A 56,440-nucleotide genomic window follows, 5' to 3' on the forward strand; every position below is an offset into this window, starting at 1 on the left:
TGGTGCCGCGCTGACGGACCAGAATGTTGCCGGCCAGAACGTTTTCGCCGCCGAACTTTTTGACACCCAGGCGTTTGCCGATGGTATCGCGGCCGTTCCGGGAACTACCGCCTGCTTTCTTATGAGCCATGGTTCAAGCTCCTTTTTGGCTAGCCCGCGCCTTACTCGGCGTCGGATTTCTTGGCCGCGGCCTTCTTGGCGGCGGTCTTCTTCGCGGTTTTCTTGGCAGCGGCCTTCTTCGGCGCGGCCTTCGCTTCGGCGGCGCCGGTATCGGCGGCCGGGGCGGCTTCGGTCTTCGCCTTGGCCGGGGCCTTGGCTTTCTTCTTCGAACCGTCCAGCGAGATGTCCACCACCTTCAGAACGGTCACCTGTTGACGGTGGCCCTTCTTACGGCGGTAGTTCTGGCGCCGCTTCTTCTTGTAGATGATGATCTTCTTGTTGCGGGTCTGCTCGACCACTTCGGCTTCGACGGCCGCGCCTTCCAGCAGCGGGGTGCCGGTCTTGGCGCCGTTCTCGTCGGAGACCATCAGGACTTCGTCCAGGATCACCGTTTCACCGGCTTCGGCGTCGAGCTTCTCGACGCGGATCACATCGTCTTTGGCGACACGGTATTGCTTGCCGCCCGTCTTCACTACCGCGAACATGGGTCTCTTCCTTTATCTTCGCTTCACGCGTCCTATGGTGCCGTCCCGGGGCCGCGCTGTTGCGACCGGGCGGACGGGCTTTCCTTCATGCGGCGGCCGGGAACCCTGATCCCCGCCGAACCTCGGACAGCGCAGTCACGCAAAATGTCCCACGGCCCGTTTCCTGATGAAGCCGGGCTGCGAGAAGCGCGGAATATACGGATCGCCCCTTGCAAGTCAACGGCAAACTGGGATTTTTCACACCCGCCCCCGGCAGTCGCAAATCCGCCATGATTGGGACTTGGCAGCCCCCGGCCCATCGTGTAGACAGGCGCGCGTTTCGACCGGGGCAATTCCATGCCCTATCGCGGAGAGGTGCCGGAGTGGTCGAACGGGCCTGACTCGAAATCAGGTGTGCCTTCACGGGTACCGTGGGTTCGAATCCCACCCTCTCCGCCATCGAGCCTTAGGGCGTCATTCCCTGTCTACATGCCTCCACCGTGCGTAGGCGGCCCTTTGTGCCGTGACGTGCCGAAGTTGACGGATTGCTTCCCCGACGACGGATCGGACCGGCTTTCCCGGCGGCGTGATCAGATAAAGCGTTCTTGAGAGCGTCGGTTCGATCAGACGGACCGCGCCGAGATAATCCCGGCTTCGCGAGGATGCGACCAGACTGTATGGCAGGATCGAGAAGCCCGCCCCCTCGATCAGCAATTCCAACAGCGCATTGTTGGCATCGATTTCGATAATGACATTGGGGTTGCTCCGGGTTTCGGCGAAACCTTCGTCTATCAGGGTTCGAAGTCCGCCAGGCATCGCGTTCAGAATTAGAGGGAGAGCGGAGGCCTCGGAAACCGTCACATCGCGTTTCTGGAAAACGGCGGCGGACTTTGGGCCGGTGAGATAGAGGTCTTCTTTGAACAGCGGGTCGCGCAGCCCGGAAGGCTGAACATGCGTGTCGGCGATGATGCCGATATCCACCGATCCCGCGGCAACCATCGCGGGGATGTCGATACTCTGCGCCGCGATGGTGCGCAGGCTGACTTTCTGATGACGGGCCTTCATGCCTTGTACAAGAGGGGCGAAGAGTACACCCGCGACGCTGTCCGGCGCCGCGATCACCACATCGCCGATCAACAATCCGGACGACGCTCTCGCTTCCTCCAGAGCCAGGTCGTGATGCCGAACCGCGCCGATCGCATTGGCATGGAAACGCTCCCCTGCGGCGGTAAGTGAAACACCGGCGTTGGAGCGGTTGAGCAACCGCGTACCGACCTCGCTCTCCAGCCTGCTGACGATCCTGCTGATCGCCGGCTGAGGGATGTCGAGTGTCAGGGCCGCCCGGGTGAAACTGCCGCAGTTCACGACCGTATCGAACACGCGAAACTGATGAATGGTTAGATCTGAGCTTCCAGCCATCGAAGCCGCTTCTCCAAAATCGCATCATGCCCTCTTTGGCATAACCAAGCCTTATAAACATAACATTTCTATTATATCAGATATAGCCGCTACGGCAGTTCACCGTCACAAATCGCAAGAATAGTCTCGGATCTATCGGAAGAGGTCCTGGGAGACTTGTCATGCAAACCTTGAATGCTGCAGCGATCGCATCGGTAACCAAGAACGGTTCCGGACTGCAGGTCGACTGGGTTGATGGCGACAGAAGCACCTTTCATTACATCTGGCTGAGAGACTGCTGTTACTGCGAGGTCTGTGGCGACTGTCACTCCAGCTTGCGGCGCTATATCCCGTCGCTCGAGTCCATTGCCATCAAGCCCGCCTCTGTTGCCTGGGACACGGACAAAATCGTCGTGGAGTGGGAGGGCGACGGGCACGTGTCCACCTTCGCCGCCAACTGGCTGAACGAGAACCGATACGACGACCGCGCCCGCTTGGCCAGGCGGCAACCCGTGATACACTGGGACGCGTCGACAGACCTCTGTGACCTGACCTTCGATTTCGATAAGGTCCGAAGCGGCGCGACCGAGAAGCTGGCCCTGCAACGGCATCTCATTTCTCACGGCATTGTCGTCGTCACCAACGGGCCGCGCGAGCCGGGCTGCGTCACCGAATTCGCCGAATTGTTCGGCGAGGTCTCGCAATCCGCTTATGGGGCGGTTTTCGACTTGAGGCCCAGCAATACGATAGGCACCGCCGGAACGACATTCCGGGACGTGCCGCCCCATTCCGACGAAGCCTTCGTGTATTCCCCGCCAGGCATTGAGGCTCTGGCCTGCATTCATCCCGCCGATGATGGCGGCGATTCCATCATGGTCGATGGGTTCGGGATCGCGGAGAAACTCCGCCGGGACCATCCGAAAAGCTTTCACCTGCTGTCGGCTTGGAACCATCATTTCGTGCGTCTGCATCCGGGGAAGCTCGACCAGCGCGCCTACGCGCCGGTCATCGCGCTCGACGACGATGGAGAAATCTCCGGAACGCGCCTGCACACACGCGCCTCCGGACCGCCGGATCTGCCGGAGAGCGTCATGGAAGACTATCTGGTCGCCTATCACCGACTTTGCGCGATGATGATGGCCCCGGAGAACCAGATCCGAATTCGCCTAAAGGCAGGAGAAGCGGTCGTGTTCGACAATCATCGCGCCCTGCACGCCCGCTCGGCCTTTTCCGACCCGCGCCGCTTTATGCAAATCTGTGCGGTCACGCGTGAGCGGTTTCATCAGAACTTCAGACTGCTCGCGACGGAACTCGGGGATCCCCGGTCCGCAAATCTCGTTCTTCGCGCCGGCGCCTGCCGATAACGCGGCATCAAGAGCGTCACAGGGTTAAGGGAGGAATTTGGAATGGCGTCCAATATCAGTGAAGAGACCTTCCAGCATGCGGCTGGCGCACGCGTCACCTCGCCTGAGGAACAACAGGTTCGTATCGATCTGGCGGCCATGTTCCGGCTGACCGCGATGTTCGGATGGGACGATACCATCTGGAATCATATCACCGCCCGTGTTCCAGGGTCCGACCACAATTTTCTGATGCACCGGTTCGGTCTTCTTTATGAAGAAGTATCGGCCAGCAACCTGATCAAGGTCGATGAGCACGGCAATGTTCTGGAAGGTCCAAAGGACGTCAACACGGCGGGTTTCGTGATTCACAGCGCGATCCACCTTCACCATCCGCAGAACAAGTTTGTGTTTCACGCCCATCCGCCGCAAGCGATCGCCGCAACGGCTTTCAAGGACGGCATCCCGTTTCTGGTGCAGGATTCATCGATGTTGTACGGCGATGTCCGGTATCACGATTGGGAAGGATTGTCCGTCGACTTGGACGAACGGCACAGAATCGCGGAAAACCTCGGCGACGGAAAATGTTTGGTCATGCGCAATCACGGGTTCCTGACCGTCGGCGCCACCGCCGGCGAAGCATTCATGAACATGTACTATCTGATCCGCATGTGCGACGTCGCCTTGAGGGCGCAAGCCAGCGGCCTTCCGCTCGAACCGGCCGAACCAAGCCTTTGGGCCAAGTCCAGAAAACAGTACGATGCCTTCGCGCCAGGCAAGTATGAATGGCCCGCATTGTTGCGCCGATGCGATCGCGCCGATCCATCGTACAAGGTCTAATCTCGACGGAGTGCTGGAGTTCCATGACCGACCGGATCGCCTCGATCACACCGCACCTCATTCCGGCCGACGCCAGGCCCCATCCATGGTGGTCGCACAAGGCTTACATTCTGGTCCGCGTCGAGACCAGCGACGGCATCGTCGGCTGGGGGGAATGTCACAATCTTTCCTATCGCGAGAAGGCCATCGTCGCCATCGTACAGGCCATCGCGCCGACCCTCATCGGTCGGGCGAGCGGGGACATTCGCGGACTTTTCGAACGGGCCTACAATAGCTTCGGCCAGCAGAGGCCTGGGCTTGACGTGTATTGCGCCTTCGCCGGGATCGAGATCGCCTTATGGGACATCCTGGGAAAGCGGCTCGACGTTCCGGTCTATCAGTTGCTTGGCGGATCGTTACGCGAGTCGGTACCTGTCTATGCGAATATCTACTCGCCCCATCCTCAAACGGCGGAGGATTTCGCGGCGATGGCAGCGCATCAGGTGGCCGGCGGGCACCGGGCGATAAAGCTCTATCCGTTCGACGCCGACACCTCGATCGCTGCCGGCGTGAAGCGCTTGTCCGCTGTTCGGGAAGCCGTTGGGCCGAATATCGGATTGGCGGTCGATCTGTGGCGACATGCGAGCCCTCACCGAGCGATCGAACTGGCACGCGCGATGGAACCGTTTGACCTTTTGTGGATCGAAGACCCATTTGCGCCGACCGACCCGAAAACCGTGCGATATGTGCGCGATACCATACGTCAGCCTCTGCTTACCGGCGAAACACTTCCATCCCGTAGGGAGTTCGCCAGGCTGTTCGAGGAACGCGCCGTCGACATCATCAATCCCGACATCTGCCTTTCCGGCATCTTGGAACTGCAGGCAATCGCAAGCATGGCGGAGGCTGCCCATGTAAGCGTTTCACCCCACAACTCGAACAGTATGGCGATTGGTACCGCCGCCGCCATTCATGCGAGCCTCGGGCTATCGAACCTGGAGCCGGTGGAGTACTTTCCGCTCTTCGAAACGGCGTTGGACGACCTGTGTCAGGGACGCCCGCAGATCGTGAACGGCCAATTGCCGAGGCCGGAAGCGCGGGGCTTGGGTGTGGAGGTCAATGACGCCGCGGCGCGAAAATACAGGGTGTAGTCTCCCCACCGTCTACCCATAGGTTAGTCCAGGCTGACGAACACCGCGCTGCCATGCCGTTCCGGATGCCTGATCCAAGCCAATGAACTCGGCATGTTTGACCGCCGGGGAACGGTGAACGCCGGGTTTCCGGACCGAAGCTAGTTTACTTTCAGCCGGGTCAGTTGCCCCGCCATTGCAGCCACTGCCGGATTCCCCATCAGTTGATCGTAGACGTGGTTGTAGCCGGAGATAAATCCGGGCGTCGCTTCCTTCGGATTCAGGATCAACCGCCTTTTGCCAGACCAGTTGTTGGAAGGAATATTGAATACATGTACGCCCCCGTAGGTTGAATCATACGGCGCCGCCAGCCAGGGGTCGCGGGCTGAGCCGAGCTGATGCCAATGGGTGCGGGGCCGCAGCACCTCGTAGACGTCCGTGTAGAGATCCTGGAATTTTTTCGGGATTCGTCGCGTGTCGCCGAAGGTCTGTAGGAAAAAGTCCAAGGACGCGACCCATTTCCCGAAGGCCTCGGAAATGCCCTTTTTCGCCGCGCTTCGGTCCTGCAACAGGATCTGGCGGGATGCATCGAGACTACGCCCATAGAGCATCATCGTATCGAACAGAAACGTCTGAGCCTGTTGAAACTCGGCCAGTCTTTGCTGTTGTTGTCTTTGATACGCAGCAGGATTGGCCTCTTCCCAAGGCGTAAGCCGACGCACCATGCGACATAACCTTTCATAGGATGCGAACTATTACCATGTGAGAAGAATTAGCACGAATCGCAGAATTAAAAATTGCATCTTACTTGAATTCTTTAAAATTCTGCTCCTCTTTGATCTGCTTCAGATTTGAATGGGGCGTGAAAAATGAAATGTCCAGGGATGTATTCCCACGACAAAAAGCCAACATAGTGCCTGTCTTAGAGGCCAGTCCGTAGACAAACTTCCGCCATTGGACACATGGAACCACTAGACTCCATTTCTTATAGGTTTTCGGCGTTTGCACGCAGGGAGGATGGGACCCTGACAGCATTTGACGTCGCCATCGCCTGTCCACGTGTCGACAGCGACGGCATCTCCGGCTGTAAGGTCTTCATTCCTTTCCTGCGTGCAAAACCGTTTGAAATTTTTGGCATCGATGATGACCAGGCGCTTGAACTGTCCCACCGGTTCATTCTGAGCATGACGGAAGCACAGGACTTCGAGGTGGTTGACGGCGACGGCGTTCCGGTGGCGTTGCCGCCCCTTTCCTGACCTAACATCTCGTCTCCGGCGGGCCGACCGGACCGGGCAGACGACCGGGCGCTACCCGCCCAGAACGGCCGATTGCGCCGAGGGCTGCCAGAGTTCGATCGGGTTGCCCTCCGGGTCGTATATCCGCGCGAAAATGCCGACCTCGCTGTCCCAATCTTCCTTGTGGATCACCGCGATACCATTGCCTTCGAGCTGCGCCGCCATGGCCTCCAGATCGTCGACGCGAAAGCACAGCATCCATTGCTGTTCCGGACGGCCGAAATAGTCGGTATCCGCGCTGAATGGCGCGAAGACGGTCTGGCCGGACTGCTGAACCCAGGTCCTTGCCGTGATATCGACGCCCAGGTTCCGCTCGTACCATTCGGACAGCGCTTGCGGCGCCTTGGCGCGAAAGAAGACGCCGCCAATCCCCGTTACCTTCTGCATCGCGCCGATCCTTTACGCGCCGCGCGCCCGGCCAAAACGGTCAGTCCATACCCCGGACCGGCGGCAGGGCGCCTTCCTTGGGCTTGATCAGCCGCTGAAGCGCGAAGGTGCCCAGCGCGAGGCCGATGCCGATCAGATCGGTGTAGATGCCGCCTTCGATCATGAACAGGGCGGAGATCACCAGCGCGACGCGCAGGAACCAAACCGCCCGCGCACCGAGGAACCAGCCCTGGACCCCGGCCGACAAGAGGAACACGCCGACAATGGCGGTCGCCGCGGCCCGCGTGATTTCCATCCACGTCCCGTCCATCAGGATCGCAGAATTGTAGAAGAACATGAAGGGCACGATAAAGGCCGCGACCCCGATCTTGAACGACGCGACGGATGTCTCCATGGCGTTCGCGCCGGATATGCCCGCCGCCGCGTAGGAGGCGAGCGCGACCGGTGGCGTGATGGCGGAGACGACGGCGAAATAGAAGACGAAGAAATGCGCCGTCAACTGCGGGATGCCGAGATCGACCAGGCCCGGCGCCACGACCGAGGCCGCGACGGCATAGGCCGCGGTCGTCGGCATGCCCATGCCTAGCAGGATCGCGATACACATGGCGAAGAACAGGGCGAGAAGCTGCGAATGCGCCGCCAGCCCCAGCAGCAGGTTGGAGAAGCGCGCCCCGACCCCGGTCAGCGAAATCACCCCGACGATGATCCCGGCACAGGCGCACACGGCGATGATCTGGATCGACATCGTGCCGGCCAGTTCGAACGCCTTGTTGATCGATCGGATGCCCATGCGGTGGGGGGTGAGCCAACTGACGACGGCAGCTGCCACGGTCGCCAGCGTCCCGGCGCGGATCACCGAATAGCCCTGGAACAGCGCCACGATCAGAATGATGATCGGAATGAACAGATAGACCTGTTTGACCATCTTGGAGAAGACGGGCAATTCGTCCTCGCGCATGCCCTTCATGCCCAGCTTCGCGGCTTCCAGATCGACCATAAAGTAGATCGAGACGAAGTAGAGGATGGCCGGGATGATCGCCGCGACGGCGATGTCCGTATAGGGAATGCCGGTGATTTCCGCCATGATGAAGGCGCCGGCCCCCATGATCGGCGGCATGATCTGCCCGCCGGTGGAGGCAGCGGCCTCGATCGCGCCGGCGGTCTTCTTGTGATAGCCGACCTTCTTCATCAGCGGGATGGTCAGCGACCCTGTCGCGACGACATTGCCCGCCGACGTGCCGTTGATCATGCCCATCAGGCCGGATGCGAAAATCGCGACCTTGGCAGGACCGCCCCGCGCGCGCCCAGCGGCGGCGAAGGCGAAATTGACGAAATAGTCGCCGACCTTGGACGCCTGCAGGAAGGCCGCGAATATGATGAACAGGATGATGTAGGTCGACGATACCGCCGTCGTCGGGCCGAGGATCCCGGCGTCGGTATAGACCTGACTGAAGAAGCGCTGCCAGGAGATTTCCGGCGATTGCAGGAAGCCCGGCATGTGCTGACCGGTGAAAACATAGATCAGGAAGATCGTCGCGATCACCACCAGCGCCAGCCCCGCGACGCGGCGAGTCAGTTCCATGATCAGAAGCGTACCGGCCACGGCCGCCAGCGACATGCCGATCGGCGCAAAAGGCGTCCCTGTCGCGTTGCGCATCAGCGTGCCGAAAATCGCGATCAGGTAGACCGCGACTGCGATCCCGCAAACCACCAGCACCAGATCGGACACGACCAGCCGGTCACGCCGGCGCCGCGCGAACCAGGACAAGACGATCGCGCCGACCGTCGCAGCTAGCAACGGCAGGCCGAACAGGTAGGTTTCGTTGAACTTGATACGCTCATCGATGCCGTTCCACATCACCCCGCCGGCAATCTCCGCGGCGAAGGAGATCGCGGTGCCCGTCGCAAAGAGGGCCGGCACGATCAGGAGCCAGGCGATATACGAGAGGATCGGTTTCTCGTCCGCTTCGCTTTCGGCGAAGCTGCTGGCGCTGTAGAGCAGGAACCCCAGCCCCAGGGCCCCGGCGACGTGAACGATGCGGAAATTCCAGGTTTCCAGCGGGAAATCGGGCAGAAGCGGCAGAACAACGAGCCCCCCGGTCAGCCCCGAGATCGACAAGCCGTTCAGGGAAATCATGTGGAAGGCCGCATAGAGCGCGGCGGCGGCGCTGATGATGATCAGGGATTTTCCGGTATAGAGGCGCCGATTGCCTTCGACCGGTTCTTCATCCACGCCATCGGCGATCAGATGATCGTCGTTGCCGGTTTTGTCCTCTGCCATAACCCAGCCTCCCAAGCCTGCCCCGTGAGTGTCCCCCCACCCTTTCGCATCGCTTTTTTCTGATGGGTGGGAAGGATTCGCCTAATCTAAAAAGCGGGCCACCGCAAGAAATCGGTGGCCCGCCCATTCAGTCGGCAGGGAGCGGTCAAGCCGTCCCCTGCCCAAGCACAACAAACGGATCAGCCGCCGTAGATCATGTCGGCGCCGATGGACGCACCGTTCTCATTGAACCACTTGGCCGCGCCCGGATGCCATTTCAGCACGCCGTTCTTGTCCCAGTTTTCCGGGATCGTCGACTTGGCCGCCTTATGGATGCCGACCATGCGCTCATTGTCGGACATCACGACATTGACGGCTTCGTAAACGAAGCTTTCCGGCAGGTCGCAATTGGCGATCGCGAAGTTCCACATGGAAACCGAGCGGGCCGGTGCTTCCAGCGTCGTGTAGGCGCTGGCCGGGATTTCGAACTTCGACACCGGGAAGGACGCCAGGATCGTGGCCTGTTCTTCTTCGGTGAACTCGATGATGTTGACCTTGGTCTGGACTTCGAGCTGGCTGACCGCCGGGACCGGCACGCCGGCCGCGAAGGCGATCACGTCGATGATCCCGTCCTGCAGCTGACCGCCCAGGTCGGACCAGCCACCGTTGCGGCGCTCAAACTCCACGCCCAGGGCTTCCATCATCAGCGGGAAATAGGTGTCGGACGTCGACCCCGCCGGACCGAAACCGATTTTGGCGCCGGCCGGGATTTCGGAAACGCTGGTGATGCCCGACGACGCCAGGGTCGTGACCGAGAACGGCGTCTGATACATCGGGAACATGGCGCAGGCCTTATCCATGGCCAGGCCGGGGGCGATCGGGTTGGTACCGGCCAGCGATTCCGCCGCGGGGCCCATGGTCGTCATGCCGAAAGCGTTCTGACCGGTATGGACGTTGGCCATGTTCTGCATCGGGCCGCCGGTCACTTCTCCCCCGCCGGAGATGCCGAGCTGTTCGGCGACCAAGTTTGCCCAGCCGGAGCCATAGGCGAAATAGGTGCCGCCCTGCGACGCCGTGCCGACCGTAAAGCTTTCCGGCCAGCCAGTGCGATCCTGGGCCATAGCCGGCGACACGCCGAGCGCGACCACAACGGCAAGACCAGCCAATTTAATGCGCGACATATTCTCCCTCCTGTCTTCATTTGCCGGAAAGTCCGGGTTGGTCTTGGACAGTATGGCCGGCGGCGGCGAAATCAAGCGACTTTGCATCGCACCCATACAAAATTCCGGTTTAATTCCAATGCAGCATCGCAATTTCGTCCGATGGGGAGCGGCGGCTTGTCTGGCCGATGATGTTTCGGCACCGGACGCGGCCCTGCCTGCCCCCGCCGGACATCATTGCGGCGATCCGGCTTCGGCCGCCTGGCGTGCGGATTTCAGAAGAAAGTCATACAACAATCCGGCCGCGCGTTTCCGCCGGCCGGTCTTGGGACGCAGTATATGAAAACCCGCATTGGGGTACAGGGGCGCATCACGGAACACGATCAAGCGCCCCTGTGCCAGTAGGTCGGACGCGTTCGAAACCCATCCCAGCATCACCCCTATGCCGGCGATGGCTGCCTGGGTGGCTTGGACATAGCCGCCGACGACCCTGTCCGCCTTATGGGCGGGCGCTAATCCAGTGTGCCCGAAATAGTCGCTCCAGCCCGGCCAGTCGGCGTCGTCGACTTCGACATGCAACAGGGTGGCTTGCGCGAAATCGCCCCTGCCGAACCGATCATAGGCGTCGGGGCTACAGACCGGGACCAACCGTTCAGGGAACAACAGATCGCCCACACCGTCGGTCCAATGCCCCGGCCCGTATCGCATAACCAGATCGGTATCCGGCGCAAAATGTGGCGTCGCAGGTGTGGTTTCCACATGCACGGACACGTTCGGGTGCAGATCGTAGAATTCTGCCAGGCGCGGCATCAGCCAATAGGTTCCGGTACAAACCGTGCAGGCGATGGTGACGCGATTGACCTCCGCGCGCTGCAGCAGTCGGATCTGAGATACGGCATCGCGCATCTGCCCCATCCCCTCCGCCACCGCCCGCGACAGGACCCGTCCCGCCTCGGTCAGTTCAGCGGGGCGCCGCCTGCGATCCAACAAGGTCGCGCCTACATGATCCTCCAACGCCTTCAGCGCCTGGCTGACCGCCGGTTGCGTCACGTTCAACTCCGCCGCCGCGTTCTGCACGCCACCGGTCCGCAACACGGTTTCAAACGTGGTCAGTAGCCTCAGGGGAGGAAGCGTCTCCATTTATATAATCCATATATTATATTGAATCATTCTTTCCGACCTTAAAACTCTATCGCCCCCAGGGTATCTGTTCAACACACGCAGACTAACCCTGAACATCCCCACTTTAACATAACCTCGGAATCGATTGCAGATCCTGAAGGAGCCCCCATGAGTCGCATCGACATCTTACTCTTCGACGTCCTGGGAACCGTGGTCGATTGGCGCGGCAGCATCACCGCCGAACTATCGGCTTTCCTTCACCGTCATGGTGCCCAAACGGTCGATGCTGCGGCCCTGGCCGACGATTGGGTCGGGCGGTACGATCCGGCTGTAGACGCGATCCGGGCCGGGCGGCGCGATTTCGTCTCGCTCGACGTCTTGAATCTTGAGACTCTTCACAAAAGTCTGACCGCCTTCGGAATTGCCACCGAGGCCATACCGCCCTCAGAACTCGAAACCCTCAACGCGGCCTGGCACCGCCTGGCGCCGTGGCCGGATTCGGTTGAGGGGCTGACCCGGCTCAAATCCCAATTCGTCGTCGCACCGTTGTCCGATGGCGGAACCCGCATGCTGGTCAACATGGCGAAACATAGCGGGCTTCCCTGGGACGTGGTGCTGGGGGCCGACATTCCGCAAGCCTACAAGCCGATGCCGGAGGTTTATCTGCGGGCCTGCGCCCTGCTCGGCACGACACCTTGCAACGCCATGCTGGTAGCGGCCCATGACTATGACCTATCGGCCGCCCAGGCCTGTGGGCTGCAAACGGCCTTTGTGTCCCGGGAAGGCGCAGCGGACCCGTCAAAGATGGGGGATCTCAAACCAACCGGACAATGGGACTACGAAGTCGGCAGTTTGACGGCGCTCGCCGATCGTCTGATGGGTCCCGCGCCAGCCTAACGGATCATCCAAACTGGGTAGAACGTGGTTCGTGCCATCCCATAATGCTGATGGCTTCTTCAAGAAAACGAAGCGGTGAGACTCTCTGCGCATTGTCGCTGAATGTTTTCCTGACCGTGCTGTTCCTGATCCTGGGATGCGTGGTCTAAGCTTCCGAAACTGCGGCATGACGCCACCGTCGCCTTGAAAGGAACGGCAGGTGATTTTAATAGGTAAACATAATACCTATTAAAGGCAGAACGATGAGCACGGATAATGAGAGTGCCGCCGAACCGCACAGTGACGGACACGGCATCGATGAGGCGATGATCGAACAGGTCGTGCGCGCCTTCTATGACCGCGTCCGCAAGGACGATCTGATCGGTCCGGTCTTCCGGGATCGCATCCAGGATTGGGAGCCGCATCTTCAGCAGATGTTCGCATTCTGGTCGTCGGTGACGCTGATGAGCGGCCGGTATCGCGGGCAACCGATGGTGAAACACGCCTTCTTGCCCATTGATTCCCGGCATTTCGACCGGTGGCTTTCGCTGTTCGGCGAGACGGTACGCGCGCTTTGTCCGCCGGCGGCGGCGGACGCGTTCGTCGACCGCGCCCATCGGATCGCGGCCAGCCTGGAACTGGGTGTGGCCATGCAGGACGGACAAATGCTGCGCAAAGGACAGCGGCTGCACCGCTCCGACGATGTGCTGCAATTACCGACCGGAACCTGACCGGCAGCGGATTGGGCTATCGCCCACGGGGAAACTCGGACTAGACTTGGCCGTCTTGTTTCCGCCGCCCTGCCGTCAGGTTTGTATGAGGCGGCCGTCCCATTAGCCGAGTGTCGTTCATGCCGCCGCGCCCCGTTTCCAGCATCGCCAGCCTGCCCATCCTTCCCATCGGAGAATCCGGCGCCCCCGGCGGTGGCCGCATCATCGGACTGGCGAATAATGAGAATGCCGAAAGTCCCTCCCCTGCGGTTTTGACCGCCCTGGCGGAAGGCGCGCGCCACGCCAACCGGTATCCGGATGTCGCACAAAGCGCCCTGCGTCACGGCATTGCCCGGCGCTATGGCGGGTTGGACCCGGACAGGATCGTCTGCGGGGTCGGATCCAGTGACCTGATCGCGCTTCTGGCGCAATGCTATTGCGGTTCTGGCGACGAAACGTTGATTGGCCGGCAGGGCTATCTTTATTTTGCAATCGCGACGAAAGCGGCGGGCGGTCACCCGGTCTTGGCCGGATCGGAGATTATCGGCAACCGCCCCGGTTTTGACCCCGAGGCGATCCTGGCCGCGGTCACGCCGAAGACGCGGATCGTGTTTCTGGACAACCCCAGCAATCCGCTGGGCACCATCGTGGACCGGGCGCGCCTGACCGAATTCCGCGCGGCGCTGCCGGACGATATCCTGCTGGTCCTCGACGCGGCCTATGCGGATTACGTCCTGGACCCGGATTTCGAACCCGGCGAGGCGCTGGTCGATGCCGGGGACAACACGGTCGTCCTGCGCACCTTCTCCAAGATTTACGGATTGGCGGGGCTACGGGTCGGTTGGGCCTATGCCCCGGCCGGGATCGCCGAAACGCTGCGCCGGGTGGTCCGGCCGGGCAATATCCCCAGCCCGTCCCTGGCCGCCGCCGTCGCAGCCATTAACGATCCGGACCTGATCGATGCCCGCCGGCACCGCAATGCCCGGACCCGGGACCGCTTTGCAGCCGACCTTCGGGCCCTTCCCGGCGTATCGGTTCTGCCCAGCCATACGAATTTCGTCTTCGCGACTTTCCAGAGCGGCGCACGGCAAGGCGCGGCGGAAGTGTTTGCGCAGGCCAAGGCAAAGGGCGTCTTTCTGCGCCCGATGGGACCCTATGGGCAGCCGGACAGTTTGCGCATCACCATCGGCACCGATGAAGAGATGACCATCGCGACCGAGATTCTGCGCGGTATCTTGGCCTAAACCGACGCGGCGGCGGCCAAACCTGCAAGTCGGCCCAGGGTCACGGCGGTCAACAGCCCATTGCCGGACAGGTAGCCGTCGACGAAGGGACCGGAAACGCCGCAAGCCGCACCGCCCCCGGCATAAAGATTGCCCAATGGCCGGTCCGTGCCGCGCCGAACCACCCGCGCGTTACCGTCCACCCTCAGACCGCCCTGAGTATGGAACAGCGCCCCCGTCACCTTGACCGCATAGAAAGGGGCTTCCAGTTGCGGTTTCTGCCCCATGATGCGTCCGAACCTGTCCGGCCCCACCGAAGCGGTATCCATGATTGAGCGCGCCAATGCGCCGCTGGGCACGCCGATCTTTGCCGCCAAATCTTCGATCGAGACTGCGTCCCGGATGGCGCCCTGCGCCATTGCGGCCCGATAATCGTCGAATGCCAGTCCAAGTTCATGGCGCGACGCATCGTAGATGTTCCAGGCGACGCCGCCCGGCTGGGCCAGGACAGATACCGCCTGTTCCGAATACCCGGCATGCTCGTTGGAGAACCGCTGACCCGTCGTATTCACCTGGATGCCGCCCTCCATCATCAGGGCCCAGGTGATCAGGATCCCATGCGGTGTGGCGACCGAGCCATGCCCCTGATAGGCGGACATATGTTTCGCCTCGCCGCCCAGACCGACGCCCCAAGCGACCGCGTCGCCGCGATTGCCCGGATGGCCGAAATAGTCGGCACGCGCCATTTCCGGGATATGCTTGGCGACCATGTCGGGATTTCCGCCATAGCCGTTGCAGGCGAGAATCAAGGCGCCGCAACCAATATCTTCCGCCGCGCCATCCGGCCGCCCGATCCGCAATGCCGTGACATGCCCATCCTCCCGGGCATAGAGATCGGTCACCGTCGCCCCGGTCATGACGTCCAGACCGCGCCTTTCCACCGCCGCCCGCAACATTCCGATCAGGCTGCGCCCCGTTCGGTCCGGCGGGGCATGCATGCGCGCAACGGAATGGCCGGGATAAAGGAAACCTTCGACAAGACGCAACTCGACATCCGGCATCGCGTTCAGCCAGTCGACGGCCGGGCCGGACATCTCCGTCGCCGCCGCCAGGACCGCGCGGTCGGACCGGCCCTTTGATTTGGACTGGATATCGCGGGCGAAGGCCGACGCATCGTCAATGACGCCCTGTGCCCGCTGTTCTTCGGTTCCGGCGGCCGGGATCATGCCGGAGGACAGGGCCGTCGATCCGGCGGGCACGGCGTCCCGTTCCAGAACAAGCACCTCGCCCCCGGCCTCCGCCGCGCTGAGCGCCGCAACCATGCCGCAGGCGCCCGCCCCGACGACAACGATCGGAACCGTGGCCGTTATCCTGGCGTCGCCGGCCGGCCGGATGGTCACCGCACTGCCCCGATCTCAGCCAGCGCCTCGGCACAGGTGATCTGCCGTCCGACGCTGCGCAAACCGGCGAGGTTTTCTTCGTGAACAGCCGGGGAGAAGGCAGCGCAGCCGTCACTGAGGATCGTTACGTGAAAATCGCGGACATGGGCGTCACGCGCCGTCGATGCGACCCCGCCATTCGTGACGATTCCCGCGATCATCAGATCCCGAATGCCCGCCCGGTTCAAAACCCATTCCAGGCGTGACATGTAGAAGGCGGAATAGGCCACCTTTTCAACCGCCAGATCGGCCGGCTTCAGAACATCGACCAGATCCTGCCCGAAACTGCCCGGAGCAAAATCGCCCTGGGTCAGGAAGGGGCGCAGGGCCTTCAAATGGGGGGAAATGAAGGGCACGCCCCCCTTGCCCGGTACCAGCGTGAACTGTGTCGACACGATCCAGCCACCCGCCGCGCGCATCGCATCGGCCAAGGGCGCGAGGCGCTCCGGCAAAGCCGCAATTTCAGCCGCCGAGGCACCGCCCCGGGCATAGGCACCGTCCGGATGGATGAAATCGTTCTGCAGGTCGACCAGCAGCAGGGCCGTCCGCGACCAGTCCTTCTCCGTCACGTCGCCGCCTCCTTGCGTTCGATAATCAAATTGCCGAATTCGTCGACACGGCCCTTCAGATCCGGTTCGACGAAGATCGTCGTGTCCGCCTGTTCAAGAATGGCCGGACCGTCGACCTCCGCCCCGACCGGCAGGGCCAACCGGTCATAGACCGCCGCCTCGTGCCAGCCGCCATCGGCCCAAACCCGGCGCGTGCCTTTCAGGGCCGCCGCTTTCGTCAAACCAGAGGCCGGCGCCAAGATCGACAGATCGAATTTCGGACGCAGGCCGATACTGGCCATGCGCAGGTTCATGACCCGAATGGGAATACCGTCCAAAAGCCGCCCGAATGCCGCGCGATAGGCGCCTTCGAATGCCGATTGGATGATATCGCGCGTCACGCCGGATCCGTCCTTTCCGACCTTCAGGGGAAGCGGGACCGCGACGGTATGGGTCTGGCCCAGATAGAGCATGTCCAGTTCCACCCGGCAGTCCCGTCCTTCGAAGCCGACACCGGCCCGGTCCAGAAGGCCTTCGCCATCGGCGGCAATCCCGACGATGCGTCGGTCCAGGGCCGCGACATCCAGATCGTCCAGCATGACGTTCAAGGTCTCGACACGGTCGTGCCGCATGTCGGCAATGACACAACCCAAGGCGCTGGTCACGCCGGGATAGCGCGGCACCAGGGCGCGGGACAGACCGACCTCCTTGATCAGGGCGCCGGTATGAAGCGCCCCGCCACCGCCGAAGGGCATGGCAACGAAGCTTTTCGGATCATGCCCGCGCTCAACCGAGACAAGCCGGATCGCACCGGCCATCCGCGCATTCGCGACCCGGACGATTGCCTCCGCAGCCGCCATGACCTCGATCCCCAACGGCTCCGCGACATGGCGGCGGATCGCTTCTTTCGCGGCCTCGAGATCGAGTTTCTGCAGCTTCCCACCGATGGGGCTGTCGGCGTCGATCCGCCCCAGAACGGTATTGGCATCCGTCACCGTCGGGCGGTCGTTGCCCAATCCGTAACAGACCGGTCCGGGATCGGACCCCGCGCTTTCCGGTCCGACCTGAAGGATGCCGCCCCGGTCGACATGGGCAATCGACCCGCCGCCCGCGCCAATGGTCGTGATCTCGATCATCGGGGTTCGGACGACCATGCCGAAATCGATCTCGGTCTGCGCCGCAAGCGCGCTCTGCCCTTCCGCGACCAGGGAAACATCGAAACTGGTGCCGCCCATGTCGCATGTGATCACATTGGGATAGCCCGCATTCTGCGCAATATAGGCGCCGGCAATCACGCCTGCGGCGGGGCCGGACAATGCCGTGCGCACCGGCAGCCGCCGTGCTGTATCGACGGACATTACGCCGCCGTTGGATTGGACAATCAGCACCTCGCCGCCGAAGCCGCCATCGCGCAATCCCGCCTCCAGTTTCTGGAGGTAGGACCCGACCGGCGGCTGCAGATAGGCGTTCAGGGATGCCGTCGATCCCCGTTCGAACTCGCGGATCTCGGGCAGAATGTCGGAGGCGACACTGATATGCTGGTTCGGCCAAACGGAGTTCAGCGCATCCAATGCGGCCTGCTCATTGGCCGGATTGGCATAGGCGTTGATGAAGAACAGGCAGACCGACTCCGCGCCCCTCTCCCGCAATGTCCTTGCGGCGGCAATGACGGCATCCGTGTCGACCGAAATCAGAACCGTGCCGTCAGCCAATACCCGCTCCGGCACTTCAAGCCGTAGGTCGCGCGGCACGATGGGGTCGAACGTGCCCCACAGGCCCCAGGTCTTCGGCCGGTCCCGGCGGCGCATTTCAAGAACGTCTCGGAAGCCTTCCGTCGTGATGACTCCCGTGCGCGCGCCCTTCCGCTCCAGCAGGGCATTGGTGCCGACGGTCGTGCCGTGAACGATTGTGGAGATGGCCGACAGATCGTCCACGCGCTGACCGATACCGTCGCGAATACCGATCGACTGATCGCCCCGCGTCGACGGCACCTTCGCGACCGTGCAGGATCCGTCCGCCTCGTTCAGGAAGAACAGATCCGTGAACGTGCCCCCGACATCGACCCCGACGACGGTCCGGCCTGCCTCTTTGATGCTCATTGACCAACCTCCGCGCGCAGCGCTTTCGTCGCCGAAAGATCGATCTCGCCATGATCATCGATGGCGCAGCGATAGTCGCGCCGTGCGGCCTCCGGCGAGAGGTAGCCCAGGCGCACATCGCGGGCGACCGCCTCCGGCGACCGTCGGGCCGGATCGCCATATCCGCCGCCGCCCGGGGTTTCCAGGCGGACACGCCGTCCCCGGGACAGTTTCATGCCCAGCATTTTCGACGCCATGGGCGGCTCCCGCCAGGTGTCGCCGTCCTGATAGGCGAAATGGTTCGACGCAGCCGGACCGCCTCCGACAACGCCGGGCGGACTGTAGCGGCCGCGCTCCCCGAACAAGAAGGCGTCGGCCTTTTCTTCCAGCAATTCGATCTCATAAACCGCGCCGCAGCCGCCCCGGCTTTCACCGGCGCCGCCACTATCCGGGCGCAGGGCCCATTGCGTGAAACGGACCGGATAGGCGGCTTCCAGGATTTCCAAGGGCGGGATCGTCGCCGTCGAAATCGGCGCGTTACCATGGTTCAAACCGTCCCCTTCCGGATGACCGCCATGACCGCCGCCGAAAAACGAGAACATGACCCAGCGCCGCCCGTCCTTGCGGTGCCCGGCCAGCGACAGCGCATTGATCGTGCCATAGGCGCAGCCGTTCACCCGTTCCGGTGCCGCCGCCGCCAGGGCGACGAAAACCGTATCGATGACCCGCAGAATGGTCTCGGTATATCCACCGACGGGCTTCGGCGCCTTGACCGAAAGAAGGCAATCCTCCGGAATGGTAAAATCGATCGGAACCAGCACGCCGGCATTGGCGGGCACGTCCTGGAACACATGTTTCAGCGCGACATAGCAGGACGCGATGGCGGTCGACCGGGCGATATTGACCGGCCCGGCACAGGCTTTCGACGTGCCCGTGAAGTCCAGATGCATCCGGTCGCCCTTGACCACGATCGCCAGGGCAATCTTCAACGGCACATCGTCGATGCCGTCATTGTCCAGAAAGTCTTCTGCTTCATACCGACCGTCGGGCAAGGAGGCGATCAGATCGCGCATCAGCGTCGCCGCCCGCGCTTTCAGTTCTTCCAGCGCGTCGGAGACGGTCTGCGCGCCGTATTCGTCCAACAGCAGGGCCAGTCGCTTCTGGCCCAGTTCCAGGGCATTGATCTGTCCGTTCAGATCGCCGTAGAGCGAGCCGGGCAGACGCGAATTCGCCTGCAGGATCTGGACGATGTCCGGTCGGTATTCGCCCGCGTCGAACAGTTTCACCGGCGGGATCAGCATACCTTCCTGGAAGCATTCGGTCGCGGCCGGGTTATAGTTGCCCGGCACCGCCCCGCCGACATCGTGCCAATGGCCGACCGAGGCCAGCCAGCAGAACAGCGTGCCGTCATGAAAGAAGGGCCGGACAAGTTTGAAATCGGACAGATGGGTGCCGCCGTCATAGGGATCGTTGAAGATCCAGACATCGCCCGGCTTCGGCCCGCCCTGCGCGGCGGCACGGTCGATCACCGCCTTGACGGCAAAGGCCATGGCGCCGACGAAGACCGGCAGGCCGGATTTGCCCTGCACCAGGGTTTCTCCGGTCTCGGCGTGGTACAATCCATGGCTGGCGTCATGCGCCTCGGCGATGATCGGGTTGAAGGCGCTGCGAAACAGGGTCGCGTCCATCTCGTCCGCGATCTGCTCCAGACGGCCGCGCAGCACCGCCAGGGTTACCGGGTCCAATGCGGACATGTCACTCTGTCTCCCCACCATCGTAGCGGCGGCCGCGTTCCAGCATGTCGGGGGTGCCGATGGCCGCGTTCAAATCCATGAAATCCAGCATCCGGTCGCGGAAGGGCGCGGTGGTGCCCGCCTGGTTCAGCGACGTGAAATAGGCACGCATCGTGTGCCCGACCGCCCGCGCCAACCCGCCCGGGAAGATCGCCAGCTTGTAGCCCAGCGCCTGCAGTTCCGGCGCGCTGCGCAGGGGCGTCTTGCCGCCTTCGACCATATTCGCCAGCAAAGGCACCCGCCCCCGGAACCGGTCGACGATGGCGGCAACCTGACCGTCGTCCTGCGGCGCCTCGACGAACAGTACATCGCATCCGGCCTCGGCATAGGCATCGGCCCGATCCAACGCCGCGTCGAGGCCCTCGACGCCGATCGCATCCGTGCGGGCGACGATCACGGTATCGGTGTCCCGGCGGGCATCCAAGGCGGCAGAAATCTTGCCGACCATCTCGGCGCACGGCACCAAAGCCTTGCCGTCCAGATGGCCGCAGCGCTTCGGCATGGACTGATCCTCGAGTTGGATCGCCGCCGCCCCGGCGCGCTCCAACTGCCGCACCGTCTGCTGGACGTTCAGGGCATTGCCGAAGCCGGTATCGGCGTCGACGATCAGGGCTGCCTCCACCCGGTCCGCAAGCCGGGCAACCGTGTCGGTCAGTTCGGCCAGCCCGAACAATCCGATATCCGGCCGCCCAAGACGGCTATAGGCGATTGAGGCGCCGGAGACGTAAAGCGTGTCGAATCCCGCTTCCACAGCAAACAGGGCTCCCATCGCATCATAGGCTCCGGGGGCGATTACGATATCCTGACCGGCCAGCTTGGCGCGTAGCTTAGCTTGCGGCGTCATCATCCCGCCCTCCGGAATCGCTGTTCGAGATAGGGAACCAGACCGCCCAGAGCGACGATCTGCATCAGATGATCGGGCACCGCATCGCAGGTCAGCACACGGCCGTCGTTTTGTACGACGATCCGTCCCGCCGCTGGGTCGATGTCGATCTCCTGACCGGCTTCAATCGTGCCCGCCTGAGCGCAAACCAACGCAGGCAGCCCCATATTGAATGCATTACGATAGAAAATCCCACCGAAGCTTTCGGCGACGACCGCCGCGACGCCCAACATCTTGAGAACTTGCGCCGTCTGTTCCCGGCTGGATCCGATGCCGAAATTTCTGCCCGCGACGACGATGTCTCCCGCTTCCACGGATGCGGCAAAGTCCGGCGCGACGGACTCCAGGCAATGTTTCGCCAATTCCTCGACCGGCCCCTTCATATAGGCGCCGGGGGCCAAAAGGTCGGTGTCGATCCCGTCGCCGAACTTCCAGACGCGGCCGATCATGCCTTCCCCTCCGCCAGGAAAGGACGAGGATCGGCAATCTGCCCGGCGATTGCCGTCGCGGCCACCGTATAGGGCGAGCCCAGAAACACCATCGCAGATCGCGCGCCCATGCGGCCCTGAAAGTTTCGGGCGGTGGAGGCCATACAGCGCTCGCCTGCCGCCAGGACCCCCGCCCCATAGCCCGCGCAGGCCCCACATCCGGAGGGCAGCAGGATCGCGCCCGCTTCGGTCAGGGTGGCGAGTGTGCCGTCGGCCGCTGCCGCCGCCGTGATCCGGGTCGATGCCGGCGCGATCATCAGGCGGGTATTGGCGGCGATCTGCCTTCCCTTCAGGACGCGCGCCGCCATGTGCAGGTCTTCAAGCTTCGCGCCCGTGCAGGCCCCGATATAGCATTGATCGATCGCCTTCCCGTCCGCGACCGACGCCACGTCGCCCGCATTTTCCGGGCTGTGCGGTGCCGCCACTTGCGGGGCCAGCGATGCCGCGTCGAATTCGTGGACCGCGCGATAGTCCGCGTCCGGATCGGCCTGCCATCGGTCGATGTCGGCCGCCTCGCCCCCGGCTGCCGAGATATAATCCGCCGTCACCGTATCCGGAGCGATCAGCCCGGTCATCGCCCCCAGTTCAGCGGCCATGTTGCTGAGCGTCATGCGTTCGGTCATGGACAGCGCCCGCACACCGTCGCCGTCATACTGAACGACCTGATAATCGCCGCCATCCATGCCGAGCCGCGTGCAGGCATGCAGCATCATGTCCTTGGCCGACACCCCGTCCGACAAACGGCCGTCCCACCGGATCAAGATCGTTTCCGGCATTTTCAGCCAGGTTTCGCCGGTGGCTAGAACGCCCGCCATATCGGTCGCCCCGACCCCGAACATGAAACAGCCGAAGGCGCCACCGGTGGGCGAATGGCTGTCGCCGCCGACAACAAACAGACCGGGTGTCAGATTGCCCCGTTCCGGCAGGACGACATGGCAGATGCCCTGCTGATCGTAGAATTTGCGGATCGCCTGATCTTTCACCCAATCGCGGGTCAGCTTCAGGATCGCCGCACTGTCCGCATCGACCGCCGGAACGTAATGGTCCGACACAACGACGACCCGTTCCGGATCCCATACGGGAACCCCCAGCCGCTCCAGGATCGGCTTCACCCGGCGCGGCCCGCCGGAATCGTGAATCATCGCCAGATCGACCCGGCAGATCACGATCTCGCCCGGCGACACACTGTCCCGCCCGGCGGCGCGCGCAACGATCTTCTGCGCCAGGGTCTGCGGCCCTATGGCGGTGGTCCCGCTCATGTCAGGCGGTATCCGGTGCGGCTGGGCGACCAGACCTTCGCCTTGCCTTCCGCCTGACGTGTCAGGTTCATATGATACTGGTAACGGTCGGGCCTATAGAGGGCGGTGATGTATTCGACCGGCCGGCCGTCGATATCCTGCACGATCCGGACGACCTTGATCAGGGGGGCGCCGACCGTCGTGTCCAGGCGGCGGGCCGTACCGGTATCGGCCAGCGTCGCCGTGATCGACTGTTCCGCCGCATCGACATGCACGCCTGACTGTTCCAGCAAGGCCAGGAGCGGACGCTGCGCCAGATCCTTTTCCCCGAACTTCCGTCCGATATCGCCGGGGACATAGGTCGTCAGATGAGAAAAGGGCTCGCCGCGCACGCTGCGTACGCGCACCGACATCTGCACCTCGTCGCCGGACGCACAGTCCAATGCCGACGCCACCTCCGCCGAGGCGGGCATATAGGCAAATTCCAACAGGTCGACAGAGGTTTCCAACCCCATGGCCAGAAGGTCTTCCAGCTGACCCTCGAACTGGGCCTGCATCGGGCCGTCCTCGCGGCGGTGGGACACCATCGTGCCGCGCCCGCGCTCACGCCGGACCAGACCGTCCTTGGCCAGTTCGTCCAATGCCCGTTTCGCGGTAATGCGGGATACGCCGTAGACTTCGGCCAGTTCGAATTCGCCCGGCAGGATGTCGCCGTCGGCGAACTCGCCATCGACAATGCGCTGACGCAGGACGAGATAGATTTGATGATACAGCGGCGTACGGGCCGGTTCCGTCGGGCGGATAGCGCCCGCGTCAAACCGATCCAACGAGACCGCCCTTCTCTCCATCCCGCGTACCCTCCACCGGGTTCGGCGGGTCTGCGCCCGCACTTCACCAAAACCACTATTGACATAACAGTATAACATTTGCAGGATTTCAACATGTTTATTGCCGGTCACGGCGGAGGGAGGCCCTGATTGTGACGCGTGCGGTACCCATGGATGATGTTCGGCGTCCGGAGCAACGGTTCTTCGACGACCCCGCGCTGGACCGGCTGTACGGTCTGACCTGGGCGCTGGCGACCGAAGTTTACGTGCTGCGCGATCGTGTCGAGGCCCTGGAAACGGCCCTGGCCGAACGCGGCGCGGTTGACCTGGAGGCCTTGCGGGAAGAGGCGTCTCCGGAAGAGCTGGCCGCGCGCGCAGCGGACCGCCAGGCCTTCGTGGACGGATTGTTCGTCAACATGATGGGGCGTCAGCAATCCAAGGGGCCGAGTTCATGAGCCGGTCCGGCGGCGGCAAGGGCGACGGCCGGGATCCCGGTTTGACGGGGCGGTCCTTCACCGCCGCCCAATCCTTCCTGTTGGACGTAAAGCTGCGCTGGACCCATGACATGTTCCCGGCGCTGCGGGACAGGGTCGCCCCCTATCCCGACGCGGTGGAAGGCGTCGCCGCCCTGTTGGAAAACGACCCGGACTATCGCCTCTTCGCCTGGTTCGAACGGCATCTTCAGCGCCTCAAATACAGCGGCCGATATGGCCTTTATCCCTATCACGCAGATCAACGGGACCGATTGGAGGCGAGCCTGAGCGGCGAGGACCTACCCGCAGGCATGCTGACCTTGTCGCCGGACATGGATCTGCCCCGCTATTACACAGGAACGGATATTCACCAGCACCCCGGTGGGGTCTGGAGCGATCCCATCGCCGGCTTCGTTTATGAGCGCGGCGCCAGATCGACCACGCCGACGCTTGGCGCGAAACACGCGGACCTGCACACGCGGTTCACCGACAAGGTTGCCGCCGACCTCCATGACGCTCCCGCCACGGTTTTCGACATGGCCTGCGGGTTCGGCAAAAGCACAATGCCCTTCGCCGCGACCTATCCGGACGCCGACATTGTCGCGATGGATCTGTCGGAGCCCTGCCTGCGTCTCGGCGCGCGAACGGCCCATGAGGTGCAGCGGCACAATCTGCGATTTGTTCAGCGCGACGCGACGGAAAGCGGGTTGCCGGAAGACAGCCAGGACCTCGTTACGTCGACCATGTTCCTGCACGAAATGCCGCCCAACTGGGTGGAAAAGGCGCTGCGCGAGAGTTTCCGGGTTCTGAAACCGGGGGGCCGGATGGCGCATCTGGATTTCTATCTTCTACCGGACGCTTTCGCGCGATTCATTCATTACGGGCATGGCCGCCGGAACAACGAGCCGTTCATGCGCCCGCTTGCGGAAATGGATCTGCCCGCCGTCCTGACGGAAATCGGCTTCACCGATATCGCAATCGAACCGTTTGAAGAATCCCCCGGCGCCTTGGCGGCGGAGAACCGGTCCTGGCGTTTCCCCTGGACCACAATAAGCGCCACCAAGCCGGGCTGACCCGGGACAAGGCGCAAGACAAAACAGTCAAAGTCACGCACAATCGAAGGCAATGAACGAAGGGAGTTAGGGACATGCGTAAGGGGTTCAAATCGATACTGGCCGCCGCGGGTCTCGCGACGGCGCTCTCCGCCGGGGCAGGCGTATCCGCCCAGGCCGAGACCACATTGTCGCTGGTTTATCCGTTCCCGGATTTTCTGGTCTACACCAAGAGCTGCAAAGAACTGGCGGATAAGCTGAACGCCGCCGGGGCCGGCGTCGTCAAGGTCGACGTCAAACCGTTCAATTCGATCGGCATGTTCGAACAGGCCACCGCCATCCAGAAGGGCGTGGTCGACATGAGCTGCCTGCCCGCCGCCTTCTACGCGCGCAGCCTGCCCGAGAACGAGGCGATCTCGACCTCGAACAGCAGCCCGGCAGAAGTCCGCGCCAATGGCGGCATGGACATCATCGACATGCTCCACCAGGAGCGTGTGAACATGAAGTATCTCGGCTGGGTCGACAGCGGTGTACGCTTCCACATCTATCTGAAAGACGCGCCGGTCTTCAACGACAAGGGCCTGCCGGATTTCAGTGACGTGAAGATGCGCGACAATCCGATCTATGGTGCCTTCTTCCGCGCCATGGACGCGGAAACGCACCAGATGCCGGTGACCGACGTCTATGGCGCGATCCAGAAAGGCGTGGTCAATGCCAGCGCCTGGACCTCGATTGGGGTCAAGGGCCTGAAATGGGACGAGTTCCTGACCCATCGGCTGGACCCGGAATTCTATCAGACCGATATCGGCGTGATCATGAATCTGGACACCTGGAACGGCCTGTCCGACGAGGCGAAGAAGATCGTCGCCGACACCGTCATCGCCCATGAGGAATCCAGCCGCGCCGCGCGCATGGTCGAGGTCGATCAGGAAAAGTCGGAATTGGAAGCTGCCGGAATGCAGGTCCACTCGGTACCCGCCGCGGAGGACTATCTGAATCTGGCCATCGAATCCGCCTATGGCCGGATGACCGAACGGCTGACCGGCGACGGCACGACGCTGGAACACGCCGAAAAACTGCGCGGTCTGTATATCAAGTAATCCGCGTTTCAATCGATCGGGCGGTCCCCCGGGACCGCCCGTATCGTTCATAGAAAGCTGGGCGGAACGGCATGTCGGCACTGGCGACAATCGATAGGGGCTATACGCTGCTGGTCCGCGTCCTGATGGTCGCGGCCTGCCTCTATATCGCGGCGATGATGATCCTGATCATCTATTACACATCCTTCCGCAGCATGGGCTGGGGCTATAACCGGTATTCCTTCACCGTGATCGAATACGGCTTCATCTATGCCCTGATGCTGGGCTGTCCGTGGATGGTTCGTCAGAAGGCCCATGTCTATATCGAACTGGTCACCGCGTTGATGAGCGAAAGGGTGCGCCGGATCTGGTCACGCGGGGTCGCGGCGGTCTGTGCCGCGGTCTGCCTGATCCTCGCTTTCTATACCGGTCTGCTGACCTGGGAAGACTATTCCTGGAACCGGTTCGACGAGCTGCGCGGGCAATTGGACATCAAGCGCTGGGTCGTGATCGCGGCGATGCCCGTCGGGTTCGGTTTGTCGGGGATCGAGTTCCTGCGCTTCGTCTTCGGCCGTTCGGTCATCCATGTCGGCGAGCCCGGTGTTCATGAATAACTTGCAGACCGACAGTCGGACGGGGCGGTAAGCGCGATGGAATGGTATTGGACACTGACCGTCCTGTTGGGGTCGATCCTGGTAATGATGGCGATCGGCTTCCCGGTCGGCATCGCCTTCCTGGCGGTCAATATCGTCGCCGCCATGATCTATTTCGGCGGCAACGGACCGATCCTCACCCAGTTGGAATTGGGCATCGGCACTCTGGCCGACAACGCGTTCGGGTCGATGGCGAATTTTGCATTGGTCCCGATCCCGATGTTCCTGCTGATGGGCGAATTGTTCTTTCACACCGGGCTGGCGAACCGAATGTTTTCAGGCGTCGAGCGGCTGATGGGCCGGGTTCCGGCGCGGCTGTCCTATGTCACCGTCGCGGGCGGTACCGCCTTCGCCACCCTGTCCGGATCGTCCATGGGCAGCACCGCCCTGCTGGGCACGCTGATGGTCCCGGAAATGTCGCGGCGCGGCTACAAGAACGTTCTGTCGATCGGACCGATTCTGGGCACTGGCGGCATTGCGATGCTGATCCCGCCCTCGGCGTTGGCGGTGTTGTTGGGCACTTTGGCGGAACTGGATATCGGCGCGCTGCTGATCGCCGGCGTCGTGCCGGGGCTGCTGCTGGCGGCGATGTATGCCGTCCTGATCTATGGCATCACGCGGCTCGATCCGGATGCCGCGCCGGCCTATCCGGTCGACATCGCCCCCTGGACGGAACGCGCGATCATCCTGCTGCGCGACGTCCTGCCCATGGTATCCGTCGTCATCGCCGTGATCCTGTTGATCATGGTCGGTTGGGCCACGCCGTCGGAAGCCGCCGCCTTCGGCTGCCTGGGTGTGCTGGTTCTCGCCATCGCCTTCCGGTCGCTCACCCTGACCGCGATCTGGAAATCGCTGGAAGGGGCCACGCGGGTGACCGTCGTCGCGCTGTTGATCATCTTTGGTTCCGCGACCTTCTCCAAGACGCTCGCCTTTTCCGGCGGCAGCGCCGGGTTGATCACCTGGGTTACCGGCTTCGATATCTCCCCCATGGTCATGCTGGGCGTGATGTTCCTGATCCTGCTGCTGCTCGGCATGTTCATGGATCAGCTGTCGATGATGCTGCTGACCGTGCCGATCTTTTTCCCGCTGGCCCAGAGCTTCGGTTTCGACATGATCTGGTTCGCGGTCATCGTGCTGCTGGCGATGGAAATCAGCTTCACGACGCCGCCCTTCGGCCTGCTGCTTTTCGTCATGCAGGGCGTCGCGCCGCCGGGTACCAAGTTCACCGATATCTGCCTCGCCGCCCTGCCCTTCATGGGCTGCGCGATGCTGCTGGTGCTGCTGATCGTCGTCTTCCCGGAAATCGCGACCTGGCTTCCCTCCGTCAGCAGGCCCTGACCCATGCCCATCGTCGAAATCACCCTGATCGAAGGCTATGACGACGACACGAAGCGCCGCCTGACCAAGGCGCTGCACCAGGCCGTGCAGAGTGTCATCGCCGCCCCGGATGAGGGCGTCACCATCGTCGCCCGCGAGGTTCCACCCGCAAATTACCGGCGCGGGGCGACCGACAGGATACCCGGCCCGCCCCTGCCGGACGCGGTCGATGTGGTCCGCCAATTCCTGGAACGGATGGAGGCCCGCGATCTGGAGGGCGCCAAGGCACTGACGGCGGACGGATTCGAGATGGTCTTTCCCGGCGGCCGCCGTTTCACGACATTTCAGCAGCTCATCGACTGGGCCGGGCCGCGCTATCGCTGGGTCAAGAAACGGTTCGAACGGTTTGACGCCGCCCCGGCCGAAGACGGCATGGCCGTGATCTGTTCCGGCACGCTTTATGGGGAATGGCCCGACGGTACGGCTTTCGAAGGCATCCGATACGCGGATTGGTTTCTGCTGAAGGGCGGCAAGATTCTGCGCCAAGATGTCTGGAACGATCTCGCAGAAACGGCGCGTTCGGGTTAGACCCTTCTCATGCTGTCCAACGTCATGACCGCCCTGTCGAAACGGGCCCCGCTTCTGCTCGCCCTCGGCGTCCTGATCGGCCTGGCCGCGCCGGGCCTGGCGGAGATCGCACGGCCGCTGTTGGCGCCGTCGATCTGGATCCTGCTGACCCTGGCGGCGGTGCGGATCGACCCGGCGCAGTCCATCGCCCATATCCGCCGGCCCGGTGCCATACTGGCGACCTTGGCCTGGATGCTGACCATTACGCCGCTGCTGGCTTGGGGAATCCTCACCCTGACGCCGGTGGGCAGTCCCGGTCTCGCCGCCGCCTTGGTCCTGATGGCCGGGGCCGCGCCCCTGATGTCGACCCCGTCCTTGGCGCAGATCCTGGGCCTGGACGATGCGCTGGCCATGCTGGTGATGATCGTGGCGACTATGCTGGCGCCCTTCACCCTGCCCTTCATCGCGCTGCATCTGCTGGGCTTCGATCTGGGTATCGATCCGGCGGTGTGGAGCCTGCAATTGACCCTGTTCGTCGGCAGCGCCGTCATCACCGCCTTGATCCTGCGCCGGTTATTGGGCCCTGCGCGCATTGCAAAGGCGAAACAGTCAATGGATCTGGCGATGGTCGCGCTGTTGCTGACCTTTGCCGTCGCGATCATGGACGGTGTGACCGAACGCCTGCTGACGGAAACCGGCTATGTTCTGACGGTGACCACTATCGCCTTCCTGTCCTATGGCCTGTTCCTGGTCGGCGGCACGATTGCGGGCCTGCCCTTCGGCCGCCGGGTCGCGCAGACCATCGGCTTTGTCGGATCGAACCGGAATGTCGGCGTGATCCTGGCCGTCCTGCCGGCCGCCGCACATCCCGACATCTTCCTGTATTTCGCGATCTGGCAATTGCCGATGTACATCATGCCGGCAGTCCTGACGCATCTGTACCGCCGGGCGGCCGCAGCCACGCCCTGATGAGGCTCCTGCTTCTGCAGGAGCGTGCCCTATCACGCACCGTCACCCCGGCGAAAGCCGGGCTCCAGGGGAACAGGCACGCCGCGTGCTGGCGGCCCTGGATTCCGGCTTTCGCCGGAATGACGGATGACGTTGCGGTTGCAGACACGGGAGCCCGCTTTCGCAGGGCCACGGCAATGCGACGTCCTAGACGGGAACCGCGATGACGGCGACGATGTCGCCCATATTGATCATCCCGGGATAATGACGGCCGGTGAAGATACCGCTGATCCCGGCGCGGTAGAGGGCGGGTGGCCGGCCGGTGCGGGTGACTTCGTGGACGACGGCGACGACCTGGCCCTCTTCCACTTCCTCGCCCAGTTCGACCGTGTATTCGATCAGGCCCGGCGTTTCGCAGGACACATAGCAGCGGTCGTCCGGCATATCGAGATTGACCGTCGGCTCGATCAGCGGATCACCCGCCAGAATCCCGGCATGCTTCAGGAAATTCTCGATCCCTTTCTTGGCGATCTTGATCGTCGTCGCGCTGGCCGACCCGCCGCCGCCCAATTCGGTCGACACGAAGACGCGGCCCAACTCCTCCGCCGCCGAGTCGTACATGCCGACGGAATCGATCTCCAGCAGCATCAGCGAATAGGGCGCGTTGAACGCCCGCATCGCCTCGACGCAGCGCTTTTCCTGACGCTTGTCCGGTAATACATGGCAGGCCGCAAAGGGAATGAATTCAAGCGTCCGGCCGCCGGAATGGATATCCAGGACGTAATCCGCACGGGACAGGATCTGGTGCTGGAAGAAATCGGCGATCTTCTGCGTCACCGTCCCGTCCGGCCGCCCCGGAAAGATCCGGTTCAGGTTCCCGCCGTCGATCGGCGAGGTGCGGGTTCCCGACAGGAAGGCCGGATAGTTGAAGGCCGGTACGATGATGATCCGTCCGCTGACATCCACCGGGTCGATCTTGGCGGCCAGATCGTAAAGTGCGATCGGCCCCTCGTACTCGTCCCCATGATTGGCGCCGGTCAGCACCGCCGTCGGCCCGGTACCGTTCTTGACCACGGTGATGGGGATCATGATCGATCCCCATGCCGATTGGTCATGACTGTAGGGCAGCTTCAAAAAGCCGTGCTGAACGCCGTCCTGGTCGAAATCGACCGTCGGCGAAATCGGATTGATCACCATTCCATAAGACCTCCCGTCCCGAGACACTAAGCGAGAGGCCCTGGATCAGCCAAGTACCGCTTTGACCGCCGCGGCGGCCATGCCGACGATCTTGTCCGCCTCATCCCGGGTCAGGCACAGCGGCGGCGCGAAGCCCAGAATGTCGCCCTGCGGCATGGCGCGGGTGATCAGCCCCTGTTCCAAGGCGGCTGCCGAAAGGGTCGGTCCCATCTTCTTCGACGGATCGAAGAAGGTGCGGCTGTCCTTGTCCTCGACAAATTCCACGGCACAGAGCAGGCCCTCGCCGCGCACCTCGCCGACATTCGGATGGTCCGCCAGCGCGTCCTTCATGGCCTTGTTGAAATGGGCGCCGGTCTCGCGGGCATTGGTCACCAGATCCAGCCGGTCGATCAAATCCAGATTGGCGACCCCGGCGGCGGCGCAGAGCGGATGGGCGGAATAAGTCCAGCCATGGCCGATCGGTCCCAACTCGTCCGAACCCTGCTCCAACACCTTCCAGACGCGGTCATGGACGATCGTCCCGGACAGCGGCGTATAGGCGGAGGTCAGGCCCTTGGCGATGGTCACCAGATCCGGATCCATGCCGTAATGGGCGGAACCGAACATGCTGCCCAGGCGCCCGAAACCGGTCACGACCTCGTCCGCGATCAGCATGATGTCGTATTTCTTCAGGACGGCCTGGATCTTCTGCCAGTAGCCGGCGGGCGGCGGTACAAGCCCGCCGGTGCCCAGGGCCGGTTCGCCGATGAAGGCGGCGACCGTATCGGGCCCTTCGGCCAGGATCAGTTCCTCCAGCTTGTCGGCACAATGCTGCGAGAACTCCTCCGGCGACTGGTCCAGGTTTTCCCGGCGGTAGTAATAGGGCGCCTCGGTGTGCAGGATCGGCGCGCGCGGCAGGTCGAACTTGTTGTGGAACAGCGCCAGACCGGTCAGCGACCCGGTCATGATCCCCGACCCGTGATAGCCGCGCCAGCGCGAGATGATCTTCTTCTTTTCCGGGCGGCCCAGGATGTTGTTCACATACCAGACCAGCTTGATGTTGGTCTCGTTCGCATCCGATCCGGACAGGCCGAAATAGGTGTGGTTCAGCCCTTCCGGCGCGCGCTCGGCAATCATCTGCGCCAGACGGATCGCCGGTTCGGAGGCATGGCCGACATAGGAATGATAGTAGGACAGTTTATGCGCCTGCTCGGCGATGGCGTCCGCAATCTCGCGGCGGCCATAGCCGACATTGACGCAATACAGGCCGGCGAACCCGTCCAGGCTGGTCTTGCCGTTGCTGTCGGTGATGTAGACGCCGCTGCCGCCCTCGATGATCCGGTGCGGGGTCTCGCCGCGGGCATGCGCGCCCATGGCCGTCGAAGGATGGAAGAAATGGTCGCGGTCCCAGGCTTCCAGCGGTTCGTTTTTCAGCATCGTCATTACTCCACTAGGGTGAGGTCGCCATAGTCGCGACAAACGTATTTCACATCGGTAAAGGCTTCCATGCCCTGGCGCGCACCTTCACGCCCCAGGCCGGATTGTTTCATGCCGCCGAACGGGATCGGCGCGCCGGTCACTTTCGTGCGGTTCACCGCCACCATGCCGTATTGCAGGCCCCGGCTGAGCCGGAAGATGCGGCGCGGGTCGATCGTGTGGACATAGGCGATCAGGCCATATTCGGTGTCGTTGGCACGGGCCAGAACCTCGCCCTCGGTCTCGAAGGGCGTGATCGCCGCGACCGGGCCGAAGGTCTCCTCCTGGAAGATTTTCGCATCCGGCGGCACATCGGCCAGAACCGTCGGTTCGAAATAGAGCGGCCCCAGATCGTCCCGCCCCTTACCGCCGGTCAGAATTCGCGCGCCCTTCTCCTGGGCGTCGGCGACCTGTTCGACCTGTTTGGCGACGGCGTTGGGGTTCATCAGCGGTCCGATATCCGGATCGTCCATCCCGTATCCGATGCGCAGATCTGCGGTGCGCGCGGCAAAGCGCTCGCAGAATGCGTCATAGACACCGCGCTGGACATAGATGCGGTTGGCACCCAGGCAGTCCTGGCCCGAGGTTGCGAATTTCGCGCCCATCGCGCTGTCCACGGCGATGTCCAGATCGGCATCGTCGAACACGATGAAGGGCGCATGGCCGCCCAGTTCCAGGACAAGCCGCTTCACCGTCCGCGCGCTGCGCTCATACAGCAGACGGCCGATTTCCGTCGATCCGGTGAAGGACAGGGCCCGCACACGGGTATCGTCGGTCCAGGGCCGGACCACGGTTTCCGGGTCGCCCGTCACGACGTTGAAGACACCGTCCGGCACCCCGGCACGCCGCGCGGTCTCTGCCAGGGCCAGGGCGGAAAAGGGCGTTTCCTTCGACGGATGCACCACGACCGTGCAGCCTGCCGCCATGGCGGCCGTCGCTTTACGGGTGATCATCGCGCAGGGGAAGTTCCACGGCGTGATCAGGGCCGCGACGCCGACCGGCTCACGCCACAGCTCGACTTCGGCATCGGGCAGGTGGGAGGTCACGCCCTCGATATTCGGGCGCTTGGTTTCCTCGGCATAGAATTCCATGAAGGACGCGGCATAATCGATTTCGCCGCGCGCTTCCGAGATCGGTTTGCCCTGTTCCAGGACCATGATCCGCGCCAGGTCTTCCTTTGCGTCGCGCACATCTTCGAACCAGCGCCGCAGAATCGCCGCCCGGTCCTGGGGCAGCATCGCCGACCAGGCGGGGAAGGCGCGCTGGGCGGCATCGACGGCACCCCGGCTTTCGTCCGACGACATCGACGGCACGCTGCCGATGGCGTTTCCATTACCGGGATCGGTAACGGATATCCTGTCGCCGGACGCCGCCGCCCGCCAAGCGCCTGCGATGAAGCAGTCGGCCTGGAACAGGGACGGGTCGGACAGGCTCTCGCGCGGAGAGACGGGCTCCTGCGTCATGACGCACCTCTTCGATTGTCGGGGTCGCATTGCGAACTGACGCAAACTGTAGCCGGTCTTGCGGCGAAGAACTTACCGATCCGCCGGGACGGTCACGAGGATTCTTCGAAAGTTCAGCCGACCCGCCGAGGATTCCTCGGCAGCACCGACTCGACCCGGGCCAGCGGAACCGGCCCGTGCTTGATCGATTTGGTGACGACATAGGTGTAGTATCGGCGCACCCCCAGCTCGGCGCTCAGTATCTCGTCGACCAGGGTCTGATAGGCCTTGATATCGCTGGTTACGATCCGCAACAAATAGTCGATTCCGCCACCGACGGCCCAGCAATCCACAACTTCCGGAATGTTGTGGATTCCATCCTCGAAAACCTTGAAATCCTGCGCCTTGTGGCTATCCAGCTCGACCGACATCATGACCTCGGCCGCACCACCCAGAAGTTGTGGATTCAGGCGCGCCTCATACCCCGTGATCAGGCCCGCCCGCTCCAGCCTTTGCAGGCGTTCCCAACAGGCCGTCGGGGACAGGTTCACGCGCTCCGCCAAGGCCGCTTTGGTCATGCGTCCATCGGCCTGAAGCACAGTCAAAATTTTCAAATCCCGGTCGTCGAGAGCAATCATGTTCTATCCCCAACGGCGCATCATGGCCGCCGCTCAGCCTCTTGTCACGCATCGGCGGTCTATGCAATCTGCCTCGCGCCGAAGTGGTTCGCTTCGCGCATTCCTGCAGGTTGCCCTTCGTGATTGAGGAGTTTGCGATGCCCGCTGCCGATCTGCCGTTCACCATCGAAGAATATGCCGAACGTCTCGCCAAGGTGCGGGCGTCCATGGAAGAGAAGGGCATCGAACTTCTCTACATCACCGATCCGTCGAACATGGCCTGGCTGACCGGCTATGACGGCTGGTCCTTCTATGTCCACCAGGGCGTGATCGTCCCGCCGGACGGCTTGCCGTTGTGGTGGGGGCGCGGCCAGGACGGCAACGGCGCAGTTCGCACGGTCTACATGCCCGACGAATGCGTCCTGCCCTATCCCGACATCTACGTTCAGTCGACGGAACGCCATCCGATGGATCACCTGTCGGACAAGTTCAAGGATCGCGGCTGGGACAAGCTGCGCATCGGGGTGGAGATGGACAATTACTACTTCTCCGCCGCCGCCTATGCCTCGCTGCAGACCAACCTCCCGAACGCGTCCTTCACCGACGCGACCGGCCTTGTGAACTGGCAGCGTGGGATCAAATCCGCGACCGAGATCGAATATATGCGCAAGGCCGCGACCATTGTCGGCCGGATGCACACCATGATCGCCCAGCGGATGGAGCCGGGCGTGCGCAAATGCGATATCGTCGCCGACATCTTCAAGACCGGTATCGAGGGGACGGAGGAGTTTGGCGGCGACTATCCCGCCATCGTCCCGCTGCTGCCGACCGGCCCGCATGCCGCCGCGCCGCATCTGACCTGGGACGACCAGCCGATGCAGACCGGCGCCGGCACGTTCTTTGAGATCGCGGGCTGCTATAAGCGCTATCACGCGCCGCTGAGCCGCACCGTCTTCCTGGGCGAGCCGCCGCAATACATGCTGGACGCCGAGAAGGCGCTGCTGGCCGGGCTGGAAGCCGGGATTGACGCCGCCCGCGCCGGCAACCGCGCCTGCGACGTCGCCATCGCGCTGGCCGACGAGCTCATGAAGGGCAAGATCGAACGCTCCGCCCGCTGCGGCTATCCGATCGGCTTGTCCTATCCGCCCGATTGGGGCGAGCGCACCATCAGCTTCCGCGAAACCGACCAGACCGAGCTGAAACCCGGCATGACCTTCCATTTCATGCCCGGCCTGTGGATGGAAAACTGGGGCCTGGAAATCACCGAAAGCATCCTGATCCGGGAATCCGGCCCCGCTGAATGCCTGACCAACCACCCGCGCGAGATGCTGGTGAAGCGGTAGACCGTGGACGCCCCGGAAACCCAAAAACTTCGGGCAATCTGTCTGGACCTCCCCGAAGCCAGCGAGAAACTGGCTTGGGGAGATCCGACCTTCCGGGTTCGGGACAAGATTTTCGCGATGGAGAAGCGCGGCGACGGTCGCGTCTCCGTATGGTGCAAGGCCCCGCCGGGCAGCCAGGAAGTTCTGGTTTCCGCCGACCCGGAACGCTTCTTCGTCCCGCCCTATGTCGGCCACAAGGGTTGGGTCGGCATGCGCTTGGACGAGGATCCCAACTGGTCGGAAGTGGCGGAAATTGTTCGACGAAGCTACCGGTTGATCGCACCGAAACGATTGGCCTCACGCGTCGACTGACATCCGCTCCTCCCTGGGCGGAACCCCAAACTTCCGCGCATATTCCCGGCTGAACTGGGTCGGGCTTTCATAGCCGACGGCATAGGCGATTTCGGTGACGGGGCGGGTTGTGGCGATCAGGCGCTGGCGGGCTTCCAGCAGGCGCAGGTCTTTCTGATATTGCAGCGGGGTCGTCGCGGTGACGGTCTTGAAATGGGCGTGGAAGCTGGACGGGCTCATCCCCGCCAGGCGGGACAGGTCGGAGATCCGGATCGGCGCGGTGATATCCTGACGGATGCGGGAGACCGCACGGGCGATGCGGCTGGCATGGCTGTCCTGTCGGGCCAGGCGTCGCAGCATGGCGCCATGCCGGGCCTGCAACAGGCGGAAATGCACCTCTCGCCGATAGGGATCCGCCAGGATCTTCCGATCCACGGGGTCGGTGGTCAGTTCGAACAGGCGGCCCATGGCGCGGACCAGGGCGCCATCCGCCTCCCCCGAGACAACCGCGCTGGCCGGGTCCGGCTCCACCGCGGCGTCTTCCATCTCGGCGCTAAGCGTGCGGATCAAGGCCATGTCGAGTTCCAGGGCGAGCGCCAGATAGGGCCGTTCGGCACTGGCCGTCACGACGCGGGACAGCGACGGCAGGTCGAGGCTGACGATCAGCGACTGGCCCTCCGCAAAGCGCACGGTCTGCGCCCCGAAGGCGGTCTCCTTCGCGCCCTGCAGAACGACGCAGACCAACGGCCGGTACAGTACGCTTTCCATCGGCGTTGGCCGGCGGCAACGCACCAGGGACAGGCCCGGCACATCCGTATCGTGGGGCGTTTCCGGCGCACCGCAGGTATCCGCGTAGCGTCGCACCGTTTCCGCAAGCTCCTCTAACAATCGCCGCTTCCTTCATAGTTTCGGAGGAACGATAGGCCAGTTTACCGCAGTTCCGACAGGCTTAACTCGCGATTCTTGGAGTTTTGGGCAAGTCTTGCGTAGGAACCGGCAGGCGAACGGTCGGTGCAGAAGGCATTTCAGGCTCATCGAAACCAAATCAAGGAGCCTTACCATGTCCGACAAGATCGCGCTGATCACCGGCGGCAATCGCGGCCTTGGTCGCAGCACCGCCCTGCACCTGGCCCGCAAGGGAATCCACATCGTCCTGACCTATCGCAGCAACGAAGCCGAGGCGCAGGAAGTTCAGGCGGAAATCCTGAAACTGGGGGCCAGTGCCGCCATTCTGCGGCTCGACACGGCCGATACCGCGTCCTTCCCGGATTTCGCGGAACGCCTGCGCGACGTACTGGTCCGCCATTGGGGCCGAAAGAGCATCGATTTCCTGGTCAACAATGCCGGGATCGGCATCCACAAACCGTTCATGGAAACGACGGAGGACGAGTTCGACGCCTTGATGAATGTCCATGTGAAGGGCGTCTTCTTCCTGACCCAGACCCTGTTGCCGATGATTCGCGATGGCGGTCGGATCGTCACCCTGTCGTCAGGCCTGGCGCGGTTCTCCCTGCCCGGCTATGCGGCCTATGCCAGCATGAAGGGCGCAGTCGAAGTCCTGACCCGCTATCTGGCGAAAGAGCTGGGCCCGCGCGGTATCGCGGTCAACGCCATCGCCCCCGGCGCCATCGAGACGGATTTCGGCGGCGGCGTGGTCCGCGACAATGCGGAGGTGAACCGGTACATCGCGGCCACCACCGCCATGGGCCGCGCCGGACAACCGGACGATATCGGCGGGGCCATGGCCGCGCTGCTGACCGGCGAGATCCAATGGATGACCGGCCAGCGAATCGAAGTGTCCGGCGGGCAGAACCTGTAGGATCGCGCGGCGGCGAAATCCCCTCTCACCCCGACCCTTTCCCTCCAGCGCGAGGGAGTCGCGAAAGCGCGTCCGGGTTACCCCTCTCCCCCAGGGAGAGGGTGGCCCGAAGGGTCGGGTGAGGGGCCTTGCAGCAGCAGTTCCGGGGCGGCGCGGAACCAATCGCGGATGAAATCGACCAGCAGGCGCACGCGGCGCGGCAGGCGGCTTTCGCGGATATAGACCAGATAGATCGGGCTGGCGGGGGAGCGGTATTCCGTCAGCACCTCCACCAGCCGGCCCGCCGCGATCTCCGGCACGGCCAGATAGCGCGGCAGGCGCGCAACCCCCTGCCCGGCGACGGCCGCATTCCGGATCAAGGGAAAATGGTTCAGACTCAACGTCGCCGGGACGCGAACGGAATAGGCGCTGTCCCCTTGGAAATAGGTCCAGCGGCCATCCGGACAGGAATGATGATTGACCAGGCAGGCATGGCGTTCCAGATCCCTCGGCACGCTTACAGGCGCGCGGCCATCGGCGGCCAGATAGGCCGGTGCGGCGCAGGTGAGTTCGGTATACTCGCCGAGAGGAATTGCGACCTGATCGGGATCGTCGGACAGGCCCGCGCGGATCGCGATATCGGCCTCGGCCGTCTTCAGATCCTGATACCGGTTCTCCAGGTCCAGCCGAATCGTGACATCCGGATAGAGCGCCCGGAACGCTGCCGTGATATCGGTCAGAAACATTTCCCCGAACGAGACCGGCACCGTGATTCCGACCGGCCCCTCGGGCAGCGCCGATAGGGCCGCCACCGCATCGAACGCGTCATCCTGCGCGGTCAGGATCTGACGGCCATGGGTCAGCATCACTTCCCCGGCACGGGTCAGGCTCATGCTGCGGGTGGAACGGTGGAGAAGCTGGGCGCCGACCGCCTCCTCCAACCGGCTGACATGCTGACTGAGCCGCGCCTTGGAGACGCCGGCGGAGCGTGCCGCGGCGGAGAAACCGCCATGCTCGACCACCAGGGCGAAACTGCGCATCTCGCTGAGCAGATTGGGCATTGTTCGGAATTTCAAACGTGTTGTTCAGAATTAACATACTTATCAGAACAATAGGGTCACCGCCATATACCCGTCATCACGAACCGCAGAATGTCGGAAGGATATGGAACCATGAAAATTCTACTCGTCGGCGCGTCGGGCACCATTGGCCAGGCAGTGGCGGCCGAACTGGGCGCGCGTCATGACATCATCACGGCCGGCCGGTCCGGTGGCGACGTCGTGCTGGATATGACGGACGCTGCCAGCATCAAGGCGGCCTTTGAAAAAATCGGCGCGGTCGATGCCGTCGTTTCCACGGCGGGCGGCGTCAAATTCGCCGATTTCTGGGACATGGAAGATGCGGATTACCGGATCGGCCTGGACGACAAGCTGATGGGCCAGGTTAATCTGGTGCTGATCGGCCGTCATCACGTCGCGCCGAAAGCATCCTTCACGCTGACGACGGGCATCCTGACCCACGATCCGATCCGCTATGGCAGTTCGGCCTCCATGGTGAACGGCGCGCTGGAGGCCTTCACCCGGGCGGCGGCGACCGAATTCGGAAACGGCATGCGGATCAACGCGGTCAGCCCCGGCGTTCTTGTCGAATCCATGGAAGGCTATGGTCCCTATTTCCGAGGCCATCAACCGGTGCCGGGCGCCCGCGCGGCTCTGGGCTACGCCAAAAGCGTGGAGGGTCTTCAGACCGGGCAGGTTTTCGAGATTTTCTGACCGCGGCAAGATAACGGGAGCCGTCGGCACGGTCCGTGCGGCTCCCGCTATATGCAGGACGGGATCACCGGAAGACGTATTCACCCATTTCGCAGAGATCCAGATTGTAGTCTTCGTAGAACGCCCCATCCGCGAACTTCGTGCGGATGTCGTATTCGCAATTCTCCCGGCCGTCGGCGGTGGTCACGGTCACTTCGCCGGGCGACGGCAGGACATCCCCTTCCATCAGGTTCTCTTCCCAGGAACCGGTACCGGGATGAAGGTCCCGTTACGCGTCCTGATTCGCGAGATCGGGTAAGGGTCCGAAGAAGCCCACGACCTTCCGTAACGCCGCGCCATCACCGAATTCGACGAAATCGACGCTATCCGGTCGGACCGTGCCGTCGTCGAAAACCCGGCGCCATCCAAAACGGGCAACGTCGTGATGAATGTCGATGCCGCTGGTCAGTTCCAATCTGGAATTCGGAAATGCAGCACGAATCGCATCGATATGGGCGATCAAGGCTTCCGGCCCGGACAAAATCACCGTCGGATCGCAGTACACAGCCTGTTCATCCCAGATCGGTCCCAACAGATCGGCACGACGAGCGAGATCCGGTTCGTCCCAGGCTGCACAGTATCGCAGAATCGCGGCTTCTTTGTCCAAGGTCACCCCTCCGTCCGAAATACAGGTTCACCGAGTAGCGCCGGATCCACCCGGATGCCAAGACCGGGCCCGTCAGGCACCAACAACATTCCGTCTCGGGTCTGCGGCATATCTTGCGCATTCTGGACGGTCACCCAATTCATGAAATCGACGGTATGGGCGCGATTTCGAACGGGGGTCGATGCCATCAATTGGGCCGTCGCCGCGGTGTTGATTGTACTTCCCCCAGTATCCTCGATCGTGACAGAGAGGCCCAGGGCGATGGCGGCATCGCGGATCAAGCACGTCCTAGTCACACCGCCGATCCTGGCAATCTTGAGGGTCACGCCTGAAACGATGCCGTCCTGATGCGCCGCCAGCAGATCCTGGAAACCGGAAACGCCTTCATCCAGGACCATCGGCTTGGCGCATCGTCGGGCGACCTGCATATTCTCCGCATGGGTCATACAGGGCTGTTCCAGCCGATAGTCGATGTCCCGGGTCATATCGACGAAACGGAGCGCATCCTCCACCAGCCATCCGCCATTGGCGTCGGCATAGAGCGGCACATTGTCCGGCACCGCGGCGCGCACCGCCCGCATGCGCTCTACATCCTCCAACGGGTCCGCGCCGACCTTCACCTGCAGCCGCCGATAGTCGCGTTCCACGAACTCCATCGCCTTTGCGGCCATGGTAGCGGGATCGTCCTGGCTGACGGAGCGATAGAGATGGATGGGGCCGTCGCTCATCCCTCCCAGAAAATCCGCCATGGACACACCGGCCAGTTTCGACGCCAGATCCCATGCGGCCATGTCGATGGCCGATTTGACGGCCGGCTGCCCGAGCATCGCCTCGTTCAGGACGTCCGACAGCCGCGCCGGGGCAGTCGCTGACAAGCCGATCACTTTAGGCAGAAGACGCTGTATGCCTGCCGCCATCGCTTCCGGAAAAGCTTCGGCGTAGAAGGCCCCCAAAGGGGCGGCTTCACCCCAGCCAACCGTCCCATCCTCGGCCGACAGAGCGACGATGCAACTGTCGAATCCCTCCTCCGTCTGGCCCCGGCAGGTATAGGGCCCGTCGGCGAATGGCTGCCATTGACGGTACAAGCGGGCTTCAACAATCTTCACGGTGACCCCTCCGACGCTTATCGCTCAGAGAAATCTCTATCGCGATTGGCGCCGGGCAGGAACCATTTCCGGTCGATTACCGGAGATACTCAGTGGGAATACCCGAATGTTTGCCGGAAGCCGTCCAAGTGCTTATTTGCTAAATCCCGTTCCCAGGGCTTCAGGGTAACCGGACGATTTTCCGGCACAGCATCGGTGCCGGCCTGTTCGGCGAAGCTTGAATTGCCGGCCCAGGGCTTCCCAAGCATCGTCGGGACGGCCAAGGTCGGTTGCCAGGTCAGCCCCACTCTTTCGCCGACGCGCCGCATCACGGATTCCGGGTTCGCCATCAGATCCTCGTACCGCACAACGGTCAGACGCTCACTCTCCGCTTCGGAAAGGGTGTCGACGGACCGGGCCAGTTCGTTCATCTCCCGGATCGTCTGCGCCAGGGTCGGCCAAGTCAGACGGCGGGCCCCGCCCCTCTCGCGATACCGTTTCAGGCTGTTCAGCATTTCGATCGGGTCGCGCACCACGACGATCCCGCGCGCCTCCGGGAAGTAACGCAGGGCACCGAACACGGATCGCCCGAAATCCGCCGCTTTGACGATCGTGCGAAAGCCCCCTTGCGCATTCAACCCGGCACGGTAGGCATCGACAAGCCGGGTCCAGAGCGTCCGCAGGTCCGACACGTCGTCCAGTTTCAAGGCCGAGCGGAACCGCTGATCGCTCCACCCCAGATCGAGGGACGGGAAATCGACGATGGGACGATGCAGCATCGGCATGATGGACCGGTCTCTCAGACCTTCTATACACGCTTCCAGATCCGCCGTTGCCGCCTCAATCAGCAGGTCCTGGCGATCGGCCCCCATCAGTTCCAGATGCTCGAAAAAGAACCCCTCGTCCGGCAGCCAGAAACCGTCGCTGTGACCGTCAAGATAGGCCATGAAGAGCGTTGTGCCGGACCGCGGCGGGCCGCTGACTACAATCGGGCTATCCGCGTTCGACAAGGATTGCGAAAGGTCTTCCTGAGCCGCCATCTGGTTCCTCTTGGGATTTGCGAATGTGGAAGCCCACCGGCCGGCGCGCAGCGCGACGGCCTAGTCCCACGAAGAGGAAAGTTAGCGGCACAAGATGGCACCACCGTTACGGATGTTTGAAGGATTGGTGCAGCGGTTGAAATGCAAAACGGCCCGCCAATGGCGGGCCGCTCGGCAACTTCCAAACGGAAGAAACTTACTTGTAGGCCGGGTTCTGCGCCGCCTGAACCTTGGCTTCCGCAATCGCGAGGGCGAGTTCGGCCTTGGCCTTCTCATCCTCGGTCTTGGCGTGACTTACGTCTTCGCTCAGGTCCTTGGCTTCGGTCTGCGCCGCCGCGGCATCGATCTTTTCGACCGGCGTCGCCGTGTCGGCCAGAACCGTGCACCGTTCCTGCGTCACTTCGACGAAGCCACCGGCAACGAACAGGCGTTCCGTCACCGACCCGCCTTCATAAATGCAGATCGTGCCCGGACGGATCGTGGCGATGACCGGCGCGTGGCCGGGCAGGACGCCCATATCCCCGTCGGCGGCCGGCAGGACCACCATGTCGACCTCACCGGAGAACAGAAGCTTCTCCGGGGAGACGAGTTCGAAGGCCACCTTATCCGACATAGTCTGACTCCTGCGTAAGAATTGGCGTTACGGTACGGTCCATTAGGCCGCTTCAGCCGCCATCTTCTTCGCTTTTTCGATCGCTTCTTCGATGCTGCCGACCATGTAGAAGGCCGCTTCCGGCAGATCGTCGTGCTTGCCGTCGACGATTTCCTCGAAGCCTTTGATCGTGTCTTCCAGTTCGACGAACTTGCCCGGCGAACCGGTGAAGACTTCGGCGACGTGGAACGGCTGCGACAGGAAGCGCTGGATCTTACGGGCGCGGGCGACGACCAGCTTGTCTTCTTCCGACAGCTCGTCCATGCCCAGGATCGCGATGATTTCCTGCAGCCCCTTGTACTGCTGCAGCGTTTCCTGAACGCGGCGCGCGACCTTGTAGTGGCGCTCACCGACCGTCGAGGCATCCAGGATGCGAGAGGTCGAGTCGAGCGGATCCACCGCCGGGTAGATGCCCAGCTCCGCGATGGAGCGCGACAGAACCGTCGTGGCGTCCAAGTGCGCGAAGGTCGTGGCCGGCGCCGGGTCGGTCAAGTCATCCGCCGGGACGTACACGGCCTGCACGGACGTGATCGAGCCCTTCTTGGTCGAGGTGATGCGTTCCTGCATCGCGCCCATATCCGTACCCAGGGTCGGCTGATAGCCCACCGCGGACGGGATACGGCCCAGCAGGGCGGACACTTCGGAACCGGCCTGGGTGAAGCGGAAGATGTTGTCGACGAAGAACAGCACGTCCTGGCCCTCTTCATCGCGGAAGTATTCCGCCTGGGTCAGACCGGTCAGGGCAACGCGGGAACGGGCGCCCGGCGGCTCGTTCATCTGGCCATAGACCAGCGCCACCTTGGAGTCGCCTTCCAGGTCGATAACCCCGGATTCGATCATTTCGTGGTACAGGTCGTTCCCTTCGCGGGTACGCTCGCCGACGCCGGCGAACACGGAGTAACCGCCGTGACCCTTCGCGATGTTGTTGATCAGCTCCATGATCAGCACGGTCTTGCCGACGCCCGCGCCGCCGAACAGGCCGATCTTACCGCCCTTCGGATACGGGGTCAGCAGATCGACGACCTTAATGCCGGTGACGAGCTGTTCGGTTTCCGTCGCCTGGTCGACATATTCCGGAGCCGGACGGTGGATCGGGTAGGTCGACTTGGCCTTGACCGGACCGCGCTCGTCGACCGGCTCGCCGATGACGTTCATGATGCGGCCCAGGGTTTCCGGACCGACCGGGACCTGAATGGCGTCGCCCGTGTCGACGACTTCCTGACCGCGGACCAGACCTTCGGTCGTGTCCATGGCGATCGTCCGGACGGTGTTTTCACCGAGGTGCTGCGCCACTTCGAGGACCAGCGTACGATCGCCGATCTTGGTGTGCAGGGAGTTCAGGATCGGCGGCAGGTCGCCGTCGAACTGAACGTCGACGACAGCGCCCAGAACCTGGGTAATCTTGCCGGTGGTGTTGCTCATCGCGGTTGCTCCTGTCTCGGACTTAATCTGTTAGAGCGCCTCGGCGCCCGAGATAATTTCGATCAGTTCTTTGGTAATCATGGCCTGGCGGGCGCGGTTATACGTGATGCTGAGCGAGTTGATCATATCGCCCGCGTTCCGCGTCGCGTTGTCCATGGCCGTCATCCGGGCGCCCTGTTCGGAGGCGAAGCTTTCCAGCATGCTGCGGAACACCTGAACCGACAGGTTCTTCGGCAGCAGCGCCTTCAGGATGGCTTCCTCGTCGGGCTCAAACTCATACTGCGCGCCTCCCAGATCGGAGGCTTCCTCGTCGCCCTCGGCCTCGGTGGCGCTGGCGAAGGGGATCAACTGCAACGGCGTCACTTCCTGCGTCAGGGCGGAAATGAACTTGTTGTAGTACAGCGTGCAGACGTCGAACTCACCGGCTTCGAACATGGTGACGATCTTGTCGACCACGGCATCGGCCTGATCGAAGGCCGGATACGGCTTGACCAGTTCTTCGAAGCCGTGAACCAGCTTGTCGCGGTGTTCGCGGCGCAGCAGCGAGACGCCCTTACGGCCGGTCGCGATCAGCTTGACCGTTTTGCCCTGGGAGGTCAGCTGGTCGATGCGCTTTTTGACGGCGCGGATGATCGACCCGTTGAACCCGCCGCAGAGGCCGCGGTCGGAGGACATGACAACGATCAGATGGGTCTGGTCGTCACCGGTGCCCGCCAGCAGCTTCGGCGCACTGTCGGTGGAGACGCCGGCGGCCAGCGACCCCAGCATCCGTTCCATCCGCTCGGCATAAGGCCGGGCGGCTTCGGCCGCTTCCTGAGCGCGCTTCAGCTTCGCCGCCGCCACCATCTTCATCGCGGAAGTGATGCGGCGGGTCGACTGGACACTCGAGATGCGGGTCTTTAGATCCTTGAGAGACGGCATGTCCTATCCCGATAGAAGCGTTTCGTTTCCGTTTGGGTCGTCAGACCTTCGCCAATCAGGCGAAGGTCTTCGCGAACCCGTCCAGGATGGACACGAGCGCCTTTTCCGTGTCCTCGTCCAGAACGCCGGTGTCTTCGATCTTGTCCAGCGTCGCCTTGTGCTCGGATCGGGCATGCTCCAGCAGCTTCGATTCGTAGCGGTTGACGTCGCCGACAGCGATCTTGTCCAGGTACCCTTTGGTACCGGCATAGATCGCCAGTACCTGTTCGGACACTTTCAGCGGCTGGTACTGCGGCTGCTTCAGCAGCTCCGTCAGACGGGCACCACGGGCCAACAGACGCTGGGTCGAGGCATCGAGGTCCGACGCGAACTGGGCGAAAGCTTCCATCTCGCGATACTGGGCCAGTTCCAGTTTGATCGAGCCCGCGACCTTCTTCATCGCCTTCGTCTGGGCGGCGGAGCCGACGCGGCTAACCGACAGACCGACGTTAATGGCCGGGCGGATACCCTTATAGAACAGGCTGGTTTCCAGGAAGATCTGACCGTCGGTAATCGAGATCACGTTGGTCGGAATATAGGCCGACACGTCGTTCGCCTGGGTTTCGATGACCGGCAGTGCCGTCAACGAACCCGCACCGAGCTCGTCATTCATCTTCGCGGCGCGTTCCAGCAGGCGCGAGTGAATGTAGAACACGTCACCCGGATAGGCTTCACGGCCCGGCGGGCGGCGCAGCAGCAGCGACATCTGGCGGTAGGCCGTGGCCTGCTTCGACAGATCGTCGTAGAAAATGACCGCGTGCATGCCGTTGTCACGGAAGTACTCGCCCATGGCGCAACCGGTATACGGGGCCAGGAACTGCAGCGGCGCCGGATCGGACGCCGTGGCGGCGACGACGACGGTGTATTCCATGGCACCCATGTCGGTGAGGGTCTTCACGACCTGCGCGACGGTGGAGCGTTTCTGACCGATGGCGACGTAGATGCAGAAGAGTTTCTTCTTCTCGTCGTTGCCGGCATTGATCGGCTTCTGGTTCAGGATCGTGTCGACGATAACGGCGGTCTTGCCCGTCTGACGGTCACCAATGACCAGCTCACGCTGGCCACGGCCGATCGGAACCAGCGCGTCGAGCGCCTTCAGACCGGTCTGCACCGGCTCGTGCACCGACTTACGCGGAATGATGCCCGGCGCCTTGACTTCGGCCAGCGCGCGTTCGTCGCTTTCGATCGGGCCTTTGCCGTCGATCGGGTTGCCGAGGCCGTCGACAACGCGTCCCAGCAGGCCCTTGCCGACCGGCACGTCCACGATGGTGCCCGTGCGCTTGACGGTGTCGCCTTCTTTGATCTCACGGTCGGAACCGAAGATCACGACGCCGACATTGTCGGTTTCCAGGTTCAGCGCCATGCCCTTAATGCCGCCGGGGAACTCGACCATCTCACCGGCCTGGACGTTGTCCAGCCCATAGACGCGAGCGACCCCGTCACCGACGGAGATGACCTGCCCGACTTCCGCGACATCGGCTTCGGTGCCGAAATTCGCGATCTGGTCCTTCAGAATTGCGGAAATTTCCGCGGCCCGGAGTTCCATCTCTTAAGCTCCCTTCATCGCAAGCTTCAAGCGCTGCAGCTTGGTGGCGACCGACGTATCGATCATCCGGCTGCCGACTTTGACGATAAGACCGCCGATCAACGACGGATCCACTTTGTGCGAGACGGCAACCTTGCCGCCCACGGCTTTCTTGAGCGCGTCTTCAACCGCGGCGATCTGCGCATCGCTGAGCGTCTTCGCGGAGGAGACTTCGGCAGTGATCTCGCCCCGGCGCGCGGCCAGTTCGGAGAGATACGCCTTTGAGATCGCTTTCAGCGCGGACAACCGGCGGTTCGCGGCGACATAGCCCACGAATTTGCGGGTCAGTTCCCCGCAACCGGCCTTGTCCAGCACCGCCGCCATCGCCTTGCCTTGATCGGCACGGCTGATTACCGGGCTGCGCACGAGACGCTGGAGATCTTCGGATTGATCGAGCAGAGCGCCAAGCGTACGGAGATCGTCCGCCACGGCGTCCAGTTGTTTGCCTTCATCGGCCAGATCGAACAGCGCTTTCGCGTATCGATCGGCGATTTCGTTCACGCCACCTTTGGCTGCCACGGTTGGGAGACCCCTCGATATTAATCGTTGCCGTCCGTGTCGTCGATCCACACCCCGGAGACGACCGGAATATGGGCCCGTCAAAGTGCGCTGAAACCCGCCGTATACCGGCTTTTTCTTGCTGCAACGCCCCCCGAGGACGCGCGGGGTGTAGCATAAGGGTCGGAAGGGTGCAACAAGACTCGGCCCCGGGCCGCATGGCGCATCTTGACGCATCATTATTCGCCGGTTTCAGAACCGTTACGCGGGGTCTTTCCATACCCCGCCGCGCGGGTCCAAACTGCGGCACGGAATTTATGTGGGGTAGGGTTCTTGGCGGCATCCATGGACGCGGTCTGGCTAAGGCGCATCAAGTCGCCGGGCGCGGAAACGATCGCAATCCTGTTCGGTCTGGAGGCGCTGGCGCGCGGTACGGCGTCGGCCGTGCTGCCGATCGATACCGTGCGGCTGTTGGGATCGGACGAGGCGGTCAGCCTCTGCGTCCTGGCCGGGTCAGCCGTTGCGATCCCCGCCGTTTTCTCCGCCCCCTATCTGGCCCGGCGCTTCGGCCGCGCCAGCCTGTTGAGCCTGTCTTGCATCGGCGGGGCCCTGGCGGCGGTGATGTTTGCACTGGACCTCGCCTCGACCCAGGTCCTGGGTTTCGTGCTGCGGGCCCTGGGTGTCGCCCTGGTCAGCGTCTGCCTCAACCTTTTCGTCATGGATTACGTCCGGCGCGGCGATCTGGGCCGGTCGGAGCCTATGCGCATGCTGTCGCTGGGCATCGGCTGGTTCGTCGGACCGATGATCGGGGTCGGCCTGGCGCAATTCGTGTCCTCGGCCGCGCCCTATTATTTCAGTGCCGGATCGATGCTGGCGCTGATGCTGCTGTTCTGGGCACTGCGCTTCAAGTCCGCCCCAGGCGTGCGCCCGACGGCGAATCGCACGTTCAACAGTCCCCTCGCCAATCTGGGTGTCTTCCTCAGCGACCGTCGGCTGCTGCATGCCTGGCTGAACGCGTCCGGGCGCGGCTTCTTCTGGATGAGTTTCTTCATCTACACCCCAATCTATGCGGTGAATACCGGGCTGGGGGAGGTCGCGGCGGGCGTTTTGCTGTCGCTCGGCGCAGGATGGATGATGGCAATGCCGGTCTGGGGCTGGCTGGCACGGCGATTCGGCATTCGCGCAATCGCCTCCCTGTCCTTCGGCTTCGCAGCCTTAGGCTGCCTCGCGGCCTGGGGCTTTGCGGGCCTGCCGCTTTTGGGCGCCGCCGGCATCATGATGGCGGCGCTGGCCATGTCGGTGAATGACGGCTACGGCAACGCCCTGTTCTTCCGCGCCTGCCGGCCCAGCAGGCGGACCGAGATGACGCCGGCCTTCACGACCTATCGCGACGTGGCGGAAATCAGCCACGCCATTTTGTTCGCGATCCTGCTGATCTTCCTGCCGATTCAGATCGTCTATCTGGTTCTGGCGCTGATCCTGGGTTTGTTGGCCGTCCTGTCCCGGACCATCCATCCCAGACTCTAGAGTAGAACTTCGAGAAACTCGAAAGGCGCGGCAGAATCGAAATCGACCGCCAGCTCGCCCGGAATCGCGACGGATGCGCCCTCGTTCAGCGTTACCGGATCCTGCCCCTCGACCATCAACCGGCCGGTCCCGCGCAGGCCGAACAGGAAATGGAATTCCGGGGCGCTTTCGATCCGGCCGGGTTCGCCGGCGGCACGGCGCACGACCCGGACCGTTGCCAGCCCATCTGTCGCTGCGGCAATCCCCAGGTCCCGCGCTTCAAACCCCGGCGCGGTCCAGGGGACCCAATCCGCCTTGGCCGCCTGGTGGAACACGAAAGCCTGACCATTGAAGTCTCTTTCGGGACGCAGATAGTCCGTCGGCAGCGGCAGGATATGGTCGACATGGGTCGGGTGATCGGCCGGACAACCGATCTCCACGACTTCCAACCCGTCTGACGCTTCCAGCACGCGGTGGCGGATCTCCGGCGGCTGCAGCACGCAATCGCCCGCCTTCATGACGAAGGGTTCCCCCTGATCCTCGTAGACCAGCCGGACCCATCCCTTGTAACAGAAGATCATCTGGAACCGGACCTTGTGGAAATGCACATAGTCCGGCACCGGCCCGCCGGTCGGGATGCGGATATGCGAGGCGATGAAACGCCCGCCCCATCGATCGGGGATCAGATCGCGGTACTGCATCCCGGCCCGTCCCTGCCCCCAGCCGTCCTGGCCGGGTGGCGGCATGTAACAGAAGGATTGCCGACCATCCGGAATGTCCGGCCAGGGATCCGCCGGGCCGAATTGGACCTGCGTGCCATTCGGCGCGGTCAAAGGCGCACGATCCGCCGGACCGAGGAGACGCAAGGTTCCCGGGTCGGCCTGCAACCCGCGCACAAGGCGCAGGCGCACGCCATAGCCCGAGATAACGGCGACGGCGGGATCATCGGCCGGATAGATGGTGTGCAGCAGGAAGCCCAATTGCTCGGTGAAAAAGCCCGCCGTCTCCTGAACATCGCCGCAGGGGAGGTCCATTTCGGCGGCAAGAATTTCTGGCAGCGGGTCGCTCATCACACCATGTCCTTTGAAAACACAACGGCAGAACCCTAGTCCATCCCGCCGCCTCTCGAAAACAGCCTTTCCTTTCGACCGGCACCCGCGCTACTGCACCCAATCAAACACCAAGTCCGGAGAAAACCATTGGCGAGAGACGTCGGACCCGACCGGCCCAAGGGGCGCGATATCAAATCGCTGCGCCGCGCCCTGTCTTTTCTGGCGCCCTACCGGACCCGTGTCGTGCTGGCGACAATTGCCCTGACGGTCACGGCTGGCACCGTCCTAGCACTGGGCCAGGGCTTGCGCGGTCTGGTCGACAGCGGGTTCGCCGACGGCGACCCGGCGGCGCTGGACAATGCGCTGGCCTTCCTGATCGGCCTGTCCGTCCTGATGGCCATCGGGACCTATTGCCGATTCTATCTGGTCACCTGGCTGGGCGAACGGGTGGTGGCCGATCTGCGCAACGCGGTCTTCGACCGGGTCCTGCGGCTCGATCCCGGCTTCTTCGAGGTCACCAAGACCGGCGAGATCCTGTCCCGCCTGACCACCGACACGACCTTGCTGCAGTCAATTATCGGGTCCAGCGCCTCCATGGCCTTGCGCAACCTTCTGATCATGATCGGCGGCGTTGTGATGATGGCGGTGACCAATCCGAAACTGACCGCGCTTGTCCTGCTGGTCGTCCCGGTCGTCGTCGCGCCGATCCTGTTGATCGGGCGGCGGGTCCGGAAACTGTCCCGCGACAGCCAGGACCGGGTCGCCGATGTCGGGGCCTATGCGGAAGAAAGCCTGAACGCGATCCGAACGGTTCAGGCCTTCACCCATGAGGACCGCGACCGCGTCCGATTTGCGGAGGATGTCCACAACGCCTTCGACACGGCGATCCGCCGCACGCGGCTGCGCGGCTTGCTGACGGCGACCGTGATCCTTCTGGTTTTCACCTCCATTGGGGTCATTCTGTGGGTCGGCGGCAACGACGTCCTGGCGGGCACGATATCCGGCGGCGAGCTGGCGGCCTTCGTCTTCTACGCAACGCTGGTCGCCTTTTCGGTCGGCATCATTTCCGAAGTCTACGGCGAGCTGCTTCGTGCCGCCGGGGCGACCGAAAGGCTGATCGAGTTGCTGGAATCCGAACCCGCGATCCAGCCTCCGGACGACCCGGCGACCCTGCCGCAGCCGCCGGTCGGCGAAATCCGCTTCGAGAACGTGTCCTTCCGCTATCCGTCCCGACCGGATATGGCGGCATTGGAGGACTTCTCACTGACCGTCGCACCGGGAGAGACTGTCGCGCTGGTCGGCCCCTCGGGCGCGGGCAAGTCCACCGTGTTTCAACTGCTGCTGCGGTTCTACGACCCGCGCCACGGCAAGGTGCGGCTGGACGGTGTCGACCTTTCGCTGGCGGATCCGTCGGCGATCCGTGCGCGCATGGCCCTGGTGCCGCAGGACCCGGTCGTCTTCGGCACGTCGGGGCGCGAAAACATCCGCTATGGCCGCCCGGATGCGGACGATACGGCGGTAGAAGCCGCCGCCAGGGACGCGGCGGCGCATGACTTCCTGTCCGAACTGCCCGAAGGCTATGACACGTTCCTGGGCGAAAAGGGCACCCGCTTGTCCGGCGGTCAGAAACAGCGCCTGTCCATCGCCCGGGCGATCCTGCGCGATCCGTCGGTTCTGCTGTTGGACGAGGCGACCAGCGCGCTGGATTCGGCCAATGAACGGCTGGTCCAGGACGCGCTGGAGCGGCTGATGCAGGGGCGGACGACCCTGATCATCGCCCATCGGCTGGCGACCGTGGTCAATGCCGACCGGATCGCCGTGATGGACCGGGGCCGGATCGTCGCGACCGGCACCCATGACGAATTGCTGAAATCCAGCCCGCTTTACGCCCGGCTGGCCGAACTGCAATTCAGCCGTCCGGGCGCCTAGACCGGTCAGCCCTTTACGACGAAATTCACCAGACGGCCCGGCACGGCGATTTCTTTCACGATTTCCTTGCCGGCCAGGTATTCCTGAACCGCCGGATCGGCCTTCACCGCCGCCAGCAGACCGTCCTTATCCAGGTTCGGATCGGCCATCACGCGGGCGCGCAGCTTGCCGTTGACCTGAACCGGATACTCTTTCTTCTGCTGCTCCGCCGCCGCGGCCAGGATCGCCGGATCGGCCACGGGCCAAGTCTCATAGGCCAGCGTGTCGTCATGGCCCAGCTTCTGCCAAAGGTCTTCGGCCAGATGCGGCGCAAAGGGCGACAGCAGCAGAACGAAGCTTTCCACCACAGAACGCGGACGGCGCTCCATCGGCGTCAGCTCGTTGACCAGTTCCATCAGCTTGGCGATCGCGGTGTTGAAGCGCAGCCCGTCCAGATCGTCCGTGACGCCCGCAATCGTCCGATGCAGGAACCCGTTCAGTTCCAGGCTCGGCTCTTCATCCACGATACGGGCGGCGTCCAGAACATCGTCCTCGTCGCAGACGATCCGCCAGGACCGATTCAGGAAGCGGCGCACTCCGGCGACGCCCGATGTCTGCCACGGCTTGGTGACGTCGAGCGGGCCCATGAACATTTCATAGAGGCGCATGGAATCGGCACCGAATTCCCGCACGACATCGTCCGGATTGACGACGTTCAGGCGCGACTTCGACATCTTCTCGATCTGCGAGGTCACTTCGACGTCGCCGACCATCTGCTTGCCGTCGACCTGCTGCACCTTCTCGGGCTCGTAGTACTTGCCCTGCGCATCGCGATAGGAATAGGCCAGGATCATGCCCTGGTTGAACAGTTTCCGGAACGGTTCCTTGGTCGACACCGCGCCGATGTCATAGAGAACCTTGTGCCAGAACCGGGCGTAGAGCAGGTGCAGGACCGCATGTTCCGCGCCGCCGACATAGAGGTCGACGGGCATCCAGTACTTTTCCTTTTCCGGATCGACGAAGCATTCGTCGTTCTTCGGATCGATGAAGCGCAGATAGTACCAGCACGACCCGGCCCATTGCGGCATCGTATTGGTTTCCCGCAGCATTGGCTCGCCCGACTCCGGATCGGTGACATTGACCCAATCCGTGGCGCGCGCCAGCGGCGGCTCACCATTGTCGGTCGGGCGGTAATCGTCCAGCGCTGGCGGCAGGACCGGTAGGCTGTCTTCCGGCAGCGGCACGATATCGCCATCGGATTTGCGCAGGACCGGAATCGGTTCGCCCCAATAGCGCTGGCGCGAGAACAGCCAGTCGCGCAGGCGGTATTGAATGCGGCCCTGGCCGACGCCCTTCTCTTCCAGGAAGGCGATGATCTTCTTTTTCGCCTCGTCGACGCCCAGACCGTCCAGGAAGCCGGAATTCATCGCGACGCCGTCGCCGGCATAGGCTTCCTTCTGAATATCGACCTCTTCGGCCGGCTTGATCACCTGCACGATCGGCAGGTCGAACTTGCGGGCGAATTCGTGATCGCGTTCGTCATGAGCGGGGACGGCCATGATCGCGCCGGTGCCATAGGACATCATGACGTAATCGGCGACCCAGATCGGCAGCTTGTCGCCGTTTACCGGATTGACCGCATAGGCGCCGGTAAAGACGCCGGTCTTGTCCTTGGCCAGTTCCGTGCGCTGCAGCTCGCTCATCTTCGACGCCTGGTCGCGATAGGCGTCGACGGCGGCGCGCTGACCGTCCGTCGTAATGCCGTCGACCAGCGGATGTTCCGGCGACAGAACGCAATAGGTCGCCCCGAACAGCGTATCCGGCCGGGTCGTGTAGATTTCGAAGCTCTTGTCGCTGTCGGCCACCGGGAAAGTGACCTGCGCACCTTCGGACCGGCCGATCCAATTGCGTTGCATCGCCTTGATGCCTTCCGGCCAATCCAGCTCTTCCAAATCTTCCAGCAGGCGGTCGCCGTATTTGGTGATGCGCAGCATCCATTGGCGCATCAGGCGGCGTTCGACCGGATCGCCGGTTTCGACATATTTGCCGTCCTTGACCTCTTCATTGGCCAGGACCGTGCCCTGGGCCGGGCACCAGTTCACCGGGATCTCGGCCTGATAGGCCAAGCCGCGCTCATAGAGCTTCAGGAAAATCCACTGGGTCCAGCGAACGTAATCCGGATCGGTCGTCGAGAATTCTCGGCTCCAGTCATAGGAGAAACCGAGGCGTTTGATCTGGGCGCGGAAGGTGTCGATATTCGCCTTGGTCGTAACCGACGGATGAACCCCGGTGCGCATCGCATAGCGTTCGGCGGGCAGGCCATAGGCGTCCCAGCCCATCGGGTGCAGAACGTTGAATCCCTGCATGCGCTTGTAGCGGCAGACGATGTCGGTGGCCGTGTATCCTTCCGGGTGACCGACATGCAGACCCGCCCCGGACGGATAGGGAAACATGTCCAGGACATAGAGCTTCTGCTTGGACGTATCGACCTCGACCTTGAAGGTCTCGTTCTCTTCCCAAAAGCGCTGCCACTTCGGCTCAACCAGGCTGGGATCGTAAGCCATTCAATCTCTTTCCGCGTTCGCTAGGAATGATGCGGCGGCCGGAAAGACCGCCTCGGATTCTATCTCTTTGAAAATGACCGTATTCGCGCGGTTCCGCGCGCGGCTTTAGATAGCAAGCCGCCCGGATTTAAGTCAATCACCGGGCTGTCATCACTCCGAACGAATTCAGATTTCGATCTCGACCCTGCCGATCGGGTTGGAACAACAGGCCAGCACCATGCCGTCGGCGATCTCCTTGTCGGTGATCCCGCCATTATGGATCATGTGGACCTCGCCCGATGTCTTGCGGACCTTGCAGGTACCGCAAACGCCGAACTGACAGGCCGACGGAATGTTCAGGCCCTGCGCCTTGGCGACCTGAAGAATGGTGTCGGTTTCGCTGCACATCGCGTCCAGACCCGACGCGGCGAACCGGATCATCGCGCCGGCAGTTTCGTCCAATACGATATCGTCGTGTTCCGGGCGTTGATCTTCGGTCCGGATCGGCGCGTGGAAGCTTTCCTCATGGTAATGCGCCATTTCGAATCCGGCGGCGTTCAGGACATCGCGCACCGTTTTCATGAAGGGTTCCGGCCCGCAGCAGAAGATTTCCCGCTCCATATAGTCCGGCGCCATCAGTTCCAGCATCAGCTGGTTCAACCGGCCCCGGTACCCGGCCCAGGCGGAGAACGGATCGTCCTCCTCCACCACGAAGGACAGTTTGATGTCCGGCACGCGCTGGGCCATGCGGCGCAGTTCGGGTTCGAAGATCAGTTCCGACGGGCGGCGGGCGCAGGAAATCAGCGCGATATCCGTATGCTCGCCATTATCGAACAGCCAGCGCGTCATCGACATCATCGGCGTCACGCCGGACCCAGCGGAAATGAACAGATATTTGTCCGCCGGATACTGCATGAAGGTGAAGATGCCGCCCGGCCCATAGGCGCGCAGCCGGTCGCCGACCTTCACATTCTCCAGCATCCAGCGCGATCCGATACTGTCCTTCTGCGCCTTGACCGTGACCGAGATCGACAGCGGCCGCGACGGCGAGGAGGACAGGGTATAGGTGCGCAACAATGGCTCCGGCCCGACCGGCAATTCCAGCGTGATGAACTGGCCGGGCAGATAGCGGAACCAGCTATCGTCCGCCGTCTTGAAACAGAAAGAGGTCACATCCGGCGCTTCCGGAATGATCATCATGCATTCCAGTTCCTTCGCGTCGGTCCAATAGGTCCGTTCGTCCAGAGCCTTGAATTGGGTCAGCCGCATTCCCGTCACTCCGCCGCTGCGGCCGGCGCGAAGGCGCCAAGCTGCCGGGTCATCGCATCGCAATACCAGTCGGTGAACTGGCGCACGCCGGTTTCATGGATCGGCGAATAGGGGCCGGGTTCATAGGCCGGGGAGTTCACCCCCAACTGGTTCTGTTCGACCAGCATCCGGTCCTGGTCGTTGGTCGCGTCCCAAACTTCGGTCAGCGTCTTCAGGTCATAATCCACGCCTTCGACCGCGTCCTTGCGCACCAACCAGCGGGTCGTGACCTCCGTCTCCTGCGGGCCGATCGGATTGACGTGGAAGGAGATCGCGTGATCGCGCAGCAGATGGTTCCAGCTGCTGGGATAGTGGAACAACAGCATGGAGCCGATGCGCTCTTCCCGAATCGCGCCCAGCGGTTTGGAACAGGCCGGTTTGCCGGACATGGTGAAGCTTTCGGTATCGCGCAGCAACGGCACGCGCATGACGCGGTACTGGCCGCTGTCGTCCAGATAGAATTGGCTGGGCAGGCCGGCGGCCTCGCAGCGGTTCCAATGATCCTGTAGGAAATTGTCGCCGCCGGTCTGTTCGACCCCGGTGATGGTCGGCGCG

The 56,440-nt window shown here is 62.9% G+C and carries 55 protein-coding genes and 1 tRNA gene (2 of these 56 running past the window's edge); 21 read left to right on the plus strand and 35 right to left on the minus strand.

Annotation, left to right across the window (positions count from 1 at the left end):
- On the minus strand, positions 1-130 hold the beginning of the coding sequence (rpmA, locus tag ACO06O_RS14925) for a 50S ribosomal protein L27 (protein ID WP_420418329.1). The gene continues 137 nt to the left of window position 1, outside the view; 130 of the gene's 267 nt are visible here — the first part of the coding sequence; the start codon lies at positions 128-130; the stop codon falls past the left edge of the window.
- A 31-nt stretch (positions 131-161) separates the two neighbouring features.
- Positions 162-644, minus strand: coding sequence for a 50S ribosomal protein L21 (rplU, locus tag ACO06O_RS14930; protein ID WP_421881314.1), 483 nt, complete (start codon positions 642-644; stop codon positions 162-164).
- 348 nt (positions 645-992) lie between these two features.
- Between rplU and ACO06O_RS14935 the strand changes: the two genes are divergently transcribed.
- Positions 993-1,082, plus strand: a tRNA-Ser gene (locus tag ACO06O_RS14935).
- Positions 1,083-1,097: 15 nt separating this feature from the next.
- Here ACO06O_RS14935 and ACO06O_RS14940 read toward each other — a convergent pair.
- On the minus strand, positions 1,098-2,042 hold the full coding sequence (locus tag ACO06O_RS14940) for a LysR family transcriptional regulator (RefSeq protein ID WP_421881317.1): 945 nt from the start codon (positions 2,040-2,042) through the stop codon (positions 1,098-1,100).
- 161 nt (positions 2,043-2,203) lie between these two features.
- Here ACO06O_RS14940 and ACO06O_RS14945 point away from each other — a divergent pair, with 161 nt between their 5' ends.
- From ACO06O_RS14945 to ACO06O_RS14955, 3 genes are read left to right on the plus strand one after another with little or no spacing between them, the layout of a single operon-like run.
- A complete protein-coding gene (locus tag ACO06O_RS14945) occupies positions 2,204-3,385 on the plus strand; it encodes a TauD/TfdA family dioxygenase (protein WP_421881320.1) in 1,182 nt (393 codons plus the stop codon).
- Between the two features lie 42 nt (positions 3,386-3,427).
- On the plus strand, positions 3,428-4,201 hold the full coding sequence (locus ACO06O_RS14950; RefSeq protein WP_421881323.1) for a class II aldolase/adducin family protein: 774 nt from the start codon (positions 3,428-3,430) through the stop codon (positions 4,199-4,201).
- Positions 4,202-4,224: 23 nt separating this feature from the next.
- Entirely contained in the window at positions 4,225-5,331 is a 1,107-nt protein-coding gene (locus tag ACO06O_RS14955) for a mandelate racemase/muconate lactonizing enzyme family protein (protein ID WP_421881326.1), read from the plus strand.
- Between the two features lie 140 nt (positions 5,332-5,471).
- Here the strand turns inward: ACO06O_RS14955 and ACO06O_RS14960 are convergent, their stop codons facing one another.
- The gene (locus ACO06O_RS14960; RefSeq protein WP_421881328.1) at positions 5,472-6,035 is read right to left on the minus strand and encodes a hypothetical protein; all 564 of its coding nucleotides are present in this window, start codon (positions 6,033-6,035) and stop codon (positions 5,472-5,474) included.
- A gap of 237 nt (positions 6,036-6,272) precedes the next feature.
- Here ACO06O_RS14960 and ACO06O_RS14965 point away from each other — a divergent pair, with 237 nt between their 5' ends.
- Positions 6,273-6,566, plus strand: coding sequence for a hypothetical protein (locus ACO06O_RS14965; RefSeq protein WP_421881331.1), 294 nt, complete (start codon positions 6,273-6,275; stop codon positions 6,564-6,566).
- Positions 6,567-6,617: 51 nt separating this feature from the next.
- Here ACO06O_RS14965 and ACO06O_RS14970 read toward each other — a convergent pair whose 3' ends face one another.
- The 4 genes from ACO06O_RS14970 to ACO06O_RS14985 form a co-directional block, all read right to left on the minus strand.
- Positions 6,618-6,992 (minus strand): VOC family protein, encoded by a 375-nt coding sequence (locus tag ACO06O_RS14970; RefSeq protein ID WP_421881334.1) that lies wholly within the window; start codon positions 6,990-6,992, stop codon positions 6,618-6,620.
- 40 nt (positions 6,993-7,032) lie between these two features.
- Entirely contained in the window at positions 7,033-9,273 is a 2,241-nt protein-coding gene (locus ACO06O_RS14975) for a TRAP transporter permease (protein ID WP_421881336.1), read from the minus strand.
- A 179-nt stretch (positions 9,274-9,452) separates the two neighbouring features.
- Positions 9,453-10,433, minus strand: coding sequence for a TAXI family TRAP transporter solute-binding subunit (locus tag ACO06O_RS14980; RefSeq protein WP_421881339.1), 981 nt, complete (start codon positions 10,431-10,433; stop codon positions 9,453-9,455).
- A 213-nt stretch (positions 10,434-10,646) separates the two neighbouring features.
- Entirely contained in the window at positions 10,647-11,552 is a 906-nt protein-coding gene (locus ACO06O_RS14985; RefSeq protein ID WP_421881342.1) for a LysR substrate-binding domain-containing protein, read from the minus strand.
- A gap of 150 nt (positions 11,553-11,702) precedes the next feature.
- Here ACO06O_RS14985 and ACO06O_RS14990 point away from each other — a divergent pair, with 150 nt between their 5' ends.
- From ACO06O_RS14990 to ACO06O_RS15000, 3 genes are all read left to right on the plus strand, one after another.
- A complete protein-coding gene (locus tag ACO06O_RS14990; protein ID WP_421881345.1) occupies positions 11,703-12,431 on the plus strand; it encodes a haloacid dehalogenase type II in 729 nt (242 codons plus the stop codon).
- A gap of 242 nt (positions 12,432-12,673) precedes the next feature.
- Positions 12,674-13,141, plus strand: a complete 468-nt coding sequence (locus tag ACO06O_RS14995) for a group III truncated hemoglobin (protein ID WP_421881348.1) — start codon at positions 12,674-12,676, stop codon at positions 13,139-13,141.
- Positions 13,142-13,260: 119 nt separating this feature from the next.
- On the plus strand, positions 13,261-14,364 hold the full coding sequence (locus ACO06O_RS15000) for a pyridoxal phosphate-dependent aminotransferase (protein ID WP_421881350.1): 1,104 nt from the start codon (positions 13,261-13,263) through the stop codon (positions 14,362-14,364).
- Here the strand turns inward: ACO06O_RS15000 and ACO06O_RS15005 are convergent.
- The 8 genes from ACO06O_RS15005 to ACO06O_RS15040 are packed head-to-tail and all read right to left on the minus strand — an operon-like array spanning position 14,361 to position 23,637.
- Positions 14,361-15,743 (minus strand): FAD-dependent oxidoreductase, encoded by a 1,383-nt coding sequence (locus ACO06O_RS15005; protein ID WP_421881353.1) that lies wholly within the window; start codon positions 15,741-15,743, stop codon positions 14,361-14,363. The two genes, ACO06O_RS15000 and ACO06O_RS15005, sit on opposite strands and share 4 nt — an antisense overlap.
- Positions 15,740-16,351 (minus strand): cysteine hydrolase family protein, encoded by a 612-nt coding sequence (locus ACO06O_RS15010; protein ID WP_421881356.1) that lies wholly within the window; start codon positions 16,349-16,351, stop codon positions 15,740-15,742. The genes ACO06O_RS15005 and ACO06O_RS15010 overlap by 4 nt, the downstream gene beginning before the upstream one ends.
- Positions 16,348-18,429, minus strand: a complete 2,082-nt coding sequence (locus tag ACO06O_RS15015) for a hydantoinase/oxoprolinase family protein (RefSeq protein ID WP_421881358.1) — start codon at positions 18,427-18,429, stop codon at positions 16,348-16,350. The genes ACO06O_RS15010 and ACO06O_RS15015 overlap by 4 nt, the downstream gene beginning before the upstream one ends.
- Positions 18,426-20,162 (minus strand): hydantoinase B/oxoprolinase family protein, encoded by a 1,737-nt coding sequence (locus tag ACO06O_RS15020; RefSeq protein ID WP_421881361.1) that lies wholly within the window; start codon positions 20,160-20,162, stop codon positions 18,426-18,428. Before ACO06O_RS15020 ends, ACO06O_RS15015 begins: the two co-directional genes overlap by 4 nt.
- A gap of 1 nt (position 20,163) precedes the next feature.
- Positions 20,164-21,048: an isocitrate lyase/PEP mutase family protein gene (locus tag ACO06O_RS15025; protein WP_421881364.1), complete on the minus strand. Its 885-nt coding sequence runs from the start codon at positions 21,046-21,048 to the stop codon at positions 20,164-20,166.
- Positions 21,045-21,533 carry a 3-isopropylmalate dehydratase small subunit gene (gene leuD / locus ACO06O_RS15030; RefSeq protein WP_421881367.1) on the minus strand — a complete coding sequence of 163 codons (489 nt, stop codon included), beginning with the start codon at positions 21,531-21,533 and terminating at the stop codon, positions 21,045-21,047. Before leuD ends, ACO06O_RS15025 begins: the two co-directional genes overlap by 4 nt.
- On the minus strand, positions 21,530-22,831 hold the full coding sequence (locus ACO06O_RS15035; protein ID WP_421881370.1) for a 3-isopropylmalate dehydratase large subunit: 1,302 nt from the start codon (positions 22,829-22,831) through the stop codon (positions 21,530-21,532). The genes leuD and ACO06O_RS15035 overlap by 4 nt, the downstream gene beginning before the upstream one ends.
- Positions 22,828-23,637: a GntR family transcriptional regulator gene (locus tag ACO06O_RS15040; protein ID WP_421881373.1), complete on the minus strand. Its 810-nt coding sequence runs from the start codon at positions 23,635-23,637 to the stop codon at positions 22,828-22,830. Before ACO06O_RS15040 ends, ACO06O_RS15035 begins: the two co-directional genes overlap by 4 nt.
- Positions 23,638-23,789: 152 nt before the next feature.
- Here ACO06O_RS15040 and ACO06O_RS15045 point away from each other — a divergent pair, with 152 nt between their 5' ends.
- The 7 genes from ACO06O_RS15045 (at position 23,790) to ACO06O_RS15075 (ending at position 29,747) form a co-directional block, all read left to right on the plus strand.
- The gene (locus ACO06O_RS15045) at positions 23,790-24,092 is read left to right on the plus strand and encodes a hypothetical protein (RefSeq protein WP_421881376.1); all 303 of its coding nucleotides are present in this window, start codon (positions 23,790-23,792) and stop codon (positions 24,090-24,092) included.
- Positions 24,089-25,183, plus strand: a complete 1,095-nt coding sequence (locus tag ACO06O_RS15050) for a methyltransferase domain-containing protein (protein ID WP_421881379.1) — start codon at positions 24,089-24,091, stop codon at positions 25,181-25,183. The genes ACO06O_RS15045 and ACO06O_RS15050 overlap by 4 nt, the downstream gene beginning before the upstream one ends.
- Before the next feature lie 74 nt (positions 25,184-25,257).
- Positions 25,258-26,262: a TRAP transporter substrate-binding protein DctP gene (dctP, locus tag ACO06O_RS15055; RefSeq protein ID WP_421881381.1), complete on the plus strand. Its 1,005-nt coding sequence runs from the start codon at positions 25,258-25,260 to the stop codon at positions 26,260-26,262.
- Between the two features lie 71 nt (positions 26,263-26,333).
- A complete protein-coding gene (locus ACO06O_RS15060) occupies positions 26,334-26,855 on the plus strand; it encodes a TRAP transporter small permease (RefSeq protein ID WP_420418363.1) in 522 nt (173 codons plus the stop codon).
- Between the two features lie 36 nt (positions 26,856-26,891).
- The gene (locus ACO06O_RS15065; protein ID WP_421881384.1) at positions 26,892-28,232 is read left to right on the plus strand and encodes a TRAP transporter large permease; all 1,341 of its coding nucleotides are present in this window, start codon (positions 26,892-26,894) and stop codon (positions 28,230-28,232) included.
- Positions 28,233-28,235: 3 nt separating this feature from the next.
- On the plus strand, positions 28,236-28,799 hold the full coding sequence (locus ACO06O_RS15070) for a tautomerase family protein (RefSeq protein ID WP_421881388.1): 564 nt from the start codon (positions 28,236-28,238) through the stop codon (positions 28,797-28,799).
- Positions 28,800-28,808: 9 nt separating this feature from the next.
- A complete protein-coding gene (locus ACO06O_RS15075) occupies positions 28,809-29,747 on the plus strand; it encodes a bile acid:sodium symporter family protein (RefSeq protein WP_421881391.1) in 939 nt (312 codons plus the stop codon).
- A gap of 186 nt (positions 29,748-29,933) precedes the next feature.
- Here ACO06O_RS15075 and doeB read toward each other — a convergent pair whose 3' ends face one another.
- The 4 genes from doeB to ACO06O_RS15095 form a co-directional block, all read right to left on the minus strand.
- On the minus strand, positions 29,934-30,923 hold the full coding sequence (gene doeB / locus ACO06O_RS15080) for a N(2)-acetyl-L-2,4-diaminobutanoate deacetylase DoeB (protein WP_420418367.1): 990 nt from the start codon (positions 30,921-30,923) through the stop codon (positions 29,934-29,936).
- A 45-nt stretch (positions 30,924-30,968) separates the two neighbouring features.
- Positions 30,969-32,339 (minus strand): aspartate aminotransferase family protein, encoded by a 1,371-nt coding sequence (locus ACO06O_RS15085; protein ID WP_421881394.1) that lies wholly within the window; start codon positions 32,337-32,339, stop codon positions 30,969-30,971.
- Between the two features lie 5 nt (positions 32,340-32,344).
- Entirely contained in the window at positions 32,345-33,841 is a 1,497-nt protein-coding gene (locus tag ACO06O_RS15090) for an NAD-dependent succinate-semialdehyde dehydrogenase (RefSeq protein WP_421881397.1), read from the minus strand.
- Between the two features lie 113 nt (positions 33,842-33,954).
- The gene (locus ACO06O_RS15095) at positions 33,955-34,458 is read right to left on the minus strand and encodes an Lrp/AsnC family transcriptional regulator (protein WP_420418370.1); all 504 of its coding nucleotides are present in this window, start codon (positions 34,456-34,458) and stop codon (positions 33,955-33,957) included.
- Positions 34,459-34,595: 137 nt separating this feature from the next.
- On the opposite strand from ACO06O_RS15095, the gene doeA reads away from it, so the two are divergent.
- Positions 34,596-35,780 carry an ectoine hydrolase DoeA gene (gene doeA, locus ACO06O_RS15100; protein WP_421881400.1) on the plus strand — a complete coding sequence of 395 codons (1,185 nt, stop codon included), beginning with the start codon at positions 34,596-34,598 and terminating at the stop codon, positions 35,778-35,780.
- Between the two features lie 3 nt (positions 35,781-35,783).
- Positions 35,784-36,131, plus strand: coding sequence for an MmcQ/YjbR family DNA-binding protein (locus ACO06O_RS15105; RefSeq protein ID WP_421881403.1), 348 nt, complete (start codon positions 35,784-35,786; stop codon positions 36,129-36,131).
- Here the strand turns inward: ACO06O_RS15105 and ACO06O_RS15110 are convergent.
- The gene (locus tag ACO06O_RS15110) at positions 36,117-36,998 is read right to left on the minus strand and encodes an AraC family transcriptional regulator N-terminal domain-containing protein (protein ID WP_421881406.1); all 882 of its coding nucleotides are present in this window, start codon (positions 36,996-36,998) and stop codon (positions 36,117-36,119) included. The genes ACO06O_RS15105 and ACO06O_RS15110 overlap by 15 nt on opposite strands.
- A 172-nt stretch (positions 36,999-37,170) precedes the next feature.
- Here ACO06O_RS15110 and ACO06O_RS15115 point away from each other — a divergent pair, with 172 nt between their 5' ends.
- Positions 37,171-37,929: an SDR family NAD(P)-dependent oxidoreductase gene (locus ACO06O_RS15115; protein WP_421881409.1), complete on the plus strand. Its 759-nt coding sequence runs from the start codon at positions 37,171-37,173 to the stop codon at positions 37,927-37,929.
- Between the two features lie 77 nt (positions 37,930-38,006).
- Here the strand turns inward: ACO06O_RS15115 and ACO06O_RS15120 are convergent, their stop codons facing one another.
- Positions 38,007-38,969 (minus strand): LysR family transcriptional regulator, encoded by a 963-nt coding sequence (locus ACO06O_RS15120; RefSeq protein WP_421881412.1) that lies wholly within the window; start codon positions 38,967-38,969, stop codon positions 38,007-38,009.
- Between the two features lie 111 nt (positions 38,970-39,080).
- Here ACO06O_RS15120 and ACO06O_RS15125 point away from each other — a divergent pair, with 111 nt between their 5' ends.
- On the plus strand, positions 39,081-39,680 hold the full coding sequence (locus tag ACO06O_RS15125) for a short chain dehydrogenase (protein WP_421881416.1): 600 nt from the start codon (positions 39,081-39,083) through the stop codon (positions 39,678-39,680).
- 64 nt (positions 39,681-39,744) lie between these two features.
- On the opposite strand, the gene ACO06O_RS15130 is transcribed toward ACO06O_RS15125, so the two are convergent.
- The 9 genes from ACO06O_RS15130 to ACO06O_RS15170 form a co-directional block, all read right to left on the minus strand.
- A complete protein-coding gene (locus ACO06O_RS15130; RefSeq protein ID WP_421881419.1) occupies positions 39,745-39,906 on the minus strand; it encodes a hypothetical protein in 162 nt (53 codons plus the stop codon).
- 42 nt (positions 39,907-39,948) lie between these two features.
- Entirely contained in the window at positions 39,949-40,326 is a 378-nt protein-coding gene (locus ACO06O_RS15135; protein WP_421881423.1) for a nuclear transport factor 2 family protein, read from the minus strand.
- A gap of 2 nt (positions 40,327-40,328) precedes the next feature.
- Positions 40,329-41,432, minus strand: coding sequence for a mandelate racemase/muconate lactonizing enzyme family protein (locus tag ACO06O_RS15140; protein WP_421881426.1), 1,104 nt, complete (start codon positions 41,430-41,432; stop codon positions 40,329-40,331).
- Positions 41,433-41,521: 89 nt separating this feature from the next.
- Positions 41,522-42,451, minus strand: coding sequence for a sulfotransferase family protein (locus tag ACO06O_RS15145; RefSeq protein WP_421881428.1), 930 nt, complete (start codon positions 42,449-42,451; stop codon positions 41,522-41,524).
- 196 nt (positions 42,452-42,647) lie between these two features.
- Positions 42,648-43,064 carry a F0F1 ATP synthase subunit epsilon gene (locus tag ACO06O_RS15150; RefSeq protein ID WP_420418379.1) on the minus strand — a complete coding sequence of 139 codons (417 nt, stop codon included), beginning with the start codon at positions 43,062-43,064 and terminating at the stop codon, positions 42,648-42,650.
- 42 nt (positions 43,065-43,106) lie between these two features.
- Positions 43,107-44,525 carry a F0F1 ATP synthase subunit beta gene (atpD, locus tag ACO06O_RS15155; protein ID WP_421881431.1) on the minus strand — a complete coding sequence of 473 codons (1,419 nt, stop codon included), beginning with the start codon at positions 44,523-44,525 and terminating at the stop codon, positions 43,107-43,109.
- Between the two features lie 30 nt (positions 44,526-44,555).
- A complete protein-coding gene (locus ACO06O_RS15160) occupies positions 44,556-45,446 on the minus strand; it encodes a F0F1 ATP synthase subunit gamma (protein ID WP_421881434.1) in 891 nt (296 codons plus the stop codon).
- Between the two features lie 55 nt (positions 45,447-45,501).
- Entirely contained in the window at positions 45,502-47,031 is a 1,530-nt protein-coding gene (gene atpA, locus ACO06O_RS15165) for a F0F1 ATP synthase subunit alpha (RefSeq protein ID WP_421881437.1), read from the minus strand.
- 3 nt (positions 47,032-47,034) lie between these two features.
- The gene (locus ACO06O_RS15170; protein WP_420418383.1) at positions 47,035-47,589 is read right to left on the minus strand and encodes a F0F1 ATP synthase subunit delta; all 555 of its coding nucleotides are present in this window, start codon (positions 47,587-47,589) and stop codon (positions 47,035-47,037) included.
- Positions 47,590-47,901: 312 nt separating this feature from the next.
- On the opposite strand from ACO06O_RS15170, the gene ACO06O_RS15175 reads away from it, so the two are divergent.
- Positions 47,902-49,095 (plus strand): MFS transporter, encoded by a 1,194-nt coding sequence (locus ACO06O_RS15175; RefSeq protein WP_421881440.1) that lies wholly within the window; start codon positions 47,902-47,904, stop codon positions 49,093-49,095.
- Here the strand turns inward: ACO06O_RS15175 and ACO06O_RS15180 are convergent.
- Entirely contained in the window at positions 49,092-50,144 is a 1,053-nt protein-coding gene (locus tag ACO06O_RS15180; protein WP_421881443.1) for a cupin domain-containing protein, read from the minus strand. The genes ACO06O_RS15175 and ACO06O_RS15180 overlap by 4 nt on opposite strands.
- Positions 50,145-50,273: 129 nt before the next feature.
- Here ACO06O_RS15180 and ACO06O_RS15185 point away from each other — a divergent pair, with 129 nt between their 5' ends.
- A complete protein-coding gene (locus ACO06O_RS15185; RefSeq protein WP_421881446.1) occupies positions 50,274-52,055 on the plus strand; it encodes an ABC transporter transmembrane domain-containing protein in 1,782 nt (593 codons plus the stop codon).
- A gap of 5 nt (positions 52,056-52,060) precedes the next feature.
- Here ACO06O_RS15185 and leuS read toward each other — a convergent pair whose 3' ends face one another.
- The 3 genes from leuS to ACO06O_RS15200 all read right to left on the minus strand — a co-directional run.
- The gene (leuS, locus tag ACO06O_RS15190; RefSeq protein WP_421881449.1) at positions 52,061-54,598 is read right to left on the minus strand and encodes a leucine--tRNA ligase; all 2,538 of its coding nucleotides are present in this window, start codon (positions 54,596-54,598) and stop codon (positions 52,061-52,063) included.
- Between the two features lie 165 nt (positions 54,599-54,763).
- Positions 54,764-55,846, minus strand: coding sequence for a 2Fe-2S iron-sulfur cluster-binding protein (locus tag ACO06O_RS15195; protein ID WP_421881452.1), 1,083 nt, complete (start codon positions 55,844-55,846; stop codon positions 54,764-54,766).
- Between the two features lie 5 nt (positions 55,847-55,851).
- A protein-coding gene (locus ACO06O_RS15200; protein ID WP_421881455.1) for an aromatic ring-hydroxylating oxygenase subunit alpha crosses the window boundary here: on the minus strand, positions 55,852-56,440 show its 3' portion. 650 nt of this gene lie beyond the right edge of the window; only the last 589 of its 1,239 coding nucleotides appear in the window; the start codon falls outside the window, past its right edge — the gene reads right to left on this strand; it ends in the stop codon at positions 55,852-55,854.

Origin of the sequence: Pacificispira sp. (genome assembly GCF_965228185.1) — a bacterium.
Lineage (GTDB): Bacteria > Pseudomonadota > Alphaproteobacteria > UBA8366 > Aestuariispiraceae > Pacificispira.

Excerpts from the sequence above, each read along its gene's own strand:
- ACO06O_RS15115 (WP_421881409.1), top strand. The coding sequence starts at position 37,171 with ATGTCCGACAAGATCGCGCTGATCACCGGCGGCAATCGCGGCCTTGGT.
- ACO06O_RS15095 (WP_420418370.1), bottom strand. The coding sequence starts at position 34,458 with ATGATTGCTCTCGACGACCGGGATTTGAAAATTTTGACTGTGCTTCAG.
- leuS (WP_421881449.1), bottom strand. The coding sequence starts at position 54,598 with ATGGCTTACGATCCCAGCCTGGTTGAGCCGAAGTGGCAGCGCTTTTGG.
- atpA (WP_421881437.1), bottom strand. The coding sequence starts at position 47,031 with ATGGAACTCCGGGCCGCGGAAATTTCCGCAATTCTGAAGGACCAGATC.
- ACO06O_RS14955 (WP_421881326.1), top strand. The coding sequence starts at position 4,225 with ATGACCGACCGGATCGCCTCGATCACACCGCACCTCATTCCGGCCGAC.
- dctP (WP_421881381.1), top strand. The coding sequence starts at position 25,258 with ATGCGTAAGGGGTTCAAATCGATACTGGCCGCCGCGGGTCTCGCGACG.
- ACO06O_RS14950 (WP_421881323.1), top strand. The coding sequence starts at position 3,428 with ATGGCGTCCAATATCAGTGAAGAGACCTTCCAGCATGCGGCTGGCGCA.
- ACO06O_RS15125 (WP_421881416.1), top strand. The coding sequence starts at position 39,081 with ATGAAAATTCTACTCGTCGGCGCGTCGGGCACCATTGGCCAGGCAGTG.
- ACO06O_RS15150 (WP_420418379.1), bottom strand. The coding sequence starts at position 43,064 with ATGTCGGATAAGGTGGCCTTCGAACTCGTCTCCCCGGAGAAGCTTCTG.
- rplU (WP_421881314.1), bottom strand. The coding sequence starts at position 644 with ATGTTCGCGGTAGTGAAGACGGGCGGCAAGCAATACCGTGTCGCCAAA.
- leuD (WP_421881367.1), bottom strand. The coding sequence starts at position 21,533 with ATGATCGGCCGCGTCTGGAAGTTCGGCGACGGGATCGACACCGACCTT.
- ACO06O_RS15015 (WP_421881358.1), bottom strand. The coding sequence starts at position 18,429 with ATGAGCATCAAAGAGGCAGGCCGGACCGTCGTCGGGGTCGATGTCGGG.
- ACO06O_RS15195 (WP_421881452.1), bottom strand. The coding sequence starts at position 55,846 with ATGCGGCTGACCCAATTCAAGGCTCTGGACGAACGGACCTATTGGACC.
- ACO06O_RS15050 (WP_421881379.1), top strand. The coding sequence starts at position 24,089 with ATGAGCCGGTCCGGCGGCGGCAAGGGCGACGGCCGGGATCCCGGTTTG.
- ACO06O_RS14960 (WP_421881328.1), bottom strand. The coding sequence starts at position 6,035 with ATGGTGCGTCGGCTTACGCCTTGGGAAGAGGCCAATCCTGCTGCGTAT.
- ACO06O_RS14985 (WP_421881342.1), bottom strand. The coding sequence starts at position 11,552 with ATGGAGACGCTTCCTCCCCTGAGGCTACTGACCACGTTTGAAACCGTG.
- ACO06O_RS14970 (WP_421881334.1), bottom strand. The coding sequence starts at position 6,992 with ATGCAGAAGGTAACGGGGATTGGCGGCGTCTTCTTTCGCGCCAAGGCG.
- ACO06O_RS14945 (WP_421881320.1), top strand. The coding sequence starts at position 2,204 with ATGCAAACCTTGAATGCTGCAGCGATCGCATCGGTAACCAAGAACGGT.
- ACO06O_RS14990 (WP_421881345.1), top strand. The coding sequence starts at position 11,703 with ATGAGTCGCATCGACATCTTACTCTTCGACGTCCTGGGAACCGTGGTC.
- ACO06O_RS15065 (WP_421881384.1), top strand. The coding sequence starts at position 26,892 with ATGGAATGGTATTGGACACTGACCGTCCTGTTGGGGTCGATCCTGGTA.
- doeA (WP_421881400.1), top strand. The coding sequence starts at position 34,596 with ATGCCCGCTGCCGATCTGCCGTTCACCATCGAAGAATATGCCGAACGT.
- ACO06O_RS14965 (WP_421881331.1), top strand. The coding sequence starts at position 6,273 with ATGGAACCACTAGACTCCATTTCTTATAGGTTTTCGGCGTTTGCACGC.
- ACO06O_RS15075 (WP_421881391.1), top strand. The coding sequence starts at position 28,809 with ATGCTGTCCAACGTCATGACCGCCCTGTCGAAACGGGCCCCGCTTCTG.
- ACO06O_RS15180 (WP_421881443.1), bottom strand. The coding sequence starts at position 50,144 with ATGAGCGACCCGCTGCCAGAAATTCTTGCCGCCGAAATGGACCTCCCC.
- ACO06O_RS15060 (WP_420418363.1), top strand. The coding sequence starts at position 26,334 with ATGTCGGCACTGGCGACAATCGATAGGGGCTATACGCTGCTGGTCCGC.
- ACO06O_RS15090 (WP_421881397.1), bottom strand. The coding sequence starts at position 33,841 with ATGACGCAGGAGCCCGTCTCTCCGCGCGAGAGCCTGTCCGACCCGTCC.
- ACO06O_RS15130 (WP_421881419.1), bottom strand. The coding sequence starts at position 39,906 with ATGGAAGGGGATGTCCTGCCGTCGCCCGGCGAAGTGACCGTGACCACC.
- ACO06O_RS15035 (WP_421881370.1), bottom strand. The coding sequence starts at position 22,831 with ATGAGCGGGACCACCGCCATAGGGCCGCAGACCCTGGCGCAGAAGATC.
- ACO06O_RS14975 (WP_421881336.1), bottom strand. The coding sequence starts at position 9,273 with ATGGCAGAGGACAAAACCGGCAACGACGATCATCTGATCGCCGATGGC.
- ACO06O_RS14980 (WP_421881339.1), bottom strand. The coding sequence starts at position 10,433 with ATGTCGCGCATTAAATTGGCTGGTCTTGCCGTTGTGGTCGCGCTCGGC.
- ACO06O_RS14995 (WP_421881348.1), top strand. The coding sequence starts at position 12,674 with ATGAGCACGGATAATGAGAGTGCCGCCGAACCGCACAGTGACGGACAC.
- ACO06O_RS15070 (WP_421881388.1), top strand. The coding sequence starts at position 28,236 with ATGCCCATCGTCGAAATCACCCTGATCGAAGGCTATGACGACGACACG.
- ACO06O_RS15120 (WP_421881412.1), bottom strand. The coding sequence starts at position 38,969 with ATGCCCAATCTGCTCAGCGAGATGCGCAGTTTCGCCCTGGTGGTCGAG.
- ACO06O_RS15145 (WP_421881428.1), bottom strand. The coding sequence starts at position 42,451 with ATGGCGGCTCAGGAAGACCTTTCGCAATCCTTGTCGAACGCGGATAGC.
- atpD (WP_421881431.1), bottom strand. The coding sequence starts at position 44,525 with ATGAGCAACACCACCGGCAAGATTACCCAGGTTCTGGGCGCTGTCGTC.
- ACO06O_RS15025 (WP_421881364.1), bottom strand. The coding sequence starts at position 21,048 with ATGATGACGCCGCAAGCTAAGCTACGCGCCAAGCTGGCCGGTCAGGAT.
- ACO06O_RS14940 (WP_421881317.1), bottom strand. The coding sequence starts at position 2,042 with ATGGCTGGAAGCTCAGATCTAACCATTCATCAGTTTCGCGTGTTCGAT.
- ACO06O_RS15085 (WP_421881394.1), bottom strand. The coding sequence starts at position 32,339 with ATGCTGAAAAACGAACCGCTGGAAGCCTGGGACCGCGACCATTTCTTC.
- doeB (WP_420418367.1), bottom strand. The coding sequence starts at position 30,923 with ATGGTGATCAATCCGATTTCGCCGACGGTCGATTTCGACCAGGACGGC.
- ACO06O_RS15020 (WP_421881361.1), bottom strand. The coding sequence starts at position 20,162 with ATGTCCGCATTGGACCCGGTAACCCTGGCGGTGCTGCGCGGCCGTCTG.
- ACO06O_RS15160 (WP_421881434.1), bottom strand. The coding sequence starts at position 45,446 with ATGCCGTCTCTCAAGGATCTAAAGACCCGCATCTCGAGTGTCCAGTCG.
- ACO06O_RS15000 (WP_421881350.1), top strand. The coding sequence starts at position 13,261 with ATGCCGCCGCGCCCCGTTTCCAGCATCGCCAGCCTGCCCATCCTTCCC.